Raw genomic sequence first — 57,671 nt, 5'->3', positions numbered from 1 at the left:
GGCCATAACCAAGAAGAAAACCATGTATCTAAGGTATCTTTATCTTGTTTTAAGTTGTTAGCCGTTAGCTTTGGGTTATTAGCAGCCTCCCTTGCTTTTAATACTGCTTCTTCTATATTTTCAGCCACTACGAAATCTTCCTTTCCATCACCATAATAATAAGCAGGAATTTGTTGCCCCCACATTAATTGGCGTGAAATATTCCAATCTCGAATGTTCTCCATCCAATGTCTGTAGGTATTCTCAAATTTCTTTGGAAACAGTTTTATATCTTCATCAACTAAAACTGATTTAATTGCTGGTTTTACTAAATCTTCCATTTTAAGAAACCATTGGTCACTTAATCGTGGTTCTATAACTGCCTTAGTTCTTTCTGATGTTCCAACTTTATTTGTGTAAACTTCGGTTTTAACTAAAATCCCTTTTTCTTTTAATTCTTTTGAAATTTCCTTTCTTACAACAAAACGATCTTTACCCTCATAATGCAACCCAAAGCTATTTAAGGATGCATCTTCATTAAAGATATCTATAACTTCTAAGTTATGTTTATCTCCAAGGGTTTTGTCATTTTCATCATGTGCAGGTGTTACTTTTAGGCATCCCGTTCCAAATTCAACATCAACATAATCATCTTCAATAATAGGAATTATTCGATTACAAATCGGTACAATGGCTTTCTTTCCTCGTAAGTGAGAAAAACGTTCATCTTCTGGGTTAATACAAATGGCTGTATCTCCAAAAATAGTTTCAGGACGTGTGGTAGCAATTGTTAAACTTTCATCACTTCCTTCTATTTTATATTGTAAATAGTATAAAACACCTTGACGTTCTTCATGAATTACTTCTTCATCAGAAAGTGTTGTTTTTGCCTCTGGATCCCAGTTTACCATTCTGTAACCACGATAAATCAAGCCTTTTTCGTATAAATCGATAAAGACCTTAATTACGGCTTCACTCATGTCATCATCCATAGTGAATTTGGTTCGATCCCAATCACATGAACACCCTAGTTTCTTCAATTGTTCTAGAATTACCCCGCCATACTCTTCTGTCCAATCCCAGGCATGTTTTAAAAACTCATCACGAGATAAATCATTTTTATCAATACCTTTCTCCTTAAGTTTTGCAACTACCTTCGCCTCAGTAGCAATTGATGCATGGTCTGTTCCAGGAACCCAGCAGGCATTTTTTCCTAATAAACGTGCACGACGAATTAACACATCTTGTATGGTATTATTAAGCATGTGTCCCATATGCAAGATTCCAGTTACATTTGGCGGTGGAATTACAATAGTATAAGGCTCTCTTTCATCTGGAGTAGAATGAAAATAGTTATACTTCATCCAGTAGTCATACCACTTGTTTTCTACCTGACTTGCATCATATTTTGATGGAATTTGCATACTTTGGAATAGTTTTTGACAATTGATGTGCAAAAGTACTTATATTTCTTTTTCTGTGAAAGTAGATACATGGCAATATAATGTATTGGTATAATACATTAATTAAGATATTTAGATTTAAAGCTGTATGCACTTTTAAGTAAGTTGAATATGTTAATACTTATGCATTACATCTAAAAATTTTGTAGGTTGCAAAAAATGTGAGTATGTTTGACATGTTATTAGTACTAAAATAACCTTAAGTTTAGATAAACACTAAGCTTAATAACAAATGACAATTATTAACAATTTAAAGATAGAAAAGATGAAACAATTAATTACTATTTTATTTATCGGATTAATAAGTTTTGCGATAAATGCTCAAGCTAAAATAGAATTCAAATCTGATACAATAGACTATGGTACTATTGAAAAAGGTTCTGATGGCGTTAGAGTTTTTGAATTTACAAACACAGGTGATGAACCACTTATAGTTTCTAAAGTAAGCTCAAGTTGCGGCTGTACTATTCCCAAAAAACCGAAAGACCCAATTATGCCTGGAAAAACTGGAGAAATTGAAGTGAAATATGATACCAACAGAGTAAATCCTATTAGAAAAACAATTACGGTAATTTCTAATGCAGATACACCTACTGTTGCATTGAAAATTAAAGGTTTAGTTGTTGATTCTAGTAAAGAAAGCGTACTTGAGAAGAAAAACAAAAGTATTGTTCAGCAATAAGAAACTTTACTAAGCAAATTATAAAAAATCCGAATATTGAAATATTCGGATTTTTTATTTGAACAAGTCTTCTAAATAAAAACTAAAGTTCATATCAACACCATTTCTTTCTACTCTTAACCTTATCCTATCTCCAGTATCTCCATAAAACAAATACATAAGACGTTGCAGGTTGTATTGATGTGTTGGCTTACCATTAATATATAAAATCACATCACCTAATTTCAATCCAGCTCTGTGAGCTGGTGAGTCTTTTCTCAATTCTACGATACTGTATGCAGGTTTTAAGGACATTTTATAGCGGGTATCTAATACTATTCTTGAACCATTTTGAGTGTCATTAGCAGAATTTGAATCTTTAGGAATGTAATCCTCTCTTTCTTTTACTAGTCTAACACCATCATGCGCTAGCTCTATGCCACTTTTGTTATAATTAAATTTCTCCTTAAAATATCCATTCCTTTTAAGAGTAACAAGAGCTCTTCGGTAATCAAATATAATATTAAATCGTTTTAAGATATTACCAGAAATACTTCCGTTGCGATGTTTAAAACGTCTAGCAAAAGATATAGATGTTGAATCTGGAAAGGCAACGTTAACTTTTTTTAAGATAAAGTTATTAATAGAAAATGATTTTACTCTTGAACGCTTACCATAAACACTTCCACTCAAACCATGACCTAAAAAATCATGGAAATATTTGTTATCCGTTTTTATACCTAAGGAATCATCTTCAAACAACCAAAGCGCATCACTTCCTCCAGAATCAATTAATAATTTAATTGGAATATCTTTTTCGTTGATATTCACTTTAGCATTTATATACGGCTTATTATTATAAAACTCTAGGTGTAATGTCTCACATTTTCTACAATCTTTATAACTAAATTTTTGCGGTTCGGTAAGTCTAATAAATTTGTTCGAATAATTAATTTCAACTATCAAATCCTTGAGTAAGTCAAAACCTAAAATGCCATGAATTGGAATACCTAATCTAGGCGCGAAATTTAATTTAGAATTGTAAACTGCATATAAGTCTTGATTTAATTTAATGGCATCACCAATTCTAAAAATATTGTTTTTTGATTTTAATGCTTCAACAGAATTCCCTTCTCCTAGTCCTCTTAAAAAAATAGTTTCTGTGTCCTTAATCTTTAGGGTGTCCGAAACATTCAAAAAATTAAATATAATTGGCTTACTAACACCTGTATCTAAAAGAAAAGAAAGTTCAACGCCGTTTATTTCAACAGGAATAACAATCAGGTTGTTTATTAACTTGAACTTAATTTTATCCGATTTAGTTTTATTCTGAATAAAAAATTTACCTTGAGAAAAACTGATTTGTGAGAAAAAGATAAGTAAGGATAATAGGCAAAAGACACGTTTCATTTAGAAGAATATAATTTTTATACTTTCAATTTACGAATCTTTAGATAGGAGTTACCAGATCACCCTATTTTTTAAACAAACTTTAAGATAATTTTCTCAACTTTGTAGCTTAAATACTTTTTTAATGCCATTAATTTCAAATAAAGGGCGATTAATGCCTCAATCACCCATTAGAAAACTTGTTCCTTTTGCAGAACAAGCAACTAAAGACGGTAAATCGATTTACTATCTAAACATTGGACAACCGGATATAAAAACACCTAAAGTAGCACTAGATGCTGTTAAAAATAGTAATATTGAAGTTCTAGCTTATTCAAGGTCCGAGGGATCTGAAACTTACAGGGAGAAAATTGCATCCTATTATTCAAAACATGATATTTCGGTAAAACATAATGACATTATCGTAACGACCGGTGGTAGTGAGGCTCTGTTATTTGTATTTGGTAGCATTATGGACGTTGATGACGAAATAATAATCCCAGAACCATTTTATGCTAATTATAATGGCTTCTCAACAGCTTCAGGCGTAAAGGTAATTCCAGTAATTTCAAAAATTGAAGATAACTTCGCATTACCTCCTATTGAAGAATTTGAAAAACTCATTACTCCAAAAACTAAGGCTATTTTAATTTGTAATCCGGGAAACCCAACTGGGTATTTATATTCAAAAGAAGAAATTAAAAAACTCGCTAGCATCGTTAAAAAACATGATTTATTTTTAATTGCCGATGAAGTTTACCGCGAATTTGCTTATGACGGTAATGTGCACTATTCGGTGATGCAAGAAGAGGGCTTAAAAGAAAACGCAATTATGATTGACTCGGTATCAAAGCGATATAGTATGTGTGGCGCAAGAGTAGGTTGTTTGGTTTCAAAAAATAAAAGTGTTATTGAAACGGCGCTAAAATTTGCTCAGGCTCGTTTAAGTCCGCCTACTTTGGCTCAAATTGCAAGTGAAGCCGCCTTAGAAACATCTCAAAGTTATTTTGATGCAGTAATTGAAGAGTATGTTGAAAGACGAAATACTTTAATTACTGAATTACAAAAAATTGAAGGTGTAAAAGTTGCTAAACCTAAAGGTGCTTTTTACTGTATAGCGGAATTGCCTGTGAAAAATTCAGATGATTTTGCCCAATGGCTTTTAGAAAGTTTTGATATTGATGGTGAAACAATTATGGTCGCTCCTGCTGGTGGGTTTTATTCTACACCTGGAGTTGGTTTAAACCAAATTCGAATTGCTTACGTACTTAAAAAAGAAAGCTTAGTAAAAGCGGTAAAAATTTTAAAAGAGGCCTTAAAAGTTTATAAAGACTAGTGCAAATCAACCAAAACATATCTTTAAAACCTTTCAATACATTTGGTATTGATGTTAATGCGAAATACTTTACTTCTGTTAACTCAATAAACAAACTTAAAGATGTTTTAAATTTAAAAGAACATTCTAACAAGTTAGTTTTGGGAGGTGGCAGCAATATGTTACTCACTAAAAATCAAGACAGTTTAGTGATTCATATTAATTTAAAAGGAAAAGAAGTCATCTCTGAAACTGAAGATTTTGTTTTAGTTAAAGCCAATGCCGGCGAAAATTGGCATGAATTTGTCCTTTGGTGTTTGAAAAACGATTTCGGAGGAGTAGAAAATCTATCGCTAATTCCTGGTAATGTAGGTACAGCACCTATACAAAATATAGGCGCTTATGGCGTGGAACTTAAAGACCACTTTGTTTCCTGTGAAGCACTATCAATAGAAAACAACACCCTTGTTACATTTGGTAAGGATGATTGCCATTTTGATTATAGAAACTCAATTTTTAAACATGAGGCCAAGGGAAAATATATAATTACGAGTGTCATTTTTAAGTTGACCAAAAAAAAACATAGTCTTCATATTAATTACGGTAGCATAAAGTCGCAATTGGATTATATGGGATTTACCAATCCAACGATTCAAAATATTTCTGAAGCAGTTATTGCTATAAGAGAAAGTAAGTTGCCAAACCCCAAAGAAATTGGAAACAGTGGAAGTTTTTTTAAAAATCCAGTGGTTCCAAAATCACATTATCACACATTGCTCCAAAATTTTGAAGACATGCCTAGTTACCAAGTCTCAGAAGATATGGTAAAAATTCCGGCTGGGTGGCTCATTGAAAAAGCAGGCTTTAAAGGCAAACGCTTTGGTGATTATGGTGTTCATAAAAAACAAGCTCTTGTACTTGTTAACTATGGTAATGCCAAGGGAATTGATATTTTAAATCTCTCAAAACTAATCCAAAAAACGATTAAAAGGTTATTCGGAATTTCTATAGAAGCTGAAGTAAATATCTTATGATAAAAAAGAAATTTCTAACTTTGGTCTCATTAAATTTCAGAAAATAATACTTTAAAACCTACAACATTTGATTTCAGCAATAGAAAAGGAAATAGTAAGCTTACTTGAAAAGGGTGACAAAAAAGCTATGACGCTACTATATGAAAACTATGCTGATTCCCTGTACGGCGTAATTAAAAAAGTAATTTCAGATGATGATACCGCACAAGATGTACTTCAAGAAAGTTTTATAAAAATATGGCGTTATGCTAAAAAATATGATTCTAGTAAAGCAAAACTTTTTACTTGGTTATACAGAATTGCCTATAACACAGCTATAGATAAAATAAGATCCTTTAAGAATAAAAAAGATAAAGAAGTCCAAATCGAGACTTCATCCGTATATAAAATAACATCGAATGAGTTAAATCAAGATGTTTTAGATATTAAAAAACATCTAAAAACCTTAGATGAAAAATATCAAATAGTGATTAATGCGCTCTTTTTTGAGGGTATGACTCAACAAGAAGCTAGCGAAGAATTAAGTATTCCGCTAGGTACTATAAAATCGAGATTAAAAATTGGATTGCGTGAATTGAAAAAAATTTACAATCCTTAACTAAACAAAGTCATGAATGAGAAAATAACTACTTTTTTAAATTCTGGCCTATTAGAAAAATATCTGGTAGGTGAAACTACTTCTGCCGAAGCAGAAATGGTTGAAACTTATATTTCAAATTACCCAGAAGTACAGAATGCTTATAACACGTTACAATTCAATCTAGAAGTGGTTGCTAAAAGTAGAGCTGTTGAAGCTCCTAAAAGCATCTTAAAAAATATTTTAGATGAACTTGATGAAAAACCTGTTGTTAATTTAAATAAAAGGACAAAATATAAATCTTGGTATAAATTTAGTGTTGCCGCTAGTATTGCCGCTTTAATTTTCGCTGGAACTTCAATTTATTTTTACAATCAAAATAAAGTATTGCAGAATGAATCTTTAATTGTAGATAATGAAATTGAAGATTTACGTGGCGATATTGCGAAGAATAATATGATGCTCGATAATGTTTTGAGACAATTACTAAAGCTTAACAATCCTGAAACTGAAAAGTACATTATTAAAGGAAATGAGAGAGCCAAAGACTTAAAAACTGTTGCATACATAAACCCCAAGGAAAAAACGTCAATGATTGACATTGTATCACTACCAGAATTACCTGAAGAACAATGCTATCAAATTTGGGCAGAACTACAAGGTAAAATGGTAAATCTAGGTATTTTAGATAAGGCTGATAGAAGGCTTAGAGCTATGCCATTTACCGAAAATGCACTTGCTCTAAATATAACCATAGAGCCAAAAGGTGGTAATAATATAGCTTCATTGGAAAACTCGGTTGCAACAATAAGTTTGCAATAAAATATAGCTTAAAATAAATAAAAGAGTCTCCACTATTAGTGGAGACTCTTTTATTTTTATACTGTTGTTTCTAATTATTCTTTGTCGAATAAAGTCTTATGAATAAATCCTGCCAAAATAGCACCTGCTATTGGCGCAACCCAGAATAACCAAAGCTGTGATGTAAATTCACCACCTGCAAACAACGCTTGACTTGTTGAGCGCGCAGGGTTTACAGATGTATTCGTAATAGGAATACTTATTAAATGAATTAAAGTTAACCCAAGACCTATTGCAATTGGAGCAAATCCTTTAGGTGCTCTATCATTCGTGCTTCCTAGGATAATTAATAAGAAAAATGCTGTTAACAAGAATTCAGCAATTAAAGCTGCAGTCATTGAATAACCATCTGGAGATAAATCACCGTAACCATTAGCGGCAAAACCTCCAATTGATACAAAATCAGATTTATTAGTTAAAATTAAATATAAAGCTCCTGCAGCTACAATAGCACCAACTAACTGCGCAATTATATATCCAAGTAAATTTTTGGCTTCAAATTTTCCTCCAGCCCATAATCCAAGAGAAACCGCTGGGTTAAAATGACCACCAGAAATATGTCCTACAGCATAAGCCATAGTTAAAACAGTTAGACCAAACGCTAGAGCAACTCCAACAAATCCAATTCCTAAATCAGGATAACCTGCTGCAAAGACTGCGCTTCCACAGCCCCCAAAAACAAGCCAAAAGGTTCCAAAAAACTCTGCAAATAATTTTCTCATAATTAAATAATTTTAATTGGTTAGTATTTTTAAAAGTACAAATAATTAATAATTAGACACTAAAAAATAATTTGGTCACATCGCATTTCAGGTTATGGCTTATTAAATTTACATAGTAAAAACGTTATCTTTGTAAAAAATATTTAGATGAAACTTTTTTTAATTACGTTTGTTTTACTAGGTCTAGGAATTGCAGGAATTGCTATTAAAATTTGGGCGAAAAAGGATGGTAAATTTGCTGGAACTTGCGCTAGTCAAAATACCATGCTAAATAAAGAAGGAGAAGCCTGTGGCTTTTGCGGAAAAACACCTGACCAATTTAGCGATTGCGAAGAACCTCAACATTCTTAAAGTCTTATGACCATTCTTGATATTTTATTCTACAGTTTTATTGTAGTTGTATGTCTTCAAGTTTCTTCTTATCTTTTTATCTATGGAAGCTTCGCATTCTCGAAAAGTAAAAAATCTACTCAAAAAAACATTGCTGTCTCTTTAATAGTTTGTGCTAAGAATGAAGCTGAAAATTTACGCCAATTTTTACCAGCCATAATAAATCAAGAGTATCCTGAATTTGAAATCGTTTTAATTAATGATGGTTCCCATGATGAGACTCTGGAGGTTATGGAAAACTTCAAAAACAAATGTTCACACATAAAAATTGTAGATGTCAAGCCCATTGAAGCTTTTTGGGGTAATAAAAAATACCCACTAACACTTGGTATAAAAGCATCAAAGCATGATTTTCTTTTGTTTACGGATGCCGATTGTAAACCAGTTTCTAATAAGTGGATTAAAGAAATGAGTGCTCATTTTAGTAACAAAACCTCTTTAGTTTTAGGTTATGGAGCACACTCCAAAATTAAAAATTCGCTTTTAAATAAACTCATTAGGTACGAAACATTAACAACTGCCATTCAATACTTTTCGTTTGCCAAAATTGGTATTCCTTACATGGGTGTTGGTAGAAATTTAGCATACAAAAAAGCTTCCTTCTTTAGTGCTAATGGCTTTATGGAGCACATGAATATTAAATCTGGTGATGACGATTTATTTATAAATCAAGTCGCTACAAAAGATAATACGTCCATTTGCTTTTCAGAAAAAAGTTTTACAGAATCGGTGCCCAAAAGGGACTTTAAATCTTGGATTAATCAAAAGAGGCGTCATGTTTCTACTGCTAAACATTATAAACGAAAACATAAGTTACTATTGGCATTATCATATTTTCTTAATCTCTTATTTTGGGTTTTTGCTTCTATTCTTTTAATTTCAATATTTAAATGGCCATTCGTAATTGGTTTGTTATTGTTGCGACTATTAATTCAGTATATTGTAATTGGATTTTCATCAAAAAAATTAAAAGAAACAGATTTATTAATTTTACTTCCTTTCTTAGAAATTTTCTTAGTTACTGTTCAATTATTTATATTTATAAATAATATCGTATCAAAACCAAATCATTGGAAATAGAAGAAGCTATTAGGCGTGCCAAAGAGAATGATCAAAAAGCATTTAATTATCTTTTAGATTTATATTGGGATGATGTATATGGCTTTCAATTAAAACGGATTCAAAATGAAAATGATGCCGAAGATGTTACTATTCGTGCATTTTCAAAAGCTTTTGATAAAATTTCAACTTTTGATGAATCTTATAATTTTAAAACATGGCTAATTGCTATATCAAAGAATATTCATATTGACTTACTCAGAAAAGAGAAAAACTCCATTACTCAAGTTATTACAAAAGATGATCGCGGTCTTTTTCAAGTTTTAGATGAATCACCAACTCCCGAAGACAAACTTATAACAGAGCAACATTTAGCAAAATTACTTCGAGATATTAAAAAGTTAAAACCGCATTACCAAAAAGTAATCAATCTAAGATACTTCCAAGAATTGAGTTACAAAGAAATTTCTAAGGAACTTAACGAACCTATTAATAATGTAAAAGTGAAGCTATTGCGTGCAAAAAAATTATTAGCAAATATTATAAGTCAAGCTAAATAGGTTTTCCTTTTTACACTTCAATTCCTATAGGCTATCAAAGATAGATTTAGGGAATTATAAATAGAATACTTTGTATCTTTGCAGCTTCATTGTTAAAGTATGAATACAGAAACCACTTCAAACATATTACCAGAGAGACAAGCAAAACCAAAATGGCTTCGTGTCAAGTTACCAACTGGTAAAAAATATACAGAATTACGAGGTTTAGTTGATAAATATAAACTCAATACAATTTGTACTTCGGGTAGTTGTCCTAACATGGGTGAGTGCTGGGGAGAAGGAACAGCAACTTTTATGATTCTAGGTAACGTGTGTACACGTTCTTGTGGGTTTTGTGGGGTTAAAACAGGAAGGCCAGAAACCGTTGACTGGGATGAGCCCGAAAAAGTAGCACGTTCGATAAAAATCATGCAAATAAAACATGCGGTTCTAACCAGTGTTGATAGAGATGATTTAAAAGATATGGGGAGCATTATGTGGAGTGAAACTGTAAAAGCTGTTCGTAGAATGAATCCTGAAACGACACTTGAAACACTTATTCCAGATTTTCAAGGAATCGAGCAACATATTGATAGAATTATAGATGTCGAACCTGAAGTTGTATCGCATAATATAGAAACCGTAAGACGTTTAACTCGTGAAGTACGCATACAGGCAAAATATGATAGAAGTTTGGATGTTTTAAAGTATTTAAAGCAACAAGGCCAGCGAAGAACTAAATCTGGAATTATGCTAGGCTTAGGCGAAAGCCGTGAAGAAGTTATTGAAACACTTCATGATTTAAAAGAAAATAATGTTGATGTTGTTACTATAGGTCAATACCTTCAACCAAGTAAAAAGCATTTACCTGTAAAACAATTTATTAATCCAGACCAGTTTGATGAGTATCGAGAAATAGGATTGGAATTGGGCTTTAGACATGTTGAAAGTAGTGCATTAGTGCGTTCATCTTACAGAGCGCAAAAACACATTAATTAAATTATGATTAATGTTGCTATAAACGGCTTTGGAAGAATAGGAAGACGTGTTTTTAGACTTCTAGAAAATCAACCAAATATTCAAGTAGTTGCAATAAATGATTTAGCCGATGGCAAAACATTAAGCCATCTTTTAAAGTATGATAGTGTTCATGGTATTTTTAATGGAAATATTTCTTTTGATGCTGGAAAACTAGATGTTAATAATAAACTTATTTCACTACTTAAAGAAAGTCACCCTAAGCATATTAACTGGAAACCTTTTAATGTTGATTTTGTTATTGAATCAAGTGGCAAGTTCAAAACTACCAAGGATTTACAAAATCATATCTCTAATGGCGCAAAGTGTGTAATTTTAAGCGTTCCTCCAATTGAAAACAACATTAAAACAATTGTACTAGGCGTTAATGATGCGATTATTGATGGATCTGAAACTATTATTTCGAACGCGTCTTGTACCACAAACAACGCTGCTCCAATGATAAATGTTATAAATAAACTTTGTGGTGTAAACCAAGCTTATATTACTACGGTTCACTCCTACACCACCGATCAAAGTTTACACGATCAACCACATAGAGATTTAAGACGCGCTAGAGCTGCAAGTCAATCTATTGTACCAACAACCACTGGTGCGGCCAAAGCACTAACAAAAATATTCCCCGATTTGTCCGATGTTATTGGAGGTTGCGGCATAAGAGTTCCTGTAATAAATGGATCTTTAACAGATATTACTTTCAATGTAAAAAAAACCGTTTCAATAGTAGAAATTAACGAAGCCTTTAAATTGGCGTCTCAAAATCATTACAAAGGGATTATTGAATACACAAACGACCCAATTGTATCTATAGATATTGTTGGAAATACCCATTCTTGCATTTTTGATTCTCAAATGACTTCGGTTATAGGTAACATGGTAAAAATTATAGGTTGGTACGATAATGAAACTGGTTATTCTCAGAGAATTATTGACTTATTGTGCAATTTATCGGAAAAAAAGGGTGTTTTATCGATAAAATAATTATATTTGTCTCTAATTAAGCGTTATAATGTCCCAAATTAAGCACTATATACTTACATTAGTTTTGCTTACAGCAGCAGCTATGTACTCTCAAAAGTCGATTAGTGATGATCCAGAAATGGTTCAAAACAGCATTGATTATCATATCTCTGAATCTAAAAAAGATGTTGACAGCTACAATTACTTCGAAGCACAAAAAAAGCTTGATGAAGCTTTAATTTTAGCCGAAAAAATAGATAACAAAGTTAGCATTGGAATTATTCATGCCACAAAAGGAAAACTTCAATTATTAATAGAGGAAGAAGATCAGGCAATTAAATCTCTTAACAAAGCTGTAGAAATCCAAAGACTTATTAATGATAACATTAATATTGGTGATTCATATAAGATATTTGGAGACATCTATTTAAAGAAAAAAGAATATTATGCGGCATTAGATTCTTATAAAGCAGCAACCACAAAATTTGAAGAAGAAAGCCTTGAAAAAAATATGGCAGAAGTTCTATTTTGTGAAGGCTTAGCCTATATAAAATTAGGAGATCTTAAAAATGCCAGAATACATTTTGAACAATCAATTTCTTTAGCAAAAAGATTCAATTTACAAAGAACAGAAAGTAACGATTTAGCCAATCTTGCAAAAATATCTTTAGCACAAGGAGATACAGATAAAGCATTAGTGTTTACCAACGAAGGCTTAAAAATTGCTAGAGAATATAACTACGCCGATATTTTGAGTGAATTATATCTAGCACTTAGCGAAATACATTATAAACAAGAGGATTATAAATCGTCGAATGACTATCTGAAAACGCACTTAAAAATATCCGATTCACTCCGTTTGGTCAAACGTGAAAATCTTTCTCCTGAGAAAAAAATTCAGTATTTAATCAATGACCAAATTGAGAGTAATAAAAAACAAAAAGAAGAATTAGCTGAAGCGAATAGCAAAAATGATTTAGGTAATCTTATCTCAATATTAAGTGTCGCTTTAATAACTATCCTGTCATTATTAACCTTGTCATTATATAAAAACAACAACATTCGTTTGAAAACTAATAATATGCTTCACAAGAAAAATAGTGAACTTATTATTGCTAAAGAAAAAGCCGAATTAGCCTCTAAAACAAAAGCTAACTTCCTTTCAACTGTAACGCACGAGCTTCGAACACCGTTATACGCAGTTACTGGATTGAGTAATATGTTACTGGATGAAAACCCTAAACCAGAGCAAGTTCAGCATTTAAAATCGCTTAAATTCTCAGGAGATTATCTATTAACTTTTATAAATGATATTCTTCAAATTAATAAAATTGAAGCAAACAAAGTCGAAATTGAGCCTGAATCTTTCAACTTAAAAAAGAAAATAAAGAATATTGTTTTAGCTTTAAATAATTCAGCATTAGACAATAACATAAAAATTCATTTTGAGTTCGATAAAGACTTACCCCAAAATTTTATTGCAGATCAGTTAAAAATATCTCAAATTCTCATAAACCTTATTGGAAACTCTATAAAATTCACAAAAGATGGAGATATTTGGATACGTGTTTATAAAATTGATCAAAAAGACAATACTTACACGCTACGTTTTGAAGTAGAGGACAACGGTATTGGTATTAGTAAAGAAAAGCAAGAAAACATGTTTGAAAGCTTTTCTCAAGGTTCTATACAAATCAATAGAAAATATGGAGGTACAGGTTTAGGCTTATCTATTGTAAAAGGTTTAATCGATATTTTAAAAGGAAAAATTTATTTAAAAAGTGAGCTAAAAAAGGGTACAACATTTTATTTTGAAATTCCTTTAGAATACACCTCTAAAGAAGAAGTAGTTGATAAGAAACCTTCTTACTTTAATGAGAATAACGAGATTGACTTAACTAAAGTGAAAATTTTAGTGGTAGAAGACAATAAGATAAACCAGATGATTACCAAAAAGATTCTAACTAAAATGAATCTTAAATGTGATATCATTGATAATGGTGAAGATGCCGTAGATATGATAAAAACAAGTAATTACGACATTATCTTAATGGATATTCACATGCCAGGTATTAGCGGTATTGAAGCTACTAAGATTGTTAGAACATTCGATAAAGAGCTTACTATTTTTGCACTTACAGCTGTGACTATAGAAGATAAAATGCATGAGTTTGATGAAGCAGGATTTACAGACATTATTCCGAAACCATTTAAACAGGAAGAGTTCGAGAAAAAACTGTTTAATGCATTAAAATCTAATAACAAATCCAATAAATCTGCTTAGTTGTAGCTTTTAACAAAACTTTCCACCAGACTACTAAAATTAGTCTCTTTATCTATACCCACTTGAATTGGCAAATAAAACAGTTTATGTTTTAGTGAATCATATTGTTTTAAGCGCATAAAGTCTTTTTCTGTTGTAAGTATTAATTCCTCATTCTCAATATCATTAATATCGCCAGAAGTAAATACATGATGATCTTGAAAATTTAGGTGACTAAATTTTAGATTTTTTGCTTTCAAAAATTCAACCAAAGAATTTGCATTCGCAATACCCGTAACCAGAGTAAATTCATTTAATTCAATCAAGCTTTTCTGTCCTTCCGAAGAAAAAACAAAATCTGAATAAGCAATTGAACTAAAAAACACGTGCTGATTATTTTGCGGATTAATACGATTTAAAATAGCTTTTTTATCAGCTATAGAAATATTTTCAGGACATTTAGTCACGACTATTACATCCGTCCTATTAACACCACTTCTAGGCTCTCTCAAATTACCCGTAGGCAAAACAATATCATTAAAATAAGGATTTTCGTATGTGGTTAACATAATAGTTAAACCAGCTTTTACTTTTCTATGCTGAAAAGCATCATCTAACAAAATAACCTCTGGCGGGTTCGCAATAGCAAGCAACTTTTGTATTCCATTATTTCTATTAGTATCTACGGCAACATCGATATCCTTTTTAAATTTATTATAAAGCTGAAATGGTTCATCCCCAATTGATGTACTGGTAGAATTTATATTAGCCAATTGAAAACCCTTCGTTTTTCTTTTATAACCTCTACTTAATGTGGTCACTTTATAATCTTCCTTTAAAAGCCTAATCAAATATTCAATCATAGGTGTTTTTCCTGTTCCACCAACACTTAAATTGCCGACACAGATTATGGGTAAATTATAAGTGGTTGATTTTTTTATACCGAAATCATAAAATTTATTTCGCAACCAGGTTACCAAATAATATATAGGCACAATAGGAAATAATATGTATCGTAATATTTTCACCATAGCGAAAATATAATATTTATATTTGTTTTATAACCCATCTCAATAAATAATATGGTTATTCAAGACGTCTTAAATCATTTAGAAGAACTTGCACCATTGGCCTATGCCGAAGATTTCGATAATGTTGGTCTTTTGGTTGGTGACAAAAATGCCAAAATTACCGGAGTCCTTGTAACTCTGGACACACTTGAAAGTGTTGTAGACGAAGCTATTTCTAAAAAGTGTAATCTTATTATTAGTTTTCACCCCATTATTTTTAAAGGATTAAAAAAACTTACAGGTAAAACCTATGTAGAACGTGTGGTGATGAAAGCCATAAGGCATGAAATTGCGATTTACAGTATGCACACAGCTTTAGATAATGCATCAGTTGGTGTGAATAATATGATTTGTAATCAGTTAGAATTAACAAACAGGCGTATCTTAATTCCACAAAGTGAAACTATAAAAAAACTGACTACCTATGTCCCCAAAGATGAAGCCGAAAAACTAAGAACAGATTTATTCAATGTAGGAGCAGGGAATATTGGAAACTATGGCGATTGCAGTTTTAATGTTGAAGGTTATGGAACCTTTAATGGGAACGAGCAATCATCACCAACTAAAGGTAAAAAGGGTGAAATACACTCTGAGAGCGAAACTAAAATTACAGTAACATTTGCAAAGCATTTAGAATCCGAAGTGCTTAAAACTCTTTTCCAATCACATTCATACGAAGAAGTCGCTTATGAAATAACAACAATCGAAAATAAAAATCAAAACATAGGGATGGGAATGATTGGAGAGCATAAAACACCAATGGATGAATCTAAGTTCTTAGGTTATTTAAAAAACAAAATGAATACGAAAGCCATTAGACATTCAGCATTCATTAATAAAAACATTAAAAAAATTGCCGTTTTAGGAGGCTCTGGTAGTTTTGCCATACAAGCCGCCAAGGCTTCTGGTGCCGATGCTTTTGTAACTGCTGATTTGAAGTATCATGACTTTTTTACTGCCGAAAATAGCATCCTTTTAGTTGATATTGGACATTATGAGAGCGAACAGTTCACAAAAAATCTTTTAGTAGCATATTTAACAAAAAAAATTACTAATTTTGCAGTCGTTTTATCGAACACAAATACCAATCCTGTTAAGTATTTTTAAAGTATGGCTAAAAAGAAAGAAGCAACTGTAGAAGAGCGTTTAAGAGCTTTATACGATTTACAATTAATCGATTCTCGCATTGATGAAATAAGAAACGTTCGCGGAGAACTTCCTTTAGAAGTGCGCGATTTAGAAGATGAAGTAGCTGGATTAAACATAAGATTAGAAAAATTAGTTTCAAATTTAGAGGTAGTTGATAACGATATTACTTCTAAAAAGAATCTTATTGAAGAAGCAAAAGCGCTAATCAAAAAATATACAGAGCAACAAAAAAATGTTAGAAATAACAGAGAATATAACTCCCTTACTAAAGAGGTTGAATTTCAGGAATTAGAAATTGAACTAGCTGATAAGCATATAAGAGAGTTTAAAGCTCAAATAGAACAGAAAAAAGAGGTTATTGCTGAAACCAAAGAACGTTTAAAAGAGCGTGACAATCACCTTAAGCATAAAAAAGGAGAGTTAGACGCTATTTTAGCTGAAACTGAAAAGGAAGAAAAAGCGTTAATTGGAAAATCTGAAGAATATAAAACGCAATTAGAAGAGCGATTAGTATACGCATACAATAGAATCCGTAAAAATGTAAAAAACGGACTTGCTGTTGTGCCAATTGAAAGAGGTGCTTCTGGAGGTTCTTTCTTTACTATTCCGCCTCAAGTTCAGGTTGAAATTGCTTCTCGTAAAAAAGTAATTACAGATGAGCATAGTGGACGTATTTTAGTTGATGCTGTATTAGCTGAAGAACAAAAATCTAAAATGGAAAAAATGTTTTCTAAACTTTAAGACATTTTTTTAAACATATATTTCAAAGCCTTCAATTTTCTGAAGGCTTTTTTTATTTTATTATAATCTTTTTAATAACTTCAGATTCTCCTGACTTTATTTCAACAAAATACATTCCAGATTGAATCCCTGATAAGTTTATTTTTTTACTATTATTAAAATTCTTTAGTGATAACGAAGTTATTTCCTTTCCAATAATATTATATACTCTCAATTGTTCCAAGCTTAAAGTCCCGCGATAATTTAAAGTAAACTCTCCATTATTAGGGTTAGGGAATATTTTCAACAATTCATTCGATAGCGTATTACTATCAGCACTTAAGGTATTAGATATTACTACAGAGAAATCCTCAACTTGACCATATTGAGGAGAGTAATCTGGTCCCAAAATTGAATTCGCTATCCAATCGCTAACTACTCTTAACCATAATTCAGTATTAGCAACCACACTAGAAGATATAGAAGGTACACTAAAATTGCCTGAATGGATTTGTGCATCATTATTACTAAAGATATCCTCTCCAGAATCATTAAAATCTCCATCATTATTATAGTCAATATAAACTTTTACATCTTGATTATTAGTTGCTCCTGTTGAAACACTAATACTATACATAGTGTCACTACCTATATCAAACTGGCTACAAGAATTGTCATGATAACCTCCTTCAGCTACTGCCCCACCGGATCCAAAAATTGCAGAATCAATTGACAAGCTAAATACTCCCATACCAAAACTATTTGCAACATCCTGAGTTATTGGAGTTGATGATAAGGTAGCTGTTGGCGAATTGGAAGGAACTAATCCCCCTGGCGAAATTATTAAAGTACTACGGGTAGTTTCCAAAGCTGTTCTTGCTCTATCTCTTTGGTTAACTGAAAATTTTACTTGACAATTATCATTAGAATAAGACATAAAGTTAGTTACAATATCTGCTAGATCTGTTCCCGCTCCACCACAAGTTTGTCCTGTACTTCCACAATTTCCATCGTCTCTCCTATGAGGGTCTGTATCTGCACATGCATCACCATCGATACTTGGGTTTGTGTTTACAGGGCATTGATCTGCTGTATCATCATCATCAGAATCATCGCCTTCAAATGTATGGAACAAATTTAAAGCATGACCGAGTTCATGTATTGCAGTAACATTATAATTTGTGTATGATTTTAAATTATAGCCTAGTGAATTAGTAGGATCATACCCAAAAGCATTATACAATATCACAGAGCCATCAACATTAGAAGGAGCACCAGGAAAATAAGCAAATCCCTGAGTACCAGAACCACCGCCATTATCATTTATCTCACTTACAATCCATATATTATAAAATTCATCCTTAGGGTACTTGCTAAGGTTTTTTATTAATAACTCATTATCACTACCTTCACCATTATAAGTAAGTCCTGCAGTTGCATAATCAGATGTGCCAGATCCATCAACTCTTATAATACCAGTAGAAGGATTACAGTTTCCATCTCTTTTAGCTAAGACAAAATCAATATTCATATCGGTTATATAACTTCCAGAACCTGAATAAGCAACATTTAAATTATCAATAGCACTTTGTATCTGAGCATCACTTATATTGGTTCCTGTGCCAATTGCTTCGCCTAAATGGATAACATGCACAACAACGGGAATAGTATATTGAGTTGTAGTAAATTTTCCACTAATCTTGTTAACTTGGATGTTACTTTTAATTTTTTGCTGATTTGCTTCAAATCTTGCCTTATAAGCTGCATCCACATTTATCAAACTTTTGTGAATAGCATCTGTGCCGCAAAAAGCATTATCTTGAGAAAGCATTGAAGTAGTGAAGCAGGTTATAATAAAGAGGCTTAAAAAAGTTTTCATGTTTAGGGTGGTTTTTTGTTAGAGTAATTATACTTTATAGTAATGACTTTATTTATCAACAAGATAATAAATTATGTAATTATTTGTACAAATATTTTTTTAATGATATCGAATATTAATAAGGTTTTTAGTTTTATAACGTCTATTGAATAAACAAAATCAATTTAAGATGAAAAGTTTTATATACACCTTACTAATAACTTTATTATTTAGTTGCCAAAATACTGCTCAAGTTAATCCCAAACAACAAGCAGTTATAAATGCTATGCCAGTTGAAGTTCCAATACAAAATGGTAAGGCAAAAGCCTATTTCGCTAGTGGGTGCTTTTGGTGTGTAGAAGCTGTTTATGAAAGTGTAAAAGGTGTTGATGAAGTAATAAATGGTTATTCTGGTGGGCATAGTACAAACCCAACATATGAATCCAGCAATACAGGAAGAACAGGGCATGCAGAAGCAGTAGAAGTTATTTTTGATCCTAAGATTGTCAGTTTCGCTACTTTAGTAGATGTTTATTTTGCTTCACAAGATCCTACACAAGTAAACGGCCAAGGTCCAGATAGAGGATCTCAATATCGATCTATTATCTTTTATCAAAATGATGAACAAAAGCAAATTATTTTAGAGAAAAAAGAAGCTTTAACTAAAAAATTAAATGCGAAAATTGCTGCGGAAGTTTACCCATTTCAAAAATTTTGGATTGCAGAAGACTACCACCAAAACTATGAACGTTTGCATCCAAATAATGGTTATATAAGAAACGTATCAATACCAAGGTTAAAAAGATTTCAATCTCAATTTCCTAAAGAGTTATTGAAAGAAAAAAACCATTAAACCATCTATCTTTTTATCTTAGCTTTGAAAAAATTTTAACCAACTTTGATTATTAAACATCTAAAAACTTAAACTTTAATTGCCTTTAATGTGAAAATCAAAGGATACAATTTATCTTCAGTTATAAACATCCCAGAATCCGTTTTCGTTAAATTTGGTAAAACATCATAAGGACTTTCATCAAACTCCTTTAAGTACTCTATATGCAGACCAGCTTCGGTTAAGGCTGAAACAACTTCACCCAAACCATGATTCCATCCATATTCTTTACTTATCATTTTCGATTTTTGATTTGCATAAGTACCTTCATATTCTTCATAAATAACATCTTCTTGCATGTAGCCATATTTCATAATTGGTTTATCTTCTAAATAATCAAACATCCATACTATGGGATGAAATTCAGCCATAAAAAATGTACCTCCTTTTTTTAAACGTTCAGCAATCATTTGTCCCCAAGGTTTTAAATCTGGCAACCAACCAATAACCCCATAACTTGTATAAATAATATCGAAAGCTTTGTCAATATATTTTGACGTATCAAGCACATTACAGCATATAAATTGGGCATCTAAATTTAATTCAGTATTTAATTTTTTTGCAAGTTTTATGCCTTCATCACTTAAATCTACTCCAACGCATTTTGCTCCCATCCTACTCCAACTTAAAGTATCTTGACCAAAATGACATTGTAAGTGTAACAAAGATTTATGTTTTACATCACATAAAGCTTCTAATTCATACTTCATTAAAGATGACTTTCCTTTTTTAAAAGCTTCTATATCGTACATGGCACTTTTGGAATGAACTTTCACCTTCTCGTTCCAAGTAGTTTTATTTGTTTCAAAATAATTTTCACGTGTACTCATTTGGAAATTCTATCTTTATAAAAATCATAAAATATGAAAAAGTTTATTTACTTATTCTATTGCATGGCTTTAATTATGTCATTCAAAAAACAAAAAAATTAATTACATTAGTATTACAGCCTAATAAAAAAAGACCCGTTAAATTAAATTTAATGGGTCTTAGTTAATTTTCAATTTGAAAGTAGAAAATCTACTAAATCTTATTAAGCCTTTTGAGTTTTCAATCTCGAAGATTTCATTTGCTCTAAACGACGTAACTCTTGTTTTATTTGTTTACTTCGTTCAGCTATTTTATTAACTTTTTCATCAATTAATTCTTGCTTTCTTTGCCTTTCTTGAGCTTTTAATTCTTCATTAATAAGTTCTTCTTTTTTGCGCTTTTTGTTTTGTACTCTTTCAAAATAGACAAATATATAAGCATAGATATACATACTTAAAAATAGTAATGCTACTATTGATAAAATCAGCCAACCGTTCATCATATTCATAACGTAGAAATTTTAGTTAAGTTTTAGTTCTATAAAGTTAAGAAAAAAGACATTATGTTAAAAAAATATAAGCTAAATAACTCAAAAACAAGACAAAACAAAAAAACCTTTACCGCTATCTGCTGTAAAGGTTTTTCGTCGATATTTTTATCTAAATATATTATTTACCACTCATGTGCTTATTATATGACCATACCTCATCCCAAGAATTTGAAAAAGTGCGATCACCCAAATCTAAAAAAGCCTGCCATTTATCCTTTCCATGTACTTTCTCGAATGTTGCCTTAAAATTATTATCATCATCCATTTCAGCCCAGTTTTTCATAAATCCAACGGTTGCAACATGTCTTCCTAAATCCCCTTGTCTAAATTCATTCCAATAAACGCCCCAAGGGTTGTCTCCTTCCATAGCTTTAATTGTTGCACTTACCATACCTAAGAAAACTCCAGACGAAGCCCCTTCTCCCTTTTCAATTTCGTGGTAGCGAACAAACTGTAATGGATACGTGTCATTATTCCCATCTAGCATAGAAGTATTAGATAGTTTATCATCTTGTTTCCAATATTCAATGGTATGCATTTTTTTAATATATGGCATCACATTACCGCTCCAATCCTCATCGTGACCATCTTCACTTGGACGCGTATCATTATGCTTAAACATCATTGGTCCCATCATCCAAATTATTTTTCCCGAGTTTGGCCCAGTAGTAATGTTATAAACAGTTGCGTCATAAGGTCCCCCAGCGTGATATTTGGCATTATGTGCCCGCATATTGTCACTTAATGTCTTAACATTTGAATTATCTGGAGTAAGCATAATACTTTCCCACATAGCATAGGATTTATCATCTTGTGCATTTAAAGTTGACACGAAACTTAATACCATAGCAAACATGGTAATTAAAGAAATTGTTTTTTTAATCATAATAAATAATTTAATTGGTTAGTTAACCATACACTATTGTATAGTCTAGAGTGCTATTAAAAAATCGATTAGGGAGTAATAAAACGTATAATAAATGAAAAATGTAATTTAATCATTTAAGATAAAGGATCGTAATTTGGAGTAATTCAAATATAACAAAAAAATAAATATTATTTAAAAAACACAAAGATGCAAATAAAAAAAGCTCTCAAATCTGAGAGCCTTTTTAATTATTGACTTTTAGTCCTTTTGCTTCCATTTAGTAAAACCACCATCCAAATCATATATTTTTTTAAAACCTGCCTCAACGAGGACTTCAGTACATTTAGAACTTCGCTTTCCAGAGCGACAATATACTATTACAGGTTTTTCTTTATCTAACTTCTTAATTTTTTCTTTAAAATCGGAAGATAAAAAATCTATATTTAGTGCGTTTTCAATATAACCATCTTTGAACTCTTCGGGAGTTCTAACATCTACTATCTGCACGTCATCAAGGTGCAAAAGGGTCTGCATTTCTTCTGGAGAAACTATTTTTGTTTGCTCATTTGAATTGGTAGTTTTCTTGCACCCAATGCATATAACTAAAGCTGCTAAAAACAAAATTTGTCTCATTGAATAATCTTTTAATCTATATCAACCACATCCCCTGTCCAGTCTAGAATACCTCCTTCAAGGTTATAAGCATTCTCAAAACCTAATTGTTCCATTATTTGACAAGCTTGATGGCTTCGGTTACCCGATCTACAATATACATAGTAATTTTTACTTTTGTCTAAATCTTCTATATCATTTACAAACTCCTGTCCCTTATAGATATCTATATGAATGGCCTTAGGAATGATACCATCTGCTATCTCTGCATCCGTACGTACATCTAAAACAACAGCATTACCATCTAATGCTAATTGTTCTGCCCATTCTTCTTGAGTTAAATCTTCCATTAAAATATTTTTTACAAAATTAACATATCTTATTATATAGACGAAAAAAAACCAAAGTATTACACTTCGGTTTTATAGAATAAAAGATGTTTTATTATACTTTTATAGAACAACCAATTGCTTTTGTTTCTTTTTGCAAAACCTCTTCTCCATTTAATAAAGCATCAACAGCATTTTCAACATATCGTTCTTTTACTGATGAAGCATCTCTATAGTTATCATCAATTGCACCAATATACTTTACAACATTTCCTTTTTTCGTTTTTTCTAATATATATATGTGTGGGGTCTTAGTTGCTCCAAATTTAGGATACACTGCTTGCTCTTGGTCTATTAAATATGGGAATGTAAATCCTTTTTGTGCTGCTCTCTTTTTCATCTCGGGTAATGCATCTCCTGGTTTAACTTGCACGTTATTCGGCATAATAGCAATTACAGGATAACCCTTTGGTGTATACTTTTCATTTAAAGCTTGTATTCTGTCTTCATACATCACTGCGTACGGACAAGTATTACATGTAAACGTTATAATAAATCCTTTAGCTTCTTTATAATCAGATAAAGAAACCATGTTACCATCAATATTTTTAAGGAAAAAGTCTTCGGCTATATCCCCGATGTTATAACCTTCACCTATATCGCTATTAAAAGTGAATGCGCTCACAAAAAGCGCGACCAGTGCTGCAGAAATTAATTTAATTACCTTTTTCATTTTAATTTAATTTAAAAATTGTTTTAATTCTGATTCAAGTTCAGTATAATTAAATGATTGCTCATAAAATTTACTGTTTTCATTTTTGTAAATTATAGTGGCTGGAATCGACCCCGACCAATTTTCGTTAACCTGCGGTATCCAAGTATTCATATCCACATCATCTAATGCAATAACCTTAGACTGTAAATTCTTTTCCTTGATGTAAGGTTTTAATTTAGATTCATAAAGATGTGGAAAATCTAAACTCACCAGAATAACTTCTATATTGTCCTCTTTATATAGCTGATTTAATTTTTCAAAATATGGTAATTCTTTGACGCATGGCGCACACCATGTAGCCCAAAAGTTAATGACATAGACTTTATCATCCATCTTATTTAAGAACTTCTTAAATCCATTAAAATCGTATACTTCCAGATTATACTGAGAATTATCATTTTTAGCCAATGATACATTAGATTTTTTATCTGTATCATGTTTACATGAATTTAGGTTGATTAATAAAAATAATAATAAATATTTCATAGCTTAAAGTTAAAAATCATATTATACTTCTTCTTCTTTTTAACATTAATTTATGTTTCATTAGTACTTATCTTTTTAGTGTGAAATGACCATAAAACAAAGTGCCATCAGAAGTAACTGCTTTATACCAATAATCTGAAGATGGTAATTTGCTACCATCCTTTGTTCCATTCCATCCAATCGAATTAGGCGTTATTTGCTTAATCAGTCTACCAAATCGATCATAAATATCTATTGAAATCAAACTAAAATCATCGCCATCCGCAGGTCTATATTGCCAAAAATCATTAATACTATCACCATTGGGAGTAAAATACTTAGGAAAACCCCTTGTATTGACTATTATAAACTCGTCTATTCCGCAACCATTTTTGTCTCGAACATAAATCGAACTTGTTTCGGAAGATACATTGTTAAAATAATTGCTCTCTTGATAGGGCCCTTCTGGATTACCAACAGCATATTCGTAATTACCAATACCAGAAGTTTGGACCCGTATTTCAATTCCATCAAAAACATCATTAATATTTACGCCTATTATTGTAGGGGATTCTGAAGCCACCACAGTAAATTCCTTAGACGAAGAACATTGAATTGAATTCCCTGAATCCAAACCATAATTATAGGCTTCATATCTAAAAGAACCTGTATCGCTAATATTAACTTTATTGGTGTCCGAAATTAAAATTTCGCTTCCATCATTGTCAATAAGATACCAACGGTAGCCGTCAGCCAAATCAGTGGATGAAACTTCTGTCGACAACTTATCAATGCATATTCCTACCTGATCTGGAAAATTAATTTCCGGATTTAGTGTGGTTAACAAACCTGTTAGTGGATCGAAAAAAGGACCGCAACCTAAAATAGTTGAAAAACTCCATTGTAAGCAACCAATAGCATCCCCGGATTCGTTAAATGGAATAACACGAATAAAATATAAAGTATTTGGCTCAAAATTAATAACAAATGTAGAATTTTTAAAAAACGATGCGCCATCTAATACATCATTTAGCAAAGGAGATGACCCAATAAACACAGTGTAACCTATTGCTCCAGATACTGCTTCCCATTCTATTAAAGGAGATAAAACAACGTTCGTTTCTCCATCTAATGGTGATAGGATATTTGTACAACTTGGCAATGCAGCAATATCTCCTGTGGTAAAACTTTCCTCTCTGCAGGAATTTAAGTTACCATTTTCGTTATAGGGAATAACTTCAACAAAAATTTGAGTCAAAGGCAAAAAATCTGTACCGGGACTATATTGTAATGTGTTCCCTACATCCAAATTATTTACTAGATTACTTGTTCGAGACATAGTACCAATATTAATGGTATAACCATCTGCTCCTGGGACATAACCCCATGAAATATTAGTTCCAACATTTACATTTACATCTCCATTTAATGGTTTGAATATTGTAGTACAATTTGGAGGATCAACAATATCCTCAGTTGTGAATGATTGACTAGCACAAACTATATTAGGTAAATTAAAGAAAAAAAGAGTAATTGTAACATGAACTAGTGTATTATCGGGAAGACCCAACGGAGGACTATAAAAATTGGTGCTTGTCTGCGCTGAAAGAATATCACTAGCTCCAGAAACAGTCCCGATAGAAATAATATACCCAGTAACTCCATCTACTTTCTCCCATGAAATAGAGGTGTCTACAGGTACGGTTTGCTCACCATTAAAAGGACTGATTAATGATGGACATGATTGAGCACCTACAAAATTAGTTGAAATCAATAAAAGCTTTATCATTAATATCCTACGCATACAGCTACAAAATATAGTAAACTACAAAAAATACAGGTATAGAAAAAACAAGTGAATACCTTCAACCTTAAATCATTTGAAAAATATTAGAATACCATTATTTCAACAAAAGTAGCTTGAATTAGTATAAATATGCAATATTAACGTACATTTGTATATACAACAGTTGTAAATGAATATAGAAAATATCCTAAAAACTAGTTCAAATTTACCATTACCAAAAAAAGCTGTTGTAAGCATTTTGTATACCTACGGAATAATTAATGGTGCACTAAATGACGTTCTTAAACCTTATGATATTTCTATTCAGCAATTCAACGTATTAAGAATTTTACGTGGTCAAAAAGGAAAACCGGCATCACTTGCAACTATACAAGAACGGATTATAAACAATATGAGCAACACCACTAGATTAGTAGACAAACTCATAAAAAAAGGGCTCGTTAACAAACAAGTTAATTTACAGAATAAGCGAAAAATAGATATTACAATAACATCTCAAGGACTATACTCTCTTGATAAAATGGATTATTTGATTGATAGTACAGAAAATAATATTATTAGTTCGTTAAATAAAGGTGAAGCTATAGAACTTATACGATTATTAGGGAAGTTAGGTTAATAGCAAACTGAAAATCTCTCTCTGCACCTAATAATCACCTTAAAGCTACCATAACTTTGTGGTAGCTTTTTTATTTAAAAAAATAACACAAACTTTTGTGTAGTTACATTTTCATTTCTATATTTGACCCTATCAAACAAATTTATGAATACGATTTTAAACAATACTTGGTGGTGGTGCTTTCGAAACTAATATTCGTGAAGTAAAACCCTAGTATATTTAAAAATTAAAATATCCAAAAGGCTTGTCATTCACGACAAGCCTTTTTTATTATGAAAAAATTCAGCCTTTACACACATAACAAAAGAATCTTAACAGATACTATCACACCAGTTACCGTTTATTATAAAATACGCGACAAATACCCTAATAGTATTTTGTTGGAAAGTGGGGACTATCATAGAAGTCATAAGAATTTCTCATATATCTGCTTCAACCCTATTGCATCAATAAAAGTGGAAAACGAAGTGATTTTTCAAACTTTTCCTGATGGAAGTTCAACAGAACTAGAAATAACAAAAGATGTAAATGTAGCTAACGAAATTCATCAATTTACTAAAAGGTTTGAAGCTAAATCTAAAGAAAACTTCAAATTCATTAATAATGGCATTTTTGGTTATACTTCATATGATGCTGTAAGATATTTTGAAGATGTTCAAATTAGTAAAAAGGAGAATTCTGTGGTTATCCCCGATATGTATTATGCGGTGTATCAAAACATCATAGCTATTAACCATTTCAAGAATGAAGCTTATATTTTTGCTCATTGCTATGACGGAACGCCTAATAACATTGATGCTATAGATAAGCTTATTAATATTCAAAATTTTGCATCATATAACTTTAACTCAAAAGGAGATATTAAATCTAACCTAACGGATGATGAGTTTAGAGAGCATGTTGAAGTAGCCAGAAAGCATTGTCAACGCGGAGATGTTTTTCAACTTGTATTATCAAGACGTTTTTCTCAAGAATATACCGGCGATGACTTTAATATTTACCGAGCTTTAAGAAGTATAAACCCTTCACCCTACCTATTCTATTTTGATTATGGAGATTTTAAAATCTTCGGTAGCTCACCTGAAGCACAACTAATTGTAGATGATGGGTTAGCAGAAATTCATCCTATTGCAGGAACTTTTAAACGAACCGGAGATGAACAAAAAGATGAGGTTCTAGCTGAAAAACTAAAGAAAGACGATAAAGAAAACGCTGAGCATGTGATGCTTGTAGACTTAGCCAGGAACGATTTAAGCCGACATGGAAGCGATGTGAAAGTGGTAACGTATCGTGAAGTTCAGTTTTTCTCCCATGTTATTCATTTGGTAAGTAAAGTTACTGGACTAAAACACGATACTACCTCTACCATGCAAGTTGTTGCAGATACATTTCCAGCAGGAACTTTAAGTGGCGCACCAAAGCATAGAGCTATGCAACTTATTGAAGATTATGAAAAAACAAGCCGTAGTTATTACGGTGGGGCGATAGGTTTTATGGATTTTGATGGTAATTTTAATCATGCCATTATGATTCGTACTTTTTTAAGTAAAGATTACCAACTAAATTGGCAAGCAGGTGCAGGATTGGTTTCAAAATCTGATGCAGAAAACGAATTACAAGAAGTTTACAATAAGTTAGGGGCATTAACTAAAGCTATTAAATTAGCAGAAGATATTTAAGATGAAGAAAGTATTAGTTATAGACAATTACGACAGTTTTACATACAATCTTGTTCATTATTTAGAGGATTTAAATTGTGATGTAACCGTTGTAAGAAACGATAAATTAGCTTTAGAAGAAGTTGAGCCATTTGATAAAATAGTCTTATCTCCTGGTCCTGGAATCCCAGATGAAGCAGGTTTGCTTAAAGCTATTATTGAAAAGTACGCTCCAACTAAAAGCATATTAGGTGTATGTTTAGGTCAACAAGCAATAGGTGAAGTTTTCGGAGGTTCATTAATAAATTTGGAAAACGTATACCACGGTGTAGCTACTAACGTAACTCTAAGTGTTGACGATGAATATATCTTTAAAGGATTAAGTAAAAACATCGAAGTTGGACGTTACCACTCGTGGGTAGTAAATCCAGAATTACCAGAAAGTTTAGAAGCTACTTCTTTTGATGCCAACGGCCAAGTGATGTCTTTAAGACATAAGGTATATGATGTTAGAGGAGTTCAATATCATCCTGAATCTGTTTTAACCCCAGATGGAAAGAAAATATTAGAGAATTGGGTTAATAATTAGTCCTTAGCAAAGATGAAAAACATACTTAATAGATTAATAAATCACGAAACCATCTCAACTGATGAGGCTAAACAAGTTATTATTAACATATCCCACGATATGTATAACACAAGCCAGATAACATGTTTCCTGTCTATCTTCATGATGCGAAGTATTACTATCGAAGAATTAAAAGGATTTAGAGATGCCCTTTTAGAACTTTGCGTACCCATAAACCTCAGCGAATTTAATGCAGTTGATATAGTAGGTACTGGAGGAGATGGTAAAAACACATTCAATATTTCAACATTATCCTCTTTTATAACATCAGGTGCTGGCGTTAACGTTTCCAAACATGGTAACTATGGTGTATCATCAACTTCTGGATCTTCAAATGTTATGGAGTATTTAGGCGTTAAATTCTCAAATAATGAAGATTTTTTAAGACGATGTCTGGATAAAGCTGGAATATGCATATTGCACGCACCATTATTTCACCCAGCAATGAAGAACGTTGCTCCTATTCGAAGGGAATTAGGCGTTAAAACCTTTTTCAATATGCTGGGGCCTTTGGTTAATCCTTCATTTCCAAAAAACCAAATGCTAGGCGTTTTTAGTTTAGAGCTTTTGCGATTATATAGTTTTATATATCAAAATACAGAAACAAATTACAATATTGTTTATGCCTTAGATGGCTATGATGAAATTTCTTTAACAGGAAAAGCAAAAATTGTTTCCAATCATACAGAAAAATTATTTTCACCAGAAGATTTGGGGCTTTCTAAAATTAAACAGGATGCCATTTTTGGAGGAAATACTGTAAAAGATGCAGCGAATACCTTTGTTGATATTATTAGGGGTAAAGGCACAGAAGCACAAAACAATGTAGTTTGCGCAAATGCAGGGTTAGCAATAGCAACCACAAAGCAAATTTCGCATCAAGCAGGATTTGAAATCGCCAAAGAATCCTTGTTTTCTGGTAAAGCAAAAGCGAGTTTGGATAAATTGATTGAGTTAAGTTAATAATGAATATACTAGACAAAATAACATTAGATAAACGCAAGGAGGTTAAACTTAGAAAAAGATTAATACCTGTGTCTCAATTAGAGCAATCTGTTTTATTTGAAAGACAAACGTTTTCACTTTCCGATAATTTACGTAATTGTAAATCTGGTATTATAGCAGAACATAAAAGACGTTCGCCGTCAAGATCTGTAATTAATAATACATTAAACGTTCAAGATGTCGCAAAAGGTTATGAAGATGCTGGTGTTTGTGGGATGTCTGTTTTAACGGATGGTAAATATTTTGGTGGTTCTTTAGACGATTTACTAACTGCAAGAGCAAGTTGTAATCTACCATTATTAAGAAAAGAGTTTATTATAGATGAATACCAATTATTGGAAGCTAAGGCTTATGGTGCAGATGTTATTCTTTTAATAGCAGCCATTCTAAATAGAAATGAAATAATAAAATTTTCTCAATTTGCTAAGAGTCTAAATTTAGATGTGCTTTTAGAAGTTCATAACGAAGAAGAACTACATAAAGCAGTTATGCCCAGTTTAGACATGTTAGGCGTAAATAACAGGAATCTAAAAACCTTTGAGGTTAGTTTAGAAACCAGTAAAAGCCTAAGCAATCTAATTCCAAATGATTTTGTTAAAGTATCAGAAAGTGGCATTAGCAATATTGAAGCCATCAAGGAATTACAACCCTATGGGTATCAAGGTTTTTTAATTGGGGAAAACTTTATGAAAACTGATAATCCTGGGAAAAGTGCAACCGAATTCATTAATACTTTAGAAGTATGAAATTAAAGGTTTGTGGCATGAAATACCAAGATAATATTAAACAAGTTGCTCAATTGCAACCTGACTATCTTGGGTTTATATTTTATGAAAAATCCGCGCGACACTATTGTGCGCCAATAATTCCAGAATTACCAAACTCAATTAAAAAAATAGGTGTTTTTGTTGATGCCGATTTAGATTTTGTTCTTGAAAAAATTAGTAAACACAATTTGAATGTGGTTCAATTACATGGCAAAGAATCTCAAGAATATTGTAAACAACTTCAAAATGAAAATATCGAAATCGTAAAAGTATTTTCAATTAAAGATGAATTTGATTTCAGTGTAATAAAACCTTATGAAAATGCTAGTGATTACTTTCTCTTCGACACTAAAGGGAAGCTCCCAGGTGGTAATGGTTATAAATTTGATTGGAGTGTATTAAGTAAGTATCCATCAACTAAACCATTCTTTTTAAGTGGCGGTATTGGTATTGATGAAATAGAAGGCATCAAAGAATTTACCGACAGTAAGGCGTCAAAATATTGCTATGCCCTAGATGTAAATAGTAAATTTGAAATAGAACCAGGATTAAAAGACATTTCAATTTTAAAAGAATTTAAAAATAACCTCAACGAGGTTTTAGATAATAAAAAAGAATATGTTATGAACTATAACGTAAACGAAAAAGGCTATTACGGTGAATTTGGGGGTGCATTCATTCCAGAAATGCTATACCCAAATGTAGAAGAGTTACGTCAAAACTACTTAAAAGTTATGGCTGAACCTGAATTTCAAAAGGAGTTCAACCAATTACTTAAAGATTATGTTGGTCGTCCTTCTCCCCTATATTTTGCCAAACGCCTTTCTGAAAAATATCACACCAAAATATATTTGAAGCGAGAAGACTTAAACCATACAGGAGCACATAAGATCAATAATACTATAGGTCAGATTTTGATGGCACAACGTTTAGGTAAAACAAGGATTATTGCTGAAACTGGTGCCGGACAACACGGTGTTGCAACAGCCACAGTTTGTGCCTTAATGGGACTTGAGTGTATTGTATACATGGGGGAAATTGATATTGCAAGACAAGCACCAAACGTAGCCCGAATGAAAATGTTAGGTGCTAAAGTGGTGCCTGCATTATCAGGAAGTAGAACGCTAAAAGATGCTACTAATGAAGCGATTAGAGATTGGATTAACAATCCTGTAAATACACATTATATCATAGGTTCTGCCATCGGCCCACACCCCTATCCTGATATGGTAACGCGTTTTCAAGCTGTTATTTCAGAAGAAATAAAATGGCAATTAAAAGAACAAACAGGTAAAGAAAACCCTAATTATGTTGTGGCTTGTATTGGTGGAGGAAGTAATGCTGCTGGTACCTATTACCATTATTTACATGAGCCAGATGTTAGTATTATTGCTGTTGAAGCTGCAGGTTTAGGCGTGGATTCTGGCGAAAGTGCAGCTACTTCTGTTTTAGGAAAAGAAGGTATCATCCATGGTTGTAAAACATTGTTAATGCAAACCAAAGATGGACAAATTACTGAACCTTACTCTATTTCGGCAGGATTAGATTACCCTGGTGTTGGCCCAATGCATGCGCACTTATCAAAAACTGGGCGTGCAAAATTTATGTCTATTACAGATAGTGATGCTATGGAGGCCGGTTTAGAACTTTCAAAATTAGAAGGTATTATTCCTGCCATTGAAACATCCCATGCATTAGCCATTTTTGGCAAGAAGCAGTTTAATGCTGACGATATCGTGGTGGTTAGTTTATCTGGTCGTGGCGATAAGGATTTAGAAAATTATATAGAGTATTTCGGTATATAATTTTTTTATTTCCGCAAAGGCGGAAATCTCATAAATTGAATATGGACGTTCATTACATCTACATATTAACCAATCAAAATCATACAGTTCTTTATGTAGGACGTTCAAAACAATTAAAAGAAAGATTGAAACAACATAAAAACAATAGTTTAAAAAGTTTTACTGGAAAATACAATGTTGGCAAGCTTGTATATTTTGAAACAACAAAATACGTAAACAATTCTATTAAAAGAGAAAGACAAATAAAAAAGTGGAATCGAGAATGGAAGATTAATTTAATTAATGGATTGAACCCAGATTGGAAAGATCTTTTCAGAATATATTTAAACCAAAAATTAAAAGATTCCCTCCTTCGAGGGAATAAAAAAACTATTCATTTACAATGAACAGAATTAATCAAAAATTACAAGAAGATAAAAAGTTACTATCTATATATTTCACAGCAGGTTATCCAGAAATTAATGATACCGTTTCTATCATTCAAAATTTAGAAAAAAACGGTGTTGATATGATTGAAATTGGATTACCCTTTAGTGATCCTTTAGCCGACGGACCAACTATTCAAGATAGTTCTACCAAGGCATTAAAAAATGGTATGACTACCAAGGTGCTTTTTAATCAGTTAAAAGACATTAGGCAAACCGTTAACATCCCTTTAATTATCATGGGGTACTTCAATCCAATATTACAATATGGTGTTGAGGCCTTCTGTAAAAAATGTCAAGAAATCGGTATTGATGGTTTAATTATTCCCGACTTACCCGTAGATGTTTATCATGACCATTATCAAGTTGTTTTTGAGAAATATGGATTGATAAATATGTTCCTAATTACACCACAAACTAGCGATGAACGTATTAGATATATTGATTCCATTTCAAACGGATTTATTTATATGGTAAGTAGTGCGAGTACAACTGGTGCGCAATCAGGTTTTGGAGACGAACAAACCAAATACTTTGAGCGTATTTCAAAAATGACATTAAAGAATCCACAAATTATCGGTTTTGGAATTAGTAATAATGAAACGTTTACCCAAGCTACGCAATATGCAAAAGGTGCTATTATTGGTAGTGCTTTTGTAAAGTATGTGACTAATGAAGGTATTGATTCTATTGACAAATTTGTGAATTCTATTATAAATTAAAAACATTGAAGCTTTTTAAAGATTTTAAAATTGTTCTATTACTCTGTTTAACTTTAGGTCTTGCACCTTTTTTGCCAGAACCTCATATTTGGGGAAAATTAAAATGGCTTTTGGGAGGTGCAGAAGGCATGCAACTAATGGATTGGTTTGATCTCTTATTACATGGTTCCCCATTTATTTTACTAATTTGGTTGATTATATTAAAAATTGTAAAAAACAATGACGCTTAATATTGTTTTAATTGAACCTGAAATTCCTAATAACACTGGTAATATAGGAAGACTAGCTTTAGCTTCAGGCTCACATTTACATTTGGTTAAACCTTTTGGATTTACCATTGACGATAACCGATTAAAACGAGCAGGGTTAGATTATTGGCAACATCTTTCGATTACTTATTATGAAAATATTGAGGAATTTTTCAAGATAAATAAAGATAAAACCATGGCTTTTCTTTCTAGTTATGGTTCAAAAAATCATTGGGATATTCCATTTGAAGATGATATGTTTTTAGTCTTTGGAAAAGAGTCCGTGGGCTTATCAAAATCTATTATTGAAAAACACTCAGATAAACTTTTTAAAATTCCTTTATATAGTAAACACGTTCGAAGTTTAAACCTAGCTAATGCAGTAAGCATTGTTGTTTATGAAGGATTGAAACACATGTATAATTCTTAGCTTAAATTTGTCGGGAAAAAGAGATACAATCGTTTGGTTGTTGATATAAAATATTTAAACGATTTCATATATTTAAAGCATCATTCTTCATTATAACTAACCATTAACCAATGAAAAACTTTAAAATCCCTCATGTTTTTATATTCCTTTTTTGGATTATAATAATTTGCTCTTTACTATCTTATGTAATACCTAGTGGCAGTTTCGAAAGAGTAACAAAAGATTATGGTAGTATGACGCAAACTGTTGTTGTACCTAATAGTTATAAAGAGATTCCCAAGTTTTATTCATTAAAAGCGACTCTAATTGGTGAAAACATCGAGAGAAAGTCCTCACCAGTTTCTGTCCTTGGCATTCTTAGTGCCATACCAAAAGGTTTAGGAGACTCAGCCATACTTGTGTTTTATGTTTTCATTATTGGAGCTCTTTTTACGTTAATTCAGCAAACAGGTGCTATTAATGCATTTCTATTTTCATTGATTGCAAAGTTTAAGAACCGACCTAAATTGCTTCTTTTTTTAATCTACATGACAATTTTCTCGGGTTCATCATTTATGGGAATAGCATCTGAAACCATAGCCCTAGTTCCTGTTTTTCTTTTCCTATCCAAGAGTTTAGGTTACGACCGTCTATTTGGTTTTGCCTTATTAAGTGTACCCGTCTATTTAGGTTGGAGTTCTGGTGTAACCAATCCATTTACCGTACAGATTGCCCAAACTATTGCAGAACTGCCAATAGGGTCTGGAATAGGTTTTCGACTAGTTTTATATGTAGTCTATGCAGCAATTGGTTTCTATTTCATTTCGCGATATGGAGATAAAATAAAGAAAAAGCCTTCACTTAGTTTGATGAAAAATGACCCCTTCAATTTGGATGAATTTGGATCGTTTGAGAAAGAAAACTTAGAAATAAAACACATATATATTCTTCTCTTTTTTATTCTGTCTTATGCTGCTATACTAGTGGCTGTACAAACAATTGGATGGGGATTAATAGAAATGAGTGCATGTTTTATTGGAATTTTAATTATCATAGCCAAAATTGCAGGTATGTCTGGTAATGAGTCTATGGCTGCATTTACAAAAGGTCTTAAGATTATGATTGTTCCTGCCTTAGTTGTTGGTGTAGCACGCGGTATATCTGTAGTGCTTGAAGAAGGGATGATTATTGACACCATACTTTACAACGCCAGTGACGTACTTATGTCAATGCCAAAAATTATCGCGGCTGAAGGCATGTTATTTTTCCAATCAACACTAAATTTTTTCATTCCATCCGCTTCTGGTCAAGCCTTGGTCTCTATGCCCTTGATGACACCAATGTCAGATATATTAGGTATATCTCGCCAAACTGCCGTACTTGCATATATTTTAGGTGACGGACTTTCAAACCTTATTATTCCAACAAATGGAGTATTGATGGCTATGCTAGGTTTTGCCAAAGTCTCTTTTGAAAAATGGTTCAAGCTTGTCTTACCATTATTCATTATTAGTATGATTTTAGCTTTAGTATTTATAGCAATTGCAATTACTACGGGCTATTAAGAGATATGGTTACCAATGATGTTGTCGAAGACTTGATTTAACGGAATATACTAACCTTATCCCCTTCTTATGTTCTTTATTCTTATTAGTTAAATGTAATGAGAGACAAACTAAAGGAACATGTTAAACGAACTTCTCTAAAAACTATATCTTACTCTTCAACATCTTTAAGTACATATTCTCAACCTTTGTTCTCGCCCAAGGTGTTCTTCGTAAAAATTTCAAGCTAGATTTTACCGAAGGATTATCTGTAAAGCATTTTATTTTTATGTTATAGCCCATATATTCCCATCCATAATGTGCAACTAAATCATTTATGATTTGCTCTAACTTTATGCCATGAAGTGGATTATTAGGTTGCGATTCCATTATAAATTTTCAACTAGACTTTTAATTTTTACAGCCTTTTCAAAATGGTCTAGCTTGTGTGTTTTAATCCACCAAGTAGCAGCTTCCATTAATAATTCTGGATTGTCATTTTTATTTTTGAAAAAAGCATAAAATGATACACCTACATTATCGCCTTTAGAAGCAATCTTCTTATCGCAAACTTCTTTGATTTTATCCTTTAGCTTTTTTTGCACGCTTTTACCTTCTATTTTCGTCTGTCGTTACTTCGTTTGGGACGTCTTGAATTACTATTTCTATTAGAATTTCTGTTAGAATTTCCAGATTTATTAGAATTTCTTGAGTTTCTATTTTGTCTACCTTGTCCTTGCTTTATTGGTGCTGTTGAAGCATTTGGATCTGGCTCAAAACCCGCTACAACTTCAACAGGCAATTTCATTTCTATCAACTTTTCAATATCTCTTAAAAAAGAAGTTTCATCAGCACTAACCAAAGATATAGCTTCTCCACTTGCTCCTGCTCTACCTGTTCTTCCAATTCTATGCACATAATCTTCAGAGATATTAGGTAATTCAAAATTGATAACATGTGGTAATAATGGAATATCTAATCCACGAGCTGCAATATCCGTAGCTACTAAAACACGAACACGACCGTTTTTAAAACCAGCTAATGCTTTAGTTCTTGCACCTTGACTTTTATTACCATGAATAGCCGCAGCAGTTATTCCAGCTTTAATCATTTTTTCACAAAGCTTATTCGCTCCATGTTTTGTTCTGTTAAATACTAAGACTTGTTTCCAATTACCCTCAGAAATTAACTTAATAATCAAGCCCGTTTTTAAGCCTTTAGCCACTCTGTATACTTTCTGAGATATAGCATCAACAGTCGTGTTTTCAGGTGTGGCTTCAACTTGCACAGGGTAGTTTAAAATACCATGCGCTAATTTCTTTATATCTTTTGAAAACGTTGCCGAAAACATCAAATTCTGACGTTTCTCTGGCATAGATTTGATTACTTTTTCAATATCTCTTAAAAAACCCATATCAAGCATACGATCAGCTTCATCTAAAACAAAAATCTCAACACGCTTAAGTGATAATAAACCTTGATTTTGTAAATCTAATAAACGTCCTGGAGTAGCTACTAAAATATCGACACCTTGACGAATGGTTGCAGCTTGAGGTTTTTGATTAACACCTCCAAAAATTACCGTACTTCTTAAATTTAAAAATTCGCTATACTCTCTAACATTGGCATAGACTTGTGCCGCCAATTCTCGTGTTGGAGTTAAAATTAAAGCACGAATGGGTCTGTACTTTTCTTTTGGGTTTTCCGAAAGAATATGTAAAAGTGGTAATGTAAAACCTGCCGTTTTTCCAGTTCCTGTTTGTGCCGATGCTAATACATCTTTACCTTCTAAAACTGGAGGAATGGCTTTTTGTTGAATTGGACTTGGGGTTGTGTATCCTTTTTTGCTAACTGCTTTTAGCAAGGCTTCGGACAAGCCTAAAGATTGAAATGACATAAAAATTGTTTAGTAAACCCATTATTGGGTATCTTGAGATGACAATTTATTGTGAAAATACCATCTCCATATTATTTAAGCTGCGAATGTACGCCTTATTATTCGAAATAGATATTCCTTTTCCTAAATGGAAATAAGAACCCAATAACTTAAAATCTTAATAATAATTGATACTAATAAACCTCAACTAAATCTATAATGCACTAATAATATCGTACTTGGTTATAATTTGATAATTGTTGTCATCTAACTTTACCAAAACTGCATTATTGTCTCTGTGAATCAATTTAGAAATCGCTTCAATAGGTGTGTTTTTTTCAACAATAGGAAACGGCTTGTGCATCACCTCCTTTATTGGTAAATCTGAAATATCTTTATTTTCTATATATTTTCGCAACAAATCGGCTTCATCAATAGCTCCAACAAAACCATTAGAATCTTCAACTGGTATTTGAGATATCTTATACTTTTTCATACGTTCGATTGCATGAGAGACTAATTCTTCCGTTTTTACAGTAATTAATGGTCTTTCAGAATGATTAGACACTATATCTTCAGCAGAAGTCATTTCATCATCTATAAACCCGCGCTCACGCATCCATTCATCATTAAACATTTTACCAACATAACGACTTCCATGGTCGTGAAATAATACAACAACAACGTCGTCCTTTTTAAAGTGCTCTTTTAATTGTAATAATCCCTTTATAGCTGCTCCTGCTGAATTACCAAGGAACATACCCTCTATTTTTGCAAGTTTTTGGGTATAAATAGCAGCATCTTTATCCGTTACTTTTGTAAAACCATCTATAACACTAAAATCAACATTCTTTGGTAAAATATCCTCACCAATACCTTCGGTAATGTAAGGATAGATTTCATTTTCATCAAAAAGACCTGTTTCGTGGTATTTCTTAAAAACACTTCCGTAAGTATCAATTCCCCAAACTTTCACATTCGGGTTTTGCTCTTTTAAATACTTTCCAACTCCAGAGATGGTTCCACCTGTACCAACACCAACTACAAAATGTGTCACCCTTCCATCTGTTTGCTTCCAAATTTCAGGTCCAGTGCTTTCGTAATGAGCTTTTGCGTTACTTGGGTTATCATATTGGTTAACATACCAAGAGTTCGGAGTTTCCTCAGCAAGTCTTTTTGAAGTTGAGTAATAAGACTTAGGGTCTTCTGGTTCTACATTAGTCGGACAAACGATTACCTTGCTACCTACTGCTCGTAAAATATCCATCTTCTCCTTACTTTGCTTGTCGCTAATAACACAGACCATTTTGTAGCCTTTAACTATAGCTGCTAAGGCTAAACCCATTCCCGTATTTCCAGAAGTCCCTTCAATTATGGTTCCTCCAGGTTTTAATCGTCCATCGGCTTCAGCATCCTCAATCATTTTTAAAGCCATTCTATCTTTAGTAGAATTACCAGGATTAAAGGTTTCATATTTCGATAAAACCAAACATGGAAGATCCATTGTTAACTTATTTAATTTAACAAGCGGTGTGTTTCCAATTGTTTCAAGTATGTTATTTGCGTATTCCATATTTAATCAAATCTTATAGCTTTAACAGGTGATATTTTAGTGATAATATACGAAGGTAATAGTAACATTAAGAGACACAATAGTAATGTACCAACATTTAATGCAACTATATAACTTAAACTTATATATACCGGAGCTTCCGTTACATAATAAACACTAGGGTCTAGTGGAATTAGTTTAAAGTATTTTTGAGCAAACAAAAGGCCCAAACCAATAAGGTTACCCCAAAACAAACCCAATATTATTAAGTAAGAAGCATTGTATAAAAACAACTTGCGTACACTCCAATTATTACTCCCTAAAGCTTTTAAAATCCCAATCATTTGAGTACGCTCTAATATTAAAACAAGTAAAGCCGTTATCATATTTATTCCTGCTACTAGTATCATAATACCTATGATACCATAAATATTTTTATCAAATATTTTAATCCACTCAAAAATGGAGTAGAACTTATCTGTAATCGCCTGAGTATTTAACAATGACGGCGTATTTTGATAAATTTCAATAGTTTTTCGTTCAATATTATCAAAATCGTCTATAAACACTTCAAAATTGCCTATTTGATCTTTTTCCCATTTATTAATTCGTTGTAAATGTCTTAAATCTCCAATAATATAAGTTGAATCAAAATCCTGAAATCCAGAGTTATATATACCAACGATATGATATGTAATAATATTCGGAGACTTACCTAGGTCACTCTTGGCAAATACCATTTGAAACTTGTCATTCAACTTAAATCCTAATCTGTTAGCCAAATATTGAGATATTAAAACTTCTTCATTTCGTTTGGCTGAATAATCTGGAAGTCTCCCTTCAATTAAAAATTCTTTAAAATAATCCCAATTATAATTAGCATCAACACCTTTTAAAATAGCTCCTTCAAAATCTGTCTCAGTACGAATAACTCCTAATTTGGTAGCTACAGCCTGTATATGCTTTATTCCTTCAACCGACTTAAACTCTGGGTAAAATTCTTGATTTTTAGAAATTGGATATATTGTTTCTTGCGAATTGTTACTATCGTAATTGGTAATCGTTACATGTCCATTAAAAGCGACAACTTTATCGCGTATTTTTTGCTGTAAACCAATACCCGTTGCTATAGCAATCATCATCACAATTATACCAATAGCAATTGCGGCGATGCCAATTTTTATTATTGGTGCCGAAATACTACTTTTATACGCTTTACTACCAATAATGCGTTTAGCTATAAAATACTCGTAATTCAAACTTAATATGCGGTTTAATATTTTCAAAAATACAGTTTTCCCTATAATTATCGGGACTGTTTTAGTAATGATTTCTTGTGCAAATTCAGCAAAGACTGAAAGCAAAAATATAGGCACAGAAACTTTAAATATTAGTGAGAGCCTAAAACAAACTAAAGATGATAAAAAAATAATTGTTGGTGCAAATCAAACTAAACTATATCTACCTTTATTAAAAGGAAAACGAATTGGTATTGTAGCAAATCAAACCAGTGTTATTTTTAGAGATGAAAATAAATACACTCATCTAGTGGATTCTCTAATTTCACTTAATGTTAATGTAAAAAAAGTATTTGCTCCAGAACATGGATTTAGAGGTATTGGAGATGCAGGAGAACATTTAAACGATGAATTTGATTCAAACACAGGATTACCAATTATATCTTTACATGGAAAAACTAAAAAACCCTCAATAGAGCATTTAAAAGATCTAGACATTTTAATTTTTGATATTCAAGATGTTGGCGTTCGTTTTTACACTTATCTCTCAACGCTGCATTATATTATGGAAGCCTGTGCTGAAAATAACATTCCTTTAATAGTTTTAGATAGACCGAATCCTAATAGTCATTACATAGATGGTCCAGTTTTAGATATTAATTTCAAAAGTTTTGTTGGCTTACATCCAGTACCACTAGTTTATGGTATGACTATTGGCGAATATGCACAAATGATTAATGGCGAAAAATGGCTTGATAATCGTGTTAAATGTGATTATGAAGTTATTCCCTTGAGAAATTACGATCATAGTTTAAGCTATAGCTTACCAATTAAACCAAGCCCTAATTTACCCAATGGTAAGGCTATAAATTTATATCCAAGTTTAGATATCTTTAGAGGCACACCAATTAATGCCGGACGTGGTACTGATTCTCAGATGCAACTTTATGGCGCACCATTCTTTCCAAAAAGTGAGTTTAGTTTTATACCCAAATCCAATGAAGGAGCAAAACATCCTAGATTTAATGGTGAGAAATGTTACGGTATAGATTTAAGAAATGAATCTAAATTAAACCGATTTACTCTAAAGTATGTCTTAGATGCCTATAAAAAAACACCAAAAGAGAAAACTTTTTTTGGACCTACTTGGAATATTCATGCCGGCAACGACATTTTAAAAAGCCAAATAGAAGCAGGGTTAACCGAAGAAGAAATTAGAAAAACATGGAAAAAAGACCTAGAAAATTTTAAAAAGGTTCGGGAGAAATATTTAATTTATAAATAAGTTTTCAACTATATGAAAAGTCAAATTTTAGCCCTATTTCTAGTTTATTTCATTTTTTCATGTAAAACACCTAGTGAAAATTTTAGGCCAAAACCTGTTTCTGCTTCAGATTATGCTTTAGCTTTTATTAAAAAGAATGACATCCCTGGAATGTCAATAGCTGTTTCCAAAAATGGTGCGTTAATTTGGTCTCAAAGTTTTGGGTTTTCAGATCTAAAAACATACTCCAAAGTAACTAGGAACACTCAATTTAGAATTGCTAGTATTTCTAAACCAGTAACAGCTATAACCTTGGGAACTTTAATTGACAAAGGTAAAGTTCACCTTGATAGTAGTTTGTATAAATATCTACCAGATTACCCAAAGAAAAAATACGATTTCACTATTCGACAAATTGGAGGTCACACAGCTGGTATTCGACATTACAATGGCAACGAATTCAATTTAAATAAAAAGTTAACTATTACTGAAGGGCTCAACATTTTCAATGAAGATTCGCTACTTTACAAACCGCTAAGCAGTTATAAATACAGTACTTATGGCTATAGTTTATTGAGTGCAGTTATTCAAACGGTTGCAGATACTAGTTTTAGTACCTACGTGAAAACCGTCATTTTTAATCCATTAAATATGAATACTTCAACCATTGATAATTCAAATTCCATTATGCCTAATAGAACTCAGTTTTATATTAAAAACAAAGCAAACAAAGTTGTTCTTGGCCCTGAGGTAAATAACGAATTTAAAGTTGCAGGTGGTGGATTTCTATCTACTTCAGAAGATTTAATCCGGTTTGGAAATGAAATAATATTTCCAAAAATAGTTTCAAAAGAAACGCTTCAAGAATTATTAAAACCTCAAGTTTTAGAATCTGGAGAAATGGTTTATTATGGTGTTGGTTTTAGCATCGATAAAACTAAAAAGAAAACACCTAGGTATAGTCATTCTGGTAGTGGCATTGGTGCATCAACTTTACTACTAATTTACCCTGAAGAACGCATTGTTATTTCTATTCTTACAAACTTATCTCAAGTACCAATTTTTGATTTGGGCGATCAACTAGAAGCTATTTTTGTGAATTAACTTTCAATAGAAAATGTTTGACGAAATTGAACATATCTATTTTATTCTTTTTTTCATTTCCTCAACAATATTGAAAGCCGCAGGGCATATAGTTACATTTTTTAAAGTTAAATTTGAAATCTGCTGAAACTTTTTTCTATCAGTATGAGGAAACTCTCTACAGGCTTTTGGGCGTACATCATATATCGAACAATAATTGTCGGCACCTAAAAAAGTACAAGGAACACTTTGAAGCACATAGTCGTTATCATCATCTACCCGCAGATAATTACTAATAAATTGATGAGGTTTCATTCTAAAGTGCTTAGAAACTCTGTCAATATCTTTATCTGTAAACAGTGGCCCAGTCGTTTTGCAACAGTTTGCACAGTCTAAACAATCTGTGCGTTCAAATTCGGCATCGTGCAATTCTTGCATGACATAATCAAGGTTCTTAGGTGGCTTCTTTTTTAGTTTAGCGAAGAATTTTTTGTTTTCGTTATGCTTATCTTTGGCCTGCTTTGGAAGATTTTTAATTATGTCTTGCATGGTGTAAAAATAACTAAAGTTCTCGATACAATTCTGATGAAAAATCGGAATCACTCGAACTGACAATAAATATAAATGAAAGACCTTTTCGGAAAAGCTTTATTAGATTATCAAAATGGAAAATACGCTGAAGATATCATCACTTCAACTAGTATTTCTGATGATGATGTTTTACCCCTTCCCTATTTATTCCGAGAATTTAAAGACATGACTGAGTTAGAACAAAAAGCTTTAAAATTCTGTAAAGGAACGATTTTAGATGTTGGTTGCGGTGCAGGTAGCCATAGTTTACATTTACAAGAAAAAGGCTTCAATGTAAAAGCTATTGATATTTCGAAAGGAGCAATTGAAGTTGTAAAACAAAGGGGTGTTTTAAACGCTGAATTCAAAGATGTTTTAAATGAAACTGAAACCTTTAACACCATACTTCTTTTAATGAATGGCACAGGCATATTTCAAGAAGTGTCCCAAGTTTCTAAATATTTATCTCATTTAAAAAGTTTAATGAGCCCGAATGGGCAAATTCTTATTGATTCTTCCGATATAAAATATATGTACGAAGACGAAGATGGTGGTTATTGGACAGATATGAATGCTAGCTACTATGGTGAGTTAGATTATTTCTTGTCTTATAAAGGTGAAAAAGAAACACCTATGAAGTGGCTCTATTTAGATTTTGATACTTTAAAACTAGCTTGTGAAACGGTTGGACTACAATGTGAATTGGTTTTGAACGGGGAGCATTTTGATTATTTGGCTAGGTTAAGTTAAGACTGTCATTTCTGCGAAGACAGGAATGACAAAAAGTGAGTTTTTAAGCTTTATTTAATTCAATTATGTTTAATACTTCTTTCAATTTTTTTATACCAACATTGCATACAAACCGAAATGTCAATCCTATAAAAACAAATCTTATAAAAAGCAATGCAATTAAAAGAATTGGTATAAATTTAATTGATTCTTCTATTCCTTGATTATATGCAATCAAGGCAAATCCAATAAAGGGGTACAATAAAATTATAGAGAGCATTATTTTGAACGCATTATGAATTCTGACTTCAATTTTCCCTTTCATTTTATTAAAATCACCTATCAACAGACAAAATGCACCTTTACCAATTTCTGAAGAAATTATTTTAAAACTTTTTTCATTGACTTGTCCACGAAATTTTTTGCTTGTGTAAGCAGAAACTAAAGAATCTGTAATATCTGTATTCAATTTTAAGTTTTCAACAGATATCGAATAATCACTTCTCAATACTGCTAAGAACTTTTTTGTTGGAAAGAATTTCATGGACGATGTTCATTTTTAGATGAATACTAAATTTGAGACCCTGAAACTAGTTCAGGGTGACGCAAGCGTCAAAAATCAAACTTAAAAGTAGCACCCGCTAAAAACTGAATGCTTTGCACTGGATAATCCATCCATTTTTGGTAAGCTTCATTGGCAATATTATTTGCTTTTGCAAACACCGATATTTGGTCATTTATATGATACCCTATATGTGCGTTGGCATCAAAATAACTATCCAAATCAACTGACATGGTCATAAACCCTGCTAGCGGATCAATATTACTTCGTAAATCTTTACGCTCACCAAAGTAAAATAAATTAGCTCCAGCAAACCAATGTTCATCAATTTGATAATCTAAGAATAATGACCCTTTTATATCTGGTAAATTCCATGCTTCTGCTTCGTCATTTGTCGAATAATTAAAATATTCTGCTTTAATGCCTAACTTAAAATTTCTATTCACATCGACGTTTATTTCACCAGAAACTCCAAAAGTATCAACATCATCATAGACAATTCCGAAAGAATTTCCATATTGATAATTCTCGGCTTCTGTAAAATCTAATAAAGTTGTATTACTTCTAAACAACACTTTATCTCTATCGGCTAAATAACTTCCGCTAATATTATAACTCATATTGCTAGACAGTTTTCCTTTTAGCCCTATATAAGCATTGTATTGCTGGTCCGTCGGCATAATAGCCAAAGTTGGTGACACAAATGGATTTTCTGTTGCTAATCCATGATAAGAATTCTGTATTAACCCACCTTCTATGCCTCCATAAGCAATTAAAACATCGTTAACCAAACGGTAACTTGCTGTTACATTTGGGTAGACATAAAATCTGTTATCACCTGTTTCTTTTTCATTTAAATAGAAAGCAGAAAATCCTAAATTAACAGTTAAATCATCTTCCTTAATTTGATAACTTGGTGTTATTCCAATCTGGAAATTACCATAATTTAATTCGTTGATCGAATCGTAACTTCTATCGAAAGTACCACTAAAGTAATCAAATGTAATTTTAGTCGATACTTCTTCTCCATTTATTGGAATATCGATTAAAGTATTCGCCATAAACCTGTTTTCTCCAGAACCTTGATTATCTCCAAAGCGTCTAAAAAAGAAACTTCCTGAATTTATATAGGTGTTTTCAAAAGTAATATCACCGCCAAAATGAGCGCTAAAAAAAGAATGATCGGTTTGGATATCTGCTCCTTGTGCAAAAGGAGTTAAGTCCTCTGGTACACCATACCAATTATTTGTAAATCTTTGAAAACCTCCTTCAACATTCCATGACAAATCACGCAATCTAGACGCATAGTTTATATTAATTTTCGAATTTGAAAAATCGTCATCAAATTGGACGCCTTCTATACCTCCTTGCGATGAGTGGTGACTAATATAGCCGCCCACGCTTTCTGTTCTACTAATAGCATGATTTAAATAAACTTCTCCTAAAATTGTTGTATACGTCCCGAAACCTATTGTAGCATAATTATCATACAATTTAACAGGCTTTGCTTTCTCTACAACTGCCGCCTTTCCTTTTGCTGGAGTAAAGGTTGAGGCTACTGGAAATGAAAAAATATTGTACTTCACTTCTTGTTTTGAATCTGTAACCTCATCATCCAAAGAAGGAATTTCTTTAACTTTAAAAGCGTCTGAAATTGATGGTGTATATGGTTTTACAACATCTATTACCCCTGTATTTATTGTATCATTTTCTCTTTGTTGTGAAAAAATAACTGAGGTACTAAATAAAACGGCTACAATAATTTTATTTTTTAAGTGCTTTCGCATATTTGATTTTTTAATGATTTATGAAATGCTTCACATCGACTGCGCTCAGTGCAGGATCCCTCAGCATGACAATTTAATAACTAATCTTCTGGTTGAATTGATGAATTTGTTTTAGCTTCTTTAGCTTTTATTCTGCTTAATTCTTGTTTAGCATCCTGAACAACATCATCGAACTCCTTAAAGTTTTCAATAACGCTTTCTAGAATATATGTAGCTTGAAAAGCATCGCCCAGGGCATCATAATTTTTAGCCATAAGCACCAAACCTTTCGCACTATAATATTTATATCCAGAAAAATCTTTAGCTAACTTTTGAACAGATTTATTGGAGGCTTCATGCTTACCATCTTTGTTTTTGAAATAAGCATTATAATATAAAGCTTCTGCTGCCATTTGTCCAGATGCAACATTTTCAACCTTGACATATGCTGTTTTAGCTTTATCCTCATCACCTGTTTTAATCGCAGAACGTGCAATAATTATATAAGCATCACTTTTGATTTTATTATCAATTTTGGAATTGGTTAACACTTTTTCCGCATAAGAAACAGCATCATTATAATTTTCTAATTGATAATTGGCTTTCATCAAGTTGGATTGTGCAAACACCACATTTTGAGGAAAGTTAGCTTCTTCCTCTAATCTCAGCAACAAAGGTATTGCTTGGTTCCAGTCTTTATTTTCTAAATGAAACTGGGATAATCGCGACAACGCCTCTTCAGTATATTCACTTTGTGAAGCATCTACAACATATTTATAATGCGGTGCCGCATTTGCCGTTAAATCCTTCTTATAATATAATTGTGCTAAATAAAAATGAGCTTGTAGGGCATGAATACCATTTGAGAATTCATTTAAATAACCATTAAACTGTTTAATAGCTTTCTCTGTGTTATTATCCAAATATTGTTTTTCAGCTGCTTCATAAGTAGCATTATCTAAATCGGCATCGGTAACTTCTACATAGTCTAATGTTCGAACCCAAGAAGCATAATCGTCAACACGCCCCAAATCAATATAAATTAATCTCGCAGTAGAAACCGCTTGAACTGCCTCAGGAGTACCTGGGTAATCCTCTGCAACTTTCTTAAACTTAGCTAAAGCACGTTCATTTTGACTTCCATTATAATAGACTAAACCTTGTCTCAATAAAGCCTTAGGCACAAATGAACTCATACGATATTCGCTGCTTAAACGATTGTAAACAGCCATGGCTTTATCAGTTTCATTTGCTTTTACATATGAATTTCCTAATTCATACATGGCATCATCGCGCAATTTAGATTTAGGATACGATTCAATAAAAGTTTCTAATTCAGATATTTTTTTTGAAGACTTTCCTGTATAACCAATACTTATCGCTTTTTGGAAGAATGGGTAATCTGATTCTATTTCATTTAAATCAATCGCATTTTCATAAGCTTTAATAGCATCATTATATTGACTTGAAACAAAATGACCATCCCCCAAACGCAAATAAGCATCGTTGAGGCGTACCTTATCTTCTTTTTTATTCGCTATAAATTGATTAAAATACTCTGTGGCGCTTGGATAATTTTTTTGTTTGAAATAAGTATAGGCTAAATTATATTCTATGTTCTCAATTTCTGGTGTCGAAGATGATTGTGATTGCTGCTGAAACTGCTTAAATCCAATTAAAGCGTCATCATAATTAGTTAAATTATAATCAGCTTCAGCTTTCCAAAATGTTGCTCTAGCTGTATATTTTGGATCTCTTGGCTCTTTTAAAGATTCATCAAAAAGCAAACTAGCTTCTTGATATTGCGTTTCATTATATAATTCTATCGCTCTATAAAATGCAACTTTTTGGTAAGCCACTTTATTTTCAAAATTCTTCTTCCCTTCAAGTAACTTTAAAGCTTCTTTATAGTTTTTAGATGTGATATAGGAATCTATTAAAAGTGTTTCTATCTCTTCTTTATAAGGCGTATTTGGATATTTATTTAAATACCCAGCTAACACTTGAGGGGCCGACTGATAAGGATTCCCTATTTCGTAACTAATTTTAGCATAGTTTAACCAAGCATCTTCTTGAATTTTTAAATCGAAATCCATTTCAGAAGCATTTTTAAAAGCATTTAATGCCTCTTGCTTCTTGTCTAAATTAATATAGCTTTCACCTAAATGATAATAGGCGTTTTGAGCGATAGAATTTCTTCCATCTACAATTTTATTAAATTCCGAAATAGCGTTTTCGTAATCTTTTTGCTTATAATAAGCATACCCCAATTGGTAATAATCGGTGTTATTCCATCGTCCTCTTTTTCCTTTATACTCCGTTAAATAAGGAATAGCTTCTTGATACTGCTCAAGATTGAAATAACTTTCTCCTATAATTTTTGAGAGTTCTGAAACTTCGTTATCATCACCTGTCTCTAACCGTTCCTTAGCAAGTTCGATTGCCTTTTCAAAATTGCCTAATTTAAAATTTAAATCGGCTTGGTAATACGACAGTTTTTCTTGATAACGCTCTTGGTCGCTTACTTGATCGAAATACTCGTTTGCCTTATCATAATCATCACCTTCATAAGCCATAAAACCAATATAATATTTAGCCTGTGAGCCATATTCTTGAGAATTCTCTACCCGGGTTAAATATTTTTTTGCTTCTTTATAATTTTTTGTTGCAAATGCCGAATAACCATTATTGAAATTAAATTTTTCTTTGTCGCTTCTTGCTAAAGCACTTTCATTTACTTTATCATACCATTTTTTTGCATGTGCGTATTTAGAATTCTCAAAATAATAATCACCAACATCTACAAAAGCAGTATTCCGTTTCGTACTCGTTGGATAGTCCTTTACAAAATCTTCTACTAGGCCATCAGCATTTTGCTGATTTAAACGTACAGCACAATTTGCGATATAATAGGCACAATCCGATTGTAACACTTCTTCTTTCGCCGTTTTCTTTATAGTACCAAATAAAGATTGAGCAGCAAGATATTGCTGGTTATTGTATAATGATAAGGCTTTTTGATAGTCAACTAAATTACTGGTATACGCTGCAGATTGTTGTGCCCAAACTTGAAAGCTAAAAGCTATAGCGGTCACTAGCGTTACAATATTTTTTAAAGTCATTAACGATTCGTTTTTTAATTTAAAATCAAAGATAATTTAATATGAATCTTATAACGTAATAATCGTGCCATAATTATAAACCAACTTATTAAAAGTAAAAAAATGCTTTTGTGGAAAGCTTAAATAATAAATTGGTGTAATACTGGCTTCAAACTTTTTACGTTTAGTTTTTACTTTCAACTTTTAAATAATACTTTTACAACGCTTTAAAAAATCTCATTTATTTTATGCCAAATCCTATTTTACAATTAAAAGATGTCTCAATTTTTCAAGGTGACAGTTTAGTGCTTTCAAATGTAAACGTTGAAATTAATAAAGGGGAATTTGTTTACTTAATAGGGAAAACTGGAACAGGCAAAAGTAGTTTCATGAAAACACTTTATGGGGATTTACCATTAACCGAAGGTGATGGCAATATTGTAGATTATAATTTAAAAACACTTAAGGAAAAAGATATTCCATTTCTTAGAAGAAAGCTAGGTGTTGTATTTCAAGATTTTAAATTATTAAACGATAGAACTATCAATGATAATTTATTATTTGTTTTAAAAGCAACTGGCTGGAAAGACAATAACGAAATGAATGCCAGAGTTGAAGAAGTACTTGCTAAGGTTGATATGAAAACCAAGGGGTTTAAATTTCCTCATGAACTTTCTGGTGGTGAACAACAACGTGTTGCCATTGCAAGAGCCTTATTAAATAATCCTGAACTTATTCTTGCCGATGAACCAACTGGGAATCTAGACCCACAAACAAGTGTTGAGGTTATGGAGGTTTTACAGGACATAAACAAAAATGGTAATACTATTTTAATGGCTACTCATGATTATGCTTTGCTACTTAAATATCCAAGTAAAACCTTAAAATGTGATGAAAATCAGGTTTATGAGGTCGTGCAAAAGCGTGTATAGCTTTATCAAAAAAAATATTAAAGCTATTATCTCAAAAAACTTTTTGTTTAAAAACGAATTGTTTCTTAGGTTTTTTCATGGCATATTGTACTTAGGTAAAAAGCATGAATGTTCTGTTTGCAAAAAAAAGTTAAAATCTTTTATACGTATTGAAAGTGGGGATTTAATGTGCCCTTTTTGTGGTAGTTTAGCTCGAAATAGAAGACTTTGGCTACTACTTAACAAAAACAATTCCATAGCTGATAATATACTACATTTTGCTCCTTCTCGAAATCTTCATAGAAAATTAAAACGAAATAAACTCATTGAGTATTATAGTACTGATTTTACTGAAGCTTTTCTAGCGGATTACAAATTTGACATAACAAACATTAATCAAAAATCAGAAAAGTTTGACACAATAATATGTTACCATATTTTAGAACATATTGTGGATGACTTAAAAGCCATGTCGGAGCTATACATAGTATTAAAGCCTAGTGGGTTCATTTATTTGCAAACACCTTTTAAAGAAGGTGAAATTTACGAGGATTATTCGATTCTTACTCCAGAAGAAAGAACAAAGCATTTTGGTCAGTTTGACCATGTAAGGGTTTATTCAATAAATGGATTACGTGACAGGTTACAAACAACAGGTTTTAACGTAGAAATTAAAACATTTATTAATGATTATACTGATTTTTATTATGGTTTAACCTCTGGAGAAACCATTTTCCTTTTAAGTAAAAAATAGAATCGATAAGTCTACCCAAAAATTGATGAAAAAATGCGTCCGAAAAATGATTTTCGTTTTGGCTCTTCAACTATATCAAATTCAATAATAAAAACTCCAAAATTGTTTAAGGACTTTTGAGCGCGTTCATTATGAAGCGGTTTTTCAAACGCAAAACTATTCATTGGGAATGTAATCTTATAATCAGTAGAAATCACACCAGACTTTAGGATACTTTTGTTATTTTCAACATCATATATCTTATACCTACTTCCATCGGGGATATTGTATTTTGAAAAGTCTATTGTTACGTCATCACCCAATTTATCAAATGTAACAACGCGGTAATTATTAAATTTTTTATCGATTTTAGAAATATCAAGTATCTTATTTATATTAAAATCGCGCAGATGTTTTGACTGACTACTTTTATCTAAATTGAATTTTGTTTTCCAGTCAAGAAATGAATACTTCTTATTTCCAAGAATTCTGAATGGAGTTAAGTTCTTTGAATAAAACTCATTCCTATTAAATTTCCAATTATTAGATTTCATATGTTTTAACACAGATTTATCTATATGTACATAACCGGAATATGTAATATTATTTTCAAAAAATAAAGATTTAGCATAGAGAATCCTTAATGCATTGTTTCTACCAATAATAATATTTCTCAGTACCCTAATATTTTCTACTGGTGCATTCGGATGAAACCCTAAAGTTAAAGAGGCTCCATACCCATTAACCTCATTATTCAAAACGTTAGTGTTATGATAAAGAATATTACTCAAAACTGAAATATTCTTTGCAATGTTTGTGCTATTCCTATCATCAGTTGCAATGATAAGGTTGTCATAATAAACGCCTGAAGGCGATCCATTGTTAAATATTACATTATTTTCGATTAACACATTTTTAACATATTCGCGTGTGGCTCTTTTATTGGCGGACCATACCTCAATACCTTTGTAGTAATTATTGAAAATAATATTATTCCGAATAATTCTTGTTTTCTCACTATTATTCTGAACATACATGCCTTCTGCTGTGCCTTTACCTTTTTTTGAAATATATCCATTATTATAAATTTTACAATTCTCTATTATAGTACCACCTGTATTTTTCCATGATCCAAAGCCCAGCCCTGGGTTATTATAAATACTTAAATTTATAAACTTACAATCTTGCCCTGAAACATGATCTAAACCATTTATTCTCTTAAAATTAACATCTTTCTCATTTCTAGAAAATTCGCCTAAGCAGGTGATTTCAAAATCTTTAAAAATAACCTGCCCTCCTTTTACTTGTAATACATTTTTTCTTCCAGAAGTTACATTACCATTCAATACCACTTTATCATTTTTATAGGCAGCAACAGTAACATATTTATTAGCAATAGTGCTTCTCAATGTACTAACGAAATGACCATTATAAATACCGTCATGTAACCATATAACATCACCTCCATTTACGGTTTGAGGCTTTTGATTTAGTGCGGTTTGTAAATCCCATGGATTCTCGAAACTTCCAGTCCCTATTGATTTACCAGGATTCCTTTTATCATTCTTCGGAAATACATGAAACTCTTTTTGAGCCATTAGCTGTAGCTGAAAAAAAGTAATTACTATAAAAATGTAGATATGTTTCATAATAGAATAAAAACAACTATCGTACCAAATAGAAATTCAATGTGAATACTTTTTTATACCTTATTTCTATAAAGAGATTTATCTATAGGTTTTAACATCTCAGCTGAGTTCAGTTCGACACCAACAAAATCCTTTACCTTAGCTATAATAGATTCTGAATTATTTAAAACGTCTTTATAATCAATATATAGAATTTCAACTCCTGGCTCTTTTTCTTTCCATGTTTCCACAGTTTTTAGTTGTTTCTTAAACGCTTCAAATAAAGTTATTGGTAAATTTTCAGTATCTCTACCTATCATTTTTTGTTGAGATTTAATAATTTCTGTTAAATCTCTATTCATAAAAATTACTTTGTAACGATATTTAGGATCCAAAAACTTAAGTAATGGCGCAACGACTTTTACGGATTTGTTTTGAGCTTCATTCAACCAAGTATTATCTTTATGTATAGACATAACTGGTTTGTATTCATAATACCCTTTTGGGTTTGAGATATCTGATTGTCTTTTATTATCTATTAATGTATCCATACCACCTTGATTTAACATTTGCATCATTAAAGACGTTCCGGATCTTGGTAAACCAGATACAATCACAATTTGATCTTCATGGTATTTATTTTTGCCTTCTTGTAAATCTTCTATATTACTGCTAATATTCTCTATAGCTTTTTCAGCTCTATAATGTGTTTTTGGGGCAAGTCTAGAGGCAGTCTCGAAAGCAGCCTTAGCGTTCTCTAAATCACCTAGTTTTTCTAAAACCCTACCTAATGTATAATGAGCGGCATAGAAAAATTTATTTAATTCTATACTTATCAAAGCATGATCTACAGCTTCTTCTAAATCATCTAACCTCAATAATGTCTCCGCTAATGCTTGATGCACTCTTGGAATATCCTGCTCAATAGATAACGCATTAAAAAAAGCAGATTTTGCTCTTTCAAGGCTATCTATATTCATATATATATTACCTATTTCGTACCAAAGTAACGAACTAGGTTGCTTTTTAGACGCTTTCAACAAAACATTTAGAGCCTTTTTATCCTTACCATTTGCCAGTAAGATTCTTGATTCTGCGATGTGGGTAGATATTTCAAATTTTTTGTCTAAAGATTTTAGTTTTATCAAAGTCAAATCTGCCTCATTAAACAATTTCAGTTTAAGGTTTACTGTTAATAAGTCCATATAAAAAGGCACTGTGTCTACAGGGGGTTTTGCCTCAATCAATTCTAATAATATTTCTTTTGCTTTATTAAACTCTTTTTTTCCTATATATACTCTTGCCAAATTATGCTTTAAATCACATTTGGTTTTTAAAATAGCTGTTTCAATTTTTTCGTCTGGTCGCTCAATATAGCCCAAATCTACAAGCTGTTGCATAGTCTCTTGGTCCGTAAACTGGTCAAACCCTTCATTGTTTTTATGCTGTCCAAAATCACCTTTAACTTCTTCCCAACTATTAATATATTTAGGTTTTTGTGGGTTCTCAAAAATATCCAAAGCCACTCTCCCATCCATATCTTTACCTACTGGTAAATTATACATGTGCAAGATAGTTGGAGCTATATCAACTAAATTTAGCCCAAATATTTTTTCATTCTTTTTTATGTTCGGTCCGGCTGCGACAAAAATCCCAAATTGCCTATGTTCTAATGATGGTGCTGCCGGATATTTTGGCATTTTTAAAATACGCTTATGTCCTGATTCGTATCCATGATCTGACATAACAATTACAGTGGTATCATCGTCAATTAATTCTAATGTGCGACCCAACATCATATCCTGAAAGCGATAAGCTCCCACAACATTGTCTTTATAAATATCAAATAAATTTTGAGGGATACGCTTTAACTTAGGTGGATGAAATTTCATATAAGCATGACAAAAATGATCAATTAAATCATAATATACGGCCATAAAATCCCATTCTGTTTTACGTAATAAATTTGTAGAAGCTGAATGCAAAGAAACATTTTCTGAAACCATTTTAGAAAACGAGATTAAACCTCTATCATTTTCTTGATCAATCAAACTCGCCTTAGGCATAAAAGGTAATATATGTGCTTCTGTAATCTCTTCAGGAAACAATCTTAAATCTTTCATTTCATTTTTCAACTCCTCAGGGTGTAAGACTCCCTTTGTAATTGCCGATAACCCATCTTCTGTTTTGTTAGTTTTTTGAAATTTATCGGTTACCATGCACCCGTTAATAGGTTCTGCTGGAAAACTTGGCCACCAGCCTACCACATTACTTTTATAACCTTCATGGTGCAATATATTCCAAATAGCCTTCGATTTCCTAGAATGTACAGTTACTGGTCGAATCCCTTTTAAATTTGGCATTAATTCAATAAAACCTAAAACACCATGTTTATCTGGTGTTTTGCCAGTAGCTACAGATGACCATAACATAGGAGAAAAAGGAGGGTTCATCGTATTCATATTACCATAAACCCCTTTTTTAATTAACGATTGTAATGCTGGCATTTCGCCTTTAGCCAATAAAGGGTAGATAATTTGCCAATCTGCAGCGTCCCAACCAATCAATAAAATTTTATTACTCGTCTTTTTGCTCATCGCCTAGTTTATCTCTTATTTTTCTCCAAGCTCGTAAACCAACATCTCCATATGCCAAAAGACCGAGTGATCCTTTTTTTGTTATAGTATAAATCTCTATTTCATCGGTTAATTCTTTCATTAATTCAAATTGGGTTGGATATTAAACTTTTAATATCTAAATTTAGAATCTAAATATACATACATAGATAGTATTACCAAATAATTAAAGCAATTAATAAGCTTATGAAAAAAACGATCCAACCTCAATTAACAAAACGCTTAACGCAATATGGAGCATTGTCTGCTGCAATTATGGGAATTTCAAATGTTGAAGGACAAATTGGTTATTTTGATGTTGCTCCAGATTATGGCGGACCGGATCTAACATATGACGTAAGAATGAATGAAGGCAATGGCGATGTGGATGTTGATTTTCAAATTCAACACGAATCGTCTTTACCATATATGGCAATAAACCTCTATGACCCAAGCGCGAGCATTTTAGGCATAAAGGTCACTACTCCTTTTAATATTAATTATGTTTCTGCACTTAGCCAAAGTGCAGAAATAGGCCCAACTCCCCCAAATTCTTGGATGAATGACAATGGTACCATTAGTTTTTATAATTGTATTGAAAGTGGCACTACTCCAAACTCACAATGGTGTGGTTTAAATGGTGCAGACAGATATATTGGTGTAAGATTTAAAATAGAATCAACCGATACATTCCATTATGGATGGATTCGAATCTCAAAATCTGAAACCCCTGCTGGAAATTGGCTTATCAAGGATCATGGCTTTAACCCTACACCAGAGGCATCTATAATAGCTGGAGAACAAATTACATTAAGTGATAAAGATGTTGCTTTTTCTAAAGCCAAAATAATCGGATTAAATAAAAGCATTGCTCTTTTTAATATCCCAAATAGAACCTCATACTCCATATTGGATATTAGCGGGAAAAAAGTTTTAAATGGCCAACTTGAAGGGCGTACTACTACCATTAATGCAGATTCACTTTCGAGTGGTATCTACATAATTCAAGTAATTGACAATGATACTAAAGCCGTACTCAGAAAAAAATTAGTACTATAGGTTATTTGTTTATTAAAGATTGATAAAACTTGGGTTAATTAACACGGGTTTTATCAATCAATCTATCTTTCCTAAATTGTTGCTTCTATGAAAAAACTGTGTATTTCATCGATTTTTTTTGCGTTTCATAGATGTTTTTAAAATTTTATCATATATTCGTCCCAATAAATTTATAGTTATTAGAAAATGTTTACGATTTTAGGTTAATTTTTATTTTAACTTACTGTTTTACATTAGATTAAGCATCATTAATCCAACGTGAAATTTTATAACGACCTACAAAAGATTATTAAGGTATTTCAACGAGTATTTTTGTAATTAGTAGAGAGTAGTAATAATTTTACACTTTCCCTCATTAAATTGGTTAATAGCACTTTGAACCAAAAATAGACTTTAACTTTAGCTTAAACGCTTTAGTTATGGCTATTATTTAGTTAGTGTAATGCCCTAAAATTAACTGTTTATGAAGAAATTTTACTTTTTATCAGCATTCTTACTTACCACCTTAATTACATTTGGACAGTCAATTGACAATGTATCGATTTCTGATGTTTCTTGTAATGGAGGAAGTGATGGCGCTATAGATATAACCGCTACAGGTACCGGTACACTAACTTATTCATGGACAGGACCTGGAGGTTTTACTGCTAATAGTGAAGATATTAGTGGATTAATTGCTGGGAACTATACTGTCGAAGTTACAGATGACAACGCTACACCTGTTTCTTCTGGAGTTATTTCTGTTGGAGAACCTACTGAAGTGGTATTGACCGTTACTCCTACTCAACCTTTGTGTTTTGGTGAGACTGGTAGCGTTGCTCTAAGCACTACTGGAGGAACTGGAGCTTATACTTATGCACCTTCTAATCCTAATACATCAGGACTAGCTCCTGGAAATTATACTTATGTTGTTGAAGATGCTAATGGATGTCAAGATTCTGTTCAAATAACTATTAATGCTGTTCCAACTGAAGTGGTATTGACCGTTACTCCTACTCA

Annotated in this window: 57 protein-coding genes and 1 pseudogene (1 of these 58 cut by a window edge); 33 read left to right on the top strand and 25 right to left on the bottom strand. The window is 32.0% G+C overall.

The window, feature by feature from the left end; genetic code table 11:
- Positions 1 to 1,403, bottom strand: partial view of a valine--tRNA ligase gene (locus AC2D6V_RS14830; RefSeq protein WP_484649696.1) — the 5' portion only. Its footprint begins 1,231 nt before the window's first position; only the first 1,403 of its 2,634 coding nucleotides appear in the window; it begins with the start codon at positions 1,401 to 1,403; its stop codon lies beyond the left edge, outside the window.
- Between the two features lie 304 nt (positions 1,404 to 1,707).
- On the opposite strand from AC2D6V_RS14830, the gene AC2D6V_RS14825 reads away from it, so the two are divergent.
- Positions 1,708 to 2,124 carry a DUF1573 domain-containing protein gene (locus tag AC2D6V_RS14825; protein ID WP_484649694.1) on the top strand — a complete coding sequence of 139 codons (417 nt, stop codon included), beginning with the start codon at positions 1,708 to 1,710 and terminating at the stop codon, positions 2,122 to 2,124.
- A 54-nt stretch (positions 2,125 to 2,178) separates the two neighbouring features.
- Here the strand turns inward: AC2D6V_RS14825 and AC2D6V_RS14820 are convergent, their stop codons facing one another.
- Positions 2,179 to 3,513, bottom strand: a complete 1,335-nt coding sequence (locus AC2D6V_RS14820; protein ID WP_484649692.1) for a retropepsin-like aspartic protease — start codon at positions 3,511 to 3,513, stop codon at positions 2,179 to 2,181.
- A 124-nt stretch (positions 3,514 to 3,637) separates the two neighbouring features.
- Here AC2D6V_RS14820 and AC2D6V_RS14815 point away from each other — a divergent pair, with 124 nt between their 5' ends.
- The 4 genes from AC2D6V_RS14815 to AC2D6V_RS14800 all read left to right on the top strand — a co-directional run bounded on the left by AC2D6V_RS14815 (position 3,638) and on the right by AC2D6V_RS14800 (position 7,240).
- On the top strand, positions 3,638 to 4,828 hold the full coding sequence (locus AC2D6V_RS14815) for a pyridoxal phosphate-dependent aminotransferase (protein WP_484649691.1): 1,191 nt from the start codon (positions 3,638 to 3,640) through the stop codon (positions 4,826 to 4,828).
- Positions 4,828 to 5,841: a UDP-N-acetylmuramate dehydrogenase gene (gene murB / locus AC2D6V_RS14810; RefSeq protein WP_484649690.1), complete on the top strand. Its 1,014-nt coding sequence runs from the start codon at positions 4,828 to 4,830 to the stop codon at positions 5,839 to 5,841. Before AC2D6V_RS14815 ends, murB begins: the two co-directional genes overlap by 1 nt.
- A 67-nt stretch (positions 5,842 to 5,908) precedes the next feature.
- On the top strand, positions 5,909 to 6,439 hold the full coding sequence (locus AC2D6V_RS14805) for an RNA polymerase sigma factor (RefSeq protein WP_484649688.1): 531 nt from the start codon (positions 5,909 to 5,911) through the stop codon (positions 6,437 to 6,439).
- A 12-nt stretch (positions 6,440 to 6,451) separates the two neighbouring features.
- Positions 6,452 to 7,240, top strand: coding sequence for an anti-sigma factor domain-containing protein (locus AC2D6V_RS14800; RefSeq protein WP_484649686.1), 789 nt, complete (start codon positions 6,452 to 6,454; stop codon positions 7,238 to 7,240).
- 74 nt (positions 7,241 to 7,314) lie between these two features.
- Here the strand turns inward: AC2D6V_RS14800 and aqpZ are convergent, their stop codons facing one another.
- Positions 7,315 to 8,001 (bottom strand): aquaporin Z, encoded by a 687-nt coding sequence (aqpZ, locus tag AC2D6V_RS14795; protein WP_484649684.1) that lies wholly within the window; start codon positions 7,999 to 8,001, stop codon positions 7,315 to 7,317.
- A gap of 147 nt (positions 8,002 to 8,148) precedes the next feature.
- Between aqpZ and AC2D6V_RS14790 the strand changes: the two genes are divergently transcribed.
- The 6 genes from AC2D6V_RS14790 (at position 8,149) to AC2D6V_RS14765 (ending at position 14,271) form a co-directional block, all read left to right on the top strand.
- Positions 8,149 to 8,352 carry a membrane or secreted protein gene (locus AC2D6V_RS14790; RefSeq protein ID WP_484649682.1) on the top strand — a complete coding sequence of 68 codons (204 nt, stop codon included), beginning with the start codon at positions 8,149 to 8,151 and terminating at the stop codon, positions 8,350 to 8,352.
- A gap of 6 nt (positions 8,353 to 8,358) precedes the next feature.
- The gene (locus AC2D6V_RS14785) at positions 8,359 to 9,471 is read left to right on the top strand and encodes a glycosyltransferase (RefSeq protein WP_484649679.1); all 1,113 of its coding nucleotides are present in this window, start codon (positions 8,359 to 8,361) and stop codon (positions 9,469 to 9,471) included.
- Positions 9,462 to 10,010: an RNA polymerase sigma factor gene (locus tag AC2D6V_RS14780; protein ID WP_484649676.1), complete on the top strand. Its 549-nt coding sequence runs from the start codon at positions 9,462 to 9,464 to the stop codon at positions 10,008 to 10,010. The genes AC2D6V_RS14785 and AC2D6V_RS14780 overlap by 10 nt, the downstream gene beginning before the upstream one ends.
- Before the next feature lie 99 nt (positions 10,011 to 10,109).
- Positions 10,110 to 10,988 carry a lipoyl synthase gene (lipA, locus tag AC2D6V_RS14775; protein ID WP_484649673.1) on the top strand — a complete coding sequence of 293 codons (879 nt, stop codon included), beginning with the start codon at positions 10,110 to 10,112 and terminating at the stop codon, positions 10,986 to 10,988.
- A 3-nt stretch (positions 10,989 to 10,991) separates the two neighbouring features.
- Complete coding sequence (gene gap, locus AC2D6V_RS14770; protein ID WP_484649671.1) at positions 10,992 to 12,008, top strand: type I glyceraldehyde-3-phosphate dehydrogenase; 1,017 nt, start codon at positions 10,992 to 10,994, stop codon at positions 12,006 to 12,008.
- A gap of 28 nt (positions 12,009 to 12,036) precedes the next feature.
- A complete protein-coding gene (locus AC2D6V_RS14765; protein WP_484649669.1) occupies positions 12,037 to 14,271 on the top strand; it encodes an ATP-binding protein in 2,235 nt (744 codons plus the stop codon).
- Here the strand turns inward: AC2D6V_RS14765 and lpxK are convergent.
- Positions 14,268 to 15,281 carry a tetraacyldisaccharide 4'-kinase gene (gene lpxK, locus AC2D6V_RS14760; RefSeq protein ID WP_484649667.1) on the bottom strand — a complete coding sequence of 338 codons (1,014 nt, stop codon included), beginning with the start codon at positions 15,279 to 15,281 and terminating at the stop codon, positions 14,268 to 14,270. The genes AC2D6V_RS14765 and lpxK overlap by 4 nt on opposite strands.
- A 51-nt stretch (positions 15,282 to 15,332) precedes the next feature.
- Between lpxK and AC2D6V_RS14755 the strand changes: the two genes are divergently transcribed.
- Together AC2D6V_RS14755 and AC2D6V_RS14750 are read left to right on the top strand one after the other, a co-directional pair.
- Positions 15,333 to 16,427 carry a Nif3-like dinuclear metal center hexameric protein gene (locus tag AC2D6V_RS14755; protein ID WP_484649665.1) on the top strand — a complete coding sequence of 365 codons (1,095 nt, stop codon included), beginning with the start codon at positions 15,333 to 15,335 and terminating at the stop codon, positions 16,425 to 16,427.
- A 3-nt stretch (positions 16,428 to 16,430) separates the two neighbouring features.
- Positions 16,431 to 17,210 carry a zinc ribbon domain-containing protein gene (locus tag AC2D6V_RS14750; protein ID WP_484649663.1) on the top strand — a complete coding sequence of 260 codons (780 nt, stop codon included), beginning with the start codon at positions 16,431 to 16,433 and terminating at the stop codon, positions 17,208 to 17,210.
- Positions 17,211 to 17,262: 52 nt separating this feature from the next.
- Here the strand turns inward: AC2D6V_RS14750 and AC2D6V_RS14745 are convergent, their stop codons facing one another.
- Positions 17,263 to 19,068: a zinc-dependent metalloprotease gene (locus tag AC2D6V_RS14745; protein WP_484649659.1), complete on the bottom strand. Its 1,806-nt coding sequence runs from the start codon at positions 19,066 to 19,068 to the stop codon at positions 17,263 to 17,265.
- A 169-nt stretch (positions 19,069 to 19,237) separates the two neighbouring features.
- On the opposite strand from AC2D6V_RS14745, the gene msrA reads away from it, so the two are divergent.
- Entirely contained in the window at positions 19,238 to 19,900 is a 663-nt protein-coding gene (msrA, locus tag AC2D6V_RS14740) for a peptide-methionine (S)-S-oxide reductase MsrA (RefSeq protein ID WP_484649657.1), read from the top strand.
- 68 nt (positions 19,901 to 19,968) lie between these two features.
- On the opposite strand, the gene AC2D6V_RS14735 is transcribed toward msrA, so the two are convergent.
- From AC2D6V_RS14735 to AC2D6V_RS14700, 8 genes are all read right to left on the bottom strand, one after another.
- A complete protein-coding gene (locus tag AC2D6V_RS14735) occupies positions 19,969 to 20,769 on the bottom strand; it encodes a class I SAM-dependent methyltransferase (protein ID WP_484649655.1) in 801 nt (266 codons plus the stop codon).
- Between the two features lie 203 nt (positions 20,770 to 20,972).
- Positions 20,973 to 21,257 carry a hypothetical protein gene (locus AC2D6V_RS14730; RefSeq protein ID WP_484649653.1) on the bottom strand — a complete coding sequence of 95 codons (285 nt, stop codon included), beginning with the start codon at positions 21,255 to 21,257 and terminating at the stop codon, positions 20,973 to 20,975.
- A gap of 160 nt (positions 21,258 to 21,417) precedes the next feature.
- Positions 21,418 to 22,185 carry a hypothetical protein gene (locus tag AC2D6V_RS14725; protein ID WP_484649651.1) on the bottom strand — a complete coding sequence of 256 codons (768 nt, stop codon included), beginning with the start codon at positions 22,183 to 22,185 and terminating at the stop codon, positions 21,418 to 21,420.
- 240 nt (positions 22,186 to 22,425) lie between these two features.
- Positions 22,426 to 22,800 carry a rhodanese-like domain-containing protein gene (locus AC2D6V_RS14720; protein WP_484649649.1) on the bottom strand — a complete coding sequence of 125 codons (375 nt, stop codon included), beginning with the start codon at positions 22,798 to 22,800 and terminating at the stop codon, positions 22,426 to 22,428.
- An 11-nt stretch (positions 22,801 to 22,811) separates the two neighbouring features.
- Positions 22,812 to 23,129, bottom strand: a complete 318-nt coding sequence (locus tag AC2D6V_RS14715) for a rhodanese-like domain-containing protein (protein ID WP_484649646.1) — start codon at positions 23,127 to 23,129, stop codon at positions 22,812 to 22,814.
- Between the two features lie 94 nt (positions 23,130 to 23,223).
- Positions 23,224 to 23,841: a thioredoxin family protein gene (locus AC2D6V_RS14710; protein WP_484649644.1), complete on the bottom strand. Its 618-nt coding sequence runs from the start codon at positions 23,839 to 23,841 to the stop codon at positions 23,224 to 23,226.
- A gap of 6 nt (positions 23,842 to 23,847) precedes the next feature.
- A complete protein-coding gene (locus AC2D6V_RS14705) occupies positions 23,848 to 24,369 on the bottom strand; it encodes a TlpA disulfide reductase family protein (RefSeq protein WP_484649642.1) in 522 nt (173 codons plus the stop codon).
- A gap of 67 nt (positions 24,370 to 24,436) precedes the next feature.
- Entirely contained in the window at positions 24,437 to 26,137 is a 1,701-nt protein-coding gene (locus AC2D6V_RS14700) for a T9SS type B sorting domain-containing protein (RefSeq protein ID WP_484649640.1), read from the bottom strand.
- A 187-nt stretch (positions 26,138 to 26,324) separates the two neighbouring features.
- On the opposite strand from AC2D6V_RS14700, the gene AC2D6V_RS14695 reads away from it, so the two are divergent.
- The 12 genes and pseudogenes from AC2D6V_RS14695 (at position 26,325) to AC2D6V_RS14640 (ending at position 36,006) form a co-directional block, all read left to right on the top strand.
- Positions 26,325 to 26,774: a MarR family winged helix-turn-helix transcriptional regulator gene (locus AC2D6V_RS14695; RefSeq protein WP_484649638.1), complete on the top strand. Its 450-nt coding sequence runs from the start codon at positions 26,325 to 26,327 to the stop codon at positions 26,772 to 26,774.
- A 272-nt stretch (positions 26,775 to 27,046) separates the two neighbouring features.
- Positions 27,047 to 28,453 (top strand): anthranilate synthase component I family protein, encoded by a 1,407-nt coding sequence (locus tag AC2D6V_RS14690; RefSeq protein ID WP_484649636.1) that lies wholly within the window; start codon positions 27,047 to 27,049, stop codon positions 28,451 to 28,453.
- A 1-nt stretch (position 28,454) separates the two neighbouring features.
- Complete coding sequence (locus AC2D6V_RS14685; RefSeq protein ID WP_484649634.1) at positions 28,455 to 29,021, top strand: anthranilate synthase component II; 567 nt, start codon at positions 28,455 to 28,457, stop codon at positions 29,019 to 29,021.
- 12 nt (positions 29,022 to 29,033) lie between these two features.
- A complete protein-coding gene (gene trpD, locus AC2D6V_RS14680; RefSeq protein WP_484649632.1) occupies positions 29,034 to 30,023 on the top strand; it encodes an anthranilate phosphoribosyltransferase in 990 nt (329 codons plus the stop codon).
- Between the two features lie 2 nt (positions 30,024 to 30,025).
- Positions 30,026 to 30,811 carry an indole-3-glycerol phosphate synthase TrpC gene (gene trpC, locus AC2D6V_RS14675; protein WP_484649630.1) on the top strand — a complete coding sequence of 262 codons (786 nt, stop codon included), beginning with the start codon at positions 30,026 to 30,028 and terminating at the stop codon, positions 30,809 to 30,811.
- Positions 30,808 to 31,404, top strand: a pseudogene (locus tag AC2D6V_RS14670) (phosphoribosylanthranilate isomerase); the annotation flags it as partial. The gene trpC and the pseudogene AC2D6V_RS14670, both read left to right, overlap by 4 nt.
- Before the next feature lie 51 nt (positions 31,405 to 31,455).
- Complete coding sequence (gene trpB / locus AC2D6V_RS14665; RefSeq protein WP_484649924.1) at positions 31,456 to 32,637, top strand: tryptophan synthase subunit beta; 1,182 nt, start codon at positions 31,456 to 31,458, stop codon at positions 32,635 to 32,637.
- A 41-nt stretch (positions 32,638 to 32,678) separates the two neighbouring features.
- Positions 32,679 to 33,023 carry a GIY-YIG nuclease family protein gene (locus tag AC2D6V_RS14660; protein ID WP_484649627.1) on the top strand — a complete coding sequence of 115 codons (345 nt, stop codon included), beginning with the start codon at positions 32,679 to 32,681 and terminating at the stop codon, positions 33,021 to 33,023.
- Positions 33,020 to 33,784 (top strand): tryptophan synthase subunit alpha, encoded by a 765-nt coding sequence (gene trpA, locus AC2D6V_RS14655; protein ID WP_484649622.1) that lies wholly within the window; start codon positions 33,020 to 33,022, stop codon positions 33,782 to 33,784. Before AC2D6V_RS14660 ends, trpA begins: the two co-directional genes overlap by 4 nt.
- Positions 33,785 to 33,789: 5 nt before the next feature.
- A complete protein-coding gene (locus AC2D6V_RS14650) occupies positions 33,790 to 34,014 on the top strand; it encodes a hypothetical protein (protein ID WP_484649619.1) in 225 nt (74 codons plus the stop codon).
- Positions 34,004 to 34,462: a tRNA (cytidine(34)-2'-O)-methyltransferase gene (locus AC2D6V_RS14645; RefSeq protein ID WP_484649617.1), complete on the top strand. Its 459-nt coding sequence runs from the start codon at positions 34,004 to 34,006 to the stop codon at positions 34,460 to 34,462. The genes AC2D6V_RS14650 and AC2D6V_RS14645 overlap by 11 nt, the downstream gene beginning before the upstream one ends.
- A gap of 110 nt (positions 34,463 to 34,572) precedes the next feature.
- Positions 34,573 to 36,006, top strand: coding sequence for a YfcC family protein (locus AC2D6V_RS14640; RefSeq protein ID WP_484649615.1), 1,434 nt, complete (start codon positions 34,573 to 34,575; stop codon positions 36,004 to 36,006).
- Positions 36,007 to 36,150: 144 nt separating this feature from the next.
- Here the strand turns inward: AC2D6V_RS14640 and AC2D6V_RS14635 are convergent, their stop codons facing one another.
- The 5 genes from AC2D6V_RS14635 to AC2D6V_RS14615 form a co-directional block, all read right to left on the bottom strand.
- Complete coding sequence (locus tag AC2D6V_RS14635; protein WP_484649612.1) at positions 36,151 to 36,375, bottom strand: VF530 family protein; 225 nt, start codon at positions 36,373 to 36,375, stop codon at positions 36,151 to 36,153.
- Positions 36,375 to 36,590: a DUF6500 family protein gene (locus AC2D6V_RS14630; protein ID WP_484649610.1), complete on the bottom strand. Its 216-nt coding sequence runs from the start codon at positions 36,588 to 36,590 to the stop codon at positions 36,375 to 36,377. The genes AC2D6V_RS14635 and AC2D6V_RS14630 overlap by 1 nt, the downstream gene beginning before the upstream one ends.
- Positions 36,591 to 36,601: 11 nt before the next feature.
- Positions 36,602 to 37,882, bottom strand: coding sequence for a DEAD/DEAH box helicase (locus tag AC2D6V_RS14625; protein ID WP_484649607.1), 1,281 nt, complete (start codon positions 37,880 to 37,882; stop codon positions 36,602 to 36,604).
- Between the two features lie 193 nt (positions 37,883 to 38,075).
- Entirely contained in the window at positions 38,076 to 39,434 is a 1,359-nt protein-coding gene (locus tag AC2D6V_RS14620) for a pyridoxal-phosphate dependent enzyme (protein ID WP_484649605.1), read from the bottom strand.
- Between the two features lie 2 nt (positions 39,435 to 39,436).
- Positions 39,437 to 40,672: an ABC transporter permease gene (locus tag AC2D6V_RS14615; protein ID WP_484649920.1), complete on the bottom strand. Its 1,236-nt coding sequence runs from the start codon at positions 40,670 to 40,672 to the stop codon at positions 39,437 to 39,439.
- A gap of 7 nt (positions 40,673 to 40,679) precedes the next feature.
- Here AC2D6V_RS14615 and AC2D6V_RS14610 point away from each other — a divergent pair, with 7 nt between their 5' ends.
- Together AC2D6V_RS14610 and AC2D6V_RS14605 are read left to right on the top strand one after the other, a co-directional pair.
- A complete protein-coding gene (locus AC2D6V_RS14610; protein WP_484649602.1) occupies positions 40,680 to 41,936 on the top strand; it encodes an exo-beta-N-acetylmuramidase NamZ family protein in 1,257 nt (418 codons plus the stop codon).
- 12 nt (positions 41,937 to 41,948) lie between these two features.
- Positions 41,949 to 43,019: a serine hydrolase domain-containing protein gene (locus AC2D6V_RS14605; protein WP_484649600.1), complete on the top strand. Its 1,071-nt coding sequence runs from the start codon at positions 41,949 to 41,951 to the stop codon at positions 43,017 to 43,019.
- A 36-nt stretch (positions 43,020 to 43,055) separates the two neighbouring features.
- Here AC2D6V_RS14605 and AC2D6V_RS14600 read toward each other — a convergent pair whose 3' ends face one another.
- Complete coding sequence (locus tag AC2D6V_RS14600; RefSeq protein WP_484649598.1) at positions 43,056 to 43,547, bottom strand: YkgJ family cysteine cluster protein; 492 nt, start codon at positions 43,545 to 43,547, stop codon at positions 43,056 to 43,058.
- A 75-nt stretch (positions 43,548 to 43,622) separates the two neighbouring features.
- Here AC2D6V_RS14600 and AC2D6V_RS14595 point away from each other — a divergent pair, with 75 nt between their 5' ends.
- Positions 43,623 to 44,318: a class I SAM-dependent methyltransferase gene (locus AC2D6V_RS14595; RefSeq protein WP_484649596.1), complete on the top strand. Its 696-nt coding sequence runs from the start codon at positions 43,623 to 43,625 to the stop codon at positions 44,316 to 44,318.
- A 43-nt stretch (positions 44,319 to 44,361) separates the two neighbouring features.
- On the opposite strand, the gene AC2D6V_RS14590 is transcribed toward AC2D6V_RS14595, so the two are convergent.
- From AC2D6V_RS14590 to AC2D6V_RS14580, 3 genes are all read right to left on the bottom strand, one after another.
- Positions 44,362 to 44,766 (bottom strand): hypothetical protein, encoded by a 405-nt coding sequence (locus AC2D6V_RS14590; RefSeq protein ID WP_484649594.1) that lies wholly within the window; start codon positions 44,764 to 44,766, stop codon positions 44,362 to 44,364.
- Positions 44,767 to 44,909: 143 nt separating this feature from the next.
- On the bottom strand, positions 44,910 to 46,646 hold the full coding sequence (locus tag AC2D6V_RS14585; RefSeq protein WP_484649592.1) for a TonB-dependent receptor: 1,737 nt from the start codon (positions 46,644 to 46,646) through the stop codon (positions 44,910 to 44,912).
- A gap of 80 nt (positions 46,647 to 46,726) precedes the next feature.
- Complete coding sequence (locus tag AC2D6V_RS14580; protein WP_484649588.1) at positions 46,727 to 49,747, bottom strand: tetratricopeptide repeat protein; 3,021 nt, start codon at positions 49,745 to 49,747, stop codon at positions 46,727 to 46,729.
- A gap of 227 nt (positions 49,748 to 49,974) precedes the next feature.
- On the opposite strand from AC2D6V_RS14580, the gene AC2D6V_RS14575 reads away from it, so the two are divergent.
- Both AC2D6V_RS14575 and AC2D6V_RS14570 read left to right on the top strand, forming a co-directional pair.
- Entirely contained in the window at positions 49,975 to 50,658 is a 684-nt protein-coding gene (locus tag AC2D6V_RS14575) for a cell division ATP-binding protein FtsE (RefSeq protein ID WP_484649584.1), read from the top strand.
- A 43-nt stretch (positions 50,659 to 50,701) separates the two neighbouring features.
- The gene (locus AC2D6V_RS14570; RefSeq protein ID WP_484649580.1) at positions 50,702 to 51,391 is read left to right on the top strand and encodes a class I SAM-dependent methyltransferase; all 690 of its coding nucleotides are present in this window, start codon (positions 50,702 to 50,704) and stop codon (positions 51,389 to 51,391) included.
- An 11-nt stretch (positions 51,392 to 51,402) separates the two neighbouring features.
- On the opposite strand, the gene AC2D6V_RS14565 is transcribed toward AC2D6V_RS14570, so the two are convergent.
- From AC2D6V_RS14565 to AC2D6V_RS14555, 3 genes are read right to left on the bottom strand one after another with little or no spacing between them, the layout of a single operon-like run.
- Positions 51,403 to 53,019 (bottom strand): right-handed parallel beta-helix repeat-containing protein, encoded by a 1,617-nt coding sequence (locus tag AC2D6V_RS14565; protein ID WP_484649576.1) that lies wholly within the window; start codon positions 53,017 to 53,019, stop codon positions 51,403 to 51,405.
- 53 nt (positions 53,020 to 53,072) lie between these two features.
- The gene (locus AC2D6V_RS14560; RefSeq protein ID WP_484649574.1) at positions 53,073 to 55,595 is read right to left on the bottom strand and encodes an alkaline phosphatase family protein; all 2,523 of its coding nucleotides are present in this window, start codon (positions 55,593 to 55,595) and stop codon (positions 53,073 to 53,075) included.
- Positions 55,576 to 55,716 carry a hypothetical protein gene (locus AC2D6V_RS14555; protein WP_170181018.1) on the bottom strand — a complete coding sequence of 47 codons (141 nt, stop codon included), beginning with the start codon at positions 55,714 to 55,716 and terminating at the stop codon, positions 55,576 to 55,578. Before AC2D6V_RS14555 ends, AC2D6V_RS14560 begins: the two co-directional genes overlap by 20 nt.
- 104 nt (positions 55,717 to 55,820) lie before the next feature.
- Here AC2D6V_RS14555 and AC2D6V_RS14550 point away from each other — a divergent pair, with 104 nt between their 5' ends.
- Together AC2D6V_RS14550 and AC2D6V_RS14545 are read left to right on the top strand one after the other, a co-directional pair.
- Positions 55,821 to 56,672, top strand: coding sequence for a T9SS type A sorting domain-containing protein (locus AC2D6V_RS14550; protein ID WP_484649566.1), 852 nt, complete (start codon positions 55,821 to 55,823; stop codon positions 56,670 to 56,672).
- Positions 56,673 to 57,135: 463 nt separating this feature from the next.
- Positions 57,136 to 57,671, top strand: a 536-nt coding sequence (locus AC2D6V_RS14545) for a SprB repeat-containing protein (protein ID WP_484649563.1), incomplete at its 3' end; no start/stop codon positions are given.

This window comes from Algibacter sp. YIN40 (genome assembly GCF_057219435.1).
Note: the sequence above shows the minus strand (reverse complement) of the source record. Positions and strands in the feature narration are given on the sequence as shown.

What these genes read in the sequence shown, in the direction of transcription:
- AC2D6V_RS14825 (WP_484649694.1), top strand. Translation starts at nt 1,708, where the DNA reads ATGAAACAATTAATTACTATTTTATTTATCGGATTAATAAGTTTTGCG.
- AC2D6V_RS14820 (WP_484649692.1), bottom strand. Translation starts at nt 3,513, where the DNA reads ATGAAACGTGTCTTTTGCCTATTATCCTTACTTATCTTTTTCTCACAA.
- AC2D6V_RS14815 (WP_484649691.1), top strand. Translation starts at nt 3,638, where the DNA reads ATGCCATTAATTTCAAATAAAGGGCGATTAATGCCTCAATCACCCATT.
- AC2D6V_RS14800 (WP_484649686.1), top strand. Translation starts at nt 6,452, where the DNA reads ATGAATGAGAAAATAACTACTTTTTTAAATTCTGGCCTATTAGAAAAA.
- aqpZ (WP_484649684.1), bottom strand. Translation starts at nt 8,001, where the DNA reads ATGAGAAAATTATTTGCAGAGTTTTTTGGAACCTTTTGGCTTGTTTTT.
- AC2D6V_RS14790 (WP_484649682.1), top strand. Translation starts at nt 8,149, where the DNA reads ATGAAACTTTTTTTAATTACGTTTGTTTTACTAGGTCTAGGAATTGCA.
- AC2D6V_RS14785 (WP_484649679.1), top strand. Translation starts at nt 8,359, where the DNA reads ATGACCATTCTTGATATTTTATTCTACAGTTTTATTGTAGTTGTATGT.
- lipA (WP_484649673.1), top strand. Translation starts at nt 10,110, where the DNA reads ATGAATACAGAAACCACTTCAAACATATTACCAGAGAGACAAGCAAAA.
- gap (WP_484649671.1), top strand. Translation starts at nt 10,992, where the DNA reads ATGATTAATGTTGCTATAAACGGCTTTGGAAGAATAGGAAGACGTGTT.
- AC2D6V_RS14765 (WP_484649669.1), top strand. Translation starts at nt 12,037, where the DNA reads ATGTCCCAAATTAAGCACTATATACTTACATTAGTTTTGCTTACAGCA.
- lpxK (WP_484649667.1), bottom strand. Translation starts at nt 15,281, where the DNA reads ATGGTGAAAATATTACGATACATATTATTTCCTATTGTGCCTATATAT.
- AC2D6V_RS14755 (WP_484649665.1), top strand. Translation starts at nt 15,333, where the DNA reads ATGGTTATTCAAGACGTCTTAAATCATTTAGAAGAACTTGCACCATTG.
- AC2D6V_RS14750 (WP_484649663.1), top strand. Translation starts at nt 16,431, where the DNA reads ATGGCTAAAAAGAAAGAAGCAACTGTAGAAGAGCGTTTAAGAGCTTTA.
- AC2D6V_RS14745 (WP_484649659.1), bottom strand. Translation starts at nt 19,068, where the DNA reads ATGAAAACTTTTTTAAGCCTCTTTATTATAACCTGCTTCACTACTTCA.
- msrA (WP_484649657.1), top strand. Translation starts at nt 19,238, where the DNA reads ATGAAAAGTTTTATATACACCTTACTAATAACTTTATTATTTAGTTGC.
- AC2D6V_RS14735 (WP_484649655.1), bottom strand. Translation starts at nt 20,769, where the DNA reads ATGAGTACACGTGAAAATTATTTTGAAACAAATAAAACTACTTGGAAC.
- AC2D6V_RS14730 (WP_484649653.1), bottom strand. Translation starts at nt 21,257, where the DNA reads ATGAATATGATGAACGGTTGGCTGATTTTATCAATAGTAGCATTACTA.
- AC2D6V_RS14725 (WP_484649651.1), bottom strand. Translation starts at nt 22,185, where the DNA reads ATGATTAAAAAAACAATTTCTTTAATTACCATGTTTGCTATGGTATTA.
- AC2D6V_RS14720 (WP_484649649.1), bottom strand. Translation starts at nt 22,800, where the DNA reads ATGAGACAAATTTTGTTTTTAGCAGCTTTAGTTATATGCATTGGGTGC.
- AC2D6V_RS14715 (WP_484649646.1), bottom strand. Translation starts at nt 23,129, where the DNA reads ATGGAAGATTTAACTCAAGAAGAATGGGCAGAACAATTAGCATTAGAT.
- AC2D6V_RS14710 (WP_484649644.1), bottom strand. Translation starts at nt 23,841, where the DNA reads ATGAAAAAGGTAATTAAATTAATTTCTGCAGCACTGGTCGCGCTTTTT.
- AC2D6V_RS14705 (WP_484649642.1), bottom strand. Translation starts at nt 24,369, where the DNA reads ATGAAATATTTATTATTATTTTTATTAATCAACCTAAATTCATGTAAA.
- AC2D6V_RS14700 (WP_484649640.1), bottom strand. Translation starts at nt 26,137, where the DNA reads ATGATAAAGCTTTTATTGATTTCAACTAATTTTGTAGGTGCTCAATCA.
- AC2D6V_RS14695 (WP_484649638.1), top strand. Translation starts at nt 26,325, where the DNA reads ATGAATATAGAAAATATCCTAAAAACTAGTTCAAATTTACCATTACCA.
- AC2D6V_RS14690 (WP_484649636.1), top strand. Translation starts at nt 27,047, where the DNA reads ATGAAAAAATTCAGCCTTTACACACATAACAAAAGAATCTTAACAGAT.
- AC2D6V_RS14685 (WP_484649634.1), top strand. Translation starts at nt 28,455, where the DNA reads ATGAAGAAAGTATTAGTTATAGACAATTACGACAGTTTTACATACAAT.
- trpD (WP_484649632.1), top strand. Translation starts at nt 29,034, where the DNA reads ATGAAAAACATACTTAATAGATTAATAAATCACGAAACCATCTCAACT.
- trpC (WP_484649630.1), top strand. Translation starts at nt 30,026, where the DNA reads ATGAATATACTAGACAAAATAACATTAGATAAACGCAAGGAGGTTAAA.
- trpB (WP_484649924.1), top strand. Translation starts at nt 31,456, where the DNA reads ATGAACTATAACGTAAACGAAAAAGGCTATTACGGTGAATTTGGGGGT.
- AC2D6V_RS14660 (WP_484649627.1), top strand. Translation starts at nt 32,679, where the DNA reads ATGGACGTTCATTACATCTACATATTAACCAATCAAAATCATACAGTT.
- trpA (WP_484649622.1), top strand. Translation starts at nt 33,020, where the DNA reads ATGAACAGAATTAATCAAAAATTACAAGAAGATAAAAAGTTACTATCT.
- AC2D6V_RS14645 (WP_484649617.1), top strand. Translation starts at nt 34,004, where the DNA reads ATGACGCTTAATATTGTTTTAATTGAACCTGAAATTCCTAATAACACT.
- AC2D6V_RS14640 (WP_484649615.1), top strand. Translation starts at nt 34,573, where the DNA reads ATGAAAAACTTTAAAATCCCTCATGTTTTTATATTCCTTTTTTGGATT.
- AC2D6V_RS14635 (WP_484649612.1), bottom strand. Translation starts at nt 36,375, where the DNA reads ATGGAATCGCAACCTAATAATCCACTTCATGGCATAAAGTTAGAGCAA.
- AC2D6V_RS14625 (WP_484649607.1), bottom strand. Translation starts at nt 37,882, where the DNA reads ATGTCATTTCAATCTTTAGGCTTGTCCGAAGCCTTGCTAAAAGCAGTT.
- AC2D6V_RS14620 (WP_484649605.1), bottom strand. Translation starts at nt 39,434, where the DNA reads ATGGAATACGCAAATAACATACTTGAAACAATTGGAAACACACCGCTT.
- AC2D6V_RS14610 (WP_484649602.1), top strand. Translation starts at nt 40,680, where the DNA reads ATGCGGTTTAATATTTTCAAAAATACAGTTTTCCCTATAATTATCGGG.
- AC2D6V_RS14605 (WP_484649600.1), top strand. Translation starts at nt 41,949, where the DNA reads ATGAAAAGTCAAATTTTAGCCCTATTTCTAGTTTATTTCATTTTTTCA.
- AC2D6V_RS14600 (WP_484649598.1), bottom strand. Translation starts at nt 43,547, where the DNA reads ATGCAAGACATAATTAAAAATCTTCCAAAGCAGGCCAAAGATAAGCAT.
- AC2D6V_RS14595 (WP_484649596.1), top strand. Translation starts at nt 43,623, where the DNA reads ATGAAAGACCTTTTCGGAAAAGCTTTATTAGATTATCAAAATGGAAAA.
- AC2D6V_RS14585 (WP_484649592.1), bottom strand. Translation starts at nt 46,646, where the DNA reads ATGCGAAAGCACTTAAAAAATAAAATTATTGTAGCCGTTTTATTTAGT.
- AC2D6V_RS14580 (WP_484649588.1), bottom strand. Translation starts at nt 49,747, where the DNA reads ATGACTTTAAAAAATATTGTAACGCTAGTGACCGCTATAGCTTTTAGC.
- AC2D6V_RS14575 (WP_484649584.1), top strand. Translation starts at nt 49,975, where the DNA reads ATGCCAAATCCTATTTTACAATTAAAAGATGTCTCAATTTTTCAAGGT.
- AC2D6V_RS14565 (WP_484649576.1), bottom strand. Translation starts at nt 53,019, where the DNA reads ATGAAACATATCTACATTTTTATAGTAATTACTTTTTTTCAGCTACAG.
- AC2D6V_RS14560 (WP_484649574.1), bottom strand. Translation starts at nt 55,595, where the DNA reads ATGAGCAAAAAGACGAGTAATAAAATTTTATTGATTGGTTGGGACGCT.
- AC2D6V_RS14555 (WP_170181018.1), bottom strand. Translation starts at nt 55,716, where the DNA reads ATGAAAGAATTAACCGATGAAATAGAGATTTATACTATAACAAAAAAA.
- AC2D6V_RS14550 (WP_484649566.1), top strand. Translation starts at nt 55,821, where the DNA reads ATGAAAAAAACGATCCAACCTCAATTAACAAAACGCTTAACGCAATAT.